The sequence below is a fragment of the Bradyrhizobium sp. CCH5-F6 genome (assembly GCF_001556045.1).
Classification (GTDB): domain Bacteria; phylum Pseudomonadota; class Alphaproteobacteria; order Rhizobiales; family Xanthobacteraceae; genus Bradyrhizobium.
In genome coordinates, this window is record NZ_LSIC01000107.1 from 1 (window position 1) to 57,671 (window position 57,671).

General features: G+C 65.9%; 48 protein-coding genes (1 of these 48 running past the window's edge). 20 read left to right on the forward strand and 28 right to left on the reverse strand.

The window, feature by feature from the left end; translation table 11 throughout:
- Window positions 1-463: 463 nt before the first annotated feature.
- Window positions 464-904, forward strand: coding sequence for a flagellar biosynthesis repressor FlbT (gene flbT / locus AX729_RS19285; protein ID WP_061025870.1), 441 nt, complete (start codon window positions 464-466; stop codon window positions 902-904).
- Between the two features lie 88 nt (window positions 905-992).
- Here the strand turns inward: flbT and AX729_RS19290 are convergent, their stop codons facing one another.
- From AX729_RS19290 to AX729_RS19330, 9 genes are all read right to left on the reverse strand, one after another.
- Window positions 993-2,492, reverse strand: coding sequence for a pyridoxal phosphate-dependent decarboxylase family protein (locus tag AX729_RS19290; RefSeq protein ID WP_061025954.1), 1,500 nt, complete (start codon window positions 2,490-2,492; stop codon window positions 993-995).
- Complete coding sequence (locus AX729_RS19295; protein ID WP_061025871.1) at window positions 2,489-3,742, reverse strand: ATP-grasp domain-containing protein; 1,254 nt, start codon at window positions 3,740-3,742, stop codon at window positions 2,489-2,491. Before AX729_RS19295 ends, AX729_RS19290 begins: the two co-directional genes overlap by 4 nt.
- Before the next feature lies 1 nt (window position 3,743).
- The gene (locus tag AX729_RS19300; RefSeq protein WP_197433629.1) at window positions 3,744-5,372 is read right to left on the reverse strand and encodes a hypothetical protein; all 1,629 of its coding nucleotides are present in this window, start codon (window positions 5,370-5,372) and stop codon (window positions 3,744-3,746) included.
- Between the two features lie 10 nt (window positions 5,373-5,382).
- Window positions 5,383-6,168: a hypothetical protein gene (locus AX729_RS19305; protein WP_061025873.1), complete on the reverse strand. Its 786-nt coding sequence runs from the start codon at window positions 6,166-6,168 to the stop codon at window positions 5,383-5,385.
- Between the two features lie 71 nt (window positions 6,169-6,239).
- Window positions 6,240-8,123 (reverse strand): flagellar protein, encoded by a 1,884-nt coding sequence (locus AX729_RS19310; protein ID WP_061025874.1) that lies wholly within the window; start codon window positions 8,121-8,123, stop codon window positions 6,240-6,242.
- A gap of 21 nt (window positions 8,124-8,144) precedes the next feature.
- Window positions 8,145-10,028 (reverse strand): flagellar hook-associated protein FlgK, encoded by a 1,884-nt coding sequence (gene flgK, locus AX729_RS19315; protein WP_061025876.1) that lies wholly within the window; start codon window positions 10,026-10,028, stop codon window positions 8,145-8,147.
- 34 nt (window positions 10,029-10,062) lie between these two features.
- A complete protein-coding gene (locus AX729_RS19320; RefSeq protein WP_061025878.1) occupies window positions 10,063-12,315 on the reverse strand; it encodes a flagellar hook-basal body complex protein in 2,253 nt (750 codons plus the stop codon).
- A gap of 221 nt (window positions 12,316-12,536) precedes the next feature.
- Window positions 12,537-13,049, reverse strand: a complete 513-nt coding sequence (msrB, locus tag AX729_RS19325) for a peptide-methionine (R)-S-oxide reductase MsrB (protein WP_061025879.1) — start codon at window positions 13,047-13,049, stop codon at window positions 12,537-12,539.
- A gap of 87 nt (window positions 13,050-13,136) precedes the next feature.
- Entirely contained in the window at window positions 13,137-14,594 is a 1,458-nt protein-coding gene (locus AX729_RS19330; RefSeq protein WP_061025882.1) for an NAD(P)/FAD-dependent oxidoreductase, read from the reverse strand.
- Window positions 14,595-14,686: 92 nt separating this feature from the next.
- Here AX729_RS19330 and AX729_RS19335 point away from each other — a divergent pair, with 92 nt between their 5' ends.
- Window positions 14,687-15,223, forward strand: coding sequence for a SixA phosphatase family protein (locus tag AX729_RS19335; protein ID WP_061025956.1), 537 nt, complete (start codon window positions 14,687-14,689; stop codon window positions 15,221-15,223).
- Window positions 15,224-15,273: 50 nt separating this feature from the next.
- Complete coding sequence (locus AX729_RS19340; RefSeq protein ID WP_028137496.1) at window positions 15,274-15,699, forward strand: universal stress protein; 426 nt, start codon at window positions 15,274-15,276, stop codon at window positions 15,697-15,699.
- A 925-nt stretch (window positions 15,700-16,624) separates the two neighbouring features.
- Here the strand turns inward: AX729_RS19340 and AX729_RS19345 are convergent.
- A complete protein-coding gene (locus AX729_RS19345; protein ID WP_061025884.1) occupies window positions 16,625-16,861 on the reverse strand; it encodes a DUF1127 domain-containing protein in 237 nt (78 codons plus the stop codon).
- 187 nt (window positions 16,862-17,048) lie between these two features.
- On the opposite strand from AX729_RS19345, the gene AX729_RS19350 reads away from it, so the two are divergent.
- Entirely contained in the window at window positions 17,049-18,392 is a 1,344-nt protein-coding gene (locus AX729_RS19350; RefSeq protein ID WP_061025886.1) for an aminotransferase-like domain-containing protein, read from the forward strand.
- Window positions 18,393-18,400: 8 nt separating this feature from the next.
- On the opposite strand, the gene AX729_RS19355 is transcribed toward AX729_RS19350, so the two are convergent.
- Window positions 18,401-18,982 carry a hypothetical protein gene (locus tag AX729_RS19355; RefSeq protein WP_061025959.1) on the reverse strand — a complete coding sequence of 194 codons (582 nt, stop codon included), beginning with the start codon at window positions 18,980-18,982 and terminating at the stop codon, window positions 18,401-18,403.
- A gap of 65 nt (window positions 18,983-19,047) precedes the next feature.
- Between AX729_RS19355 and AX729_RS19360 the strand changes: the two genes are divergently transcribed.
- On the forward strand, window positions 19,048-19,482 hold the full coding sequence (locus tag AX729_RS19360; RefSeq protein ID WP_061025888.1) for a hypothetical protein: 435 nt from the start codon (window positions 19,048-19,050) through the stop codon (window positions 19,480-19,482).
- A 108-nt stretch (window positions 19,483-19,590) separates the two neighbouring features.
- On the opposite strand, the gene AX729_RS19365 is transcribed toward AX729_RS19360, so the two are convergent.
- On the reverse strand, window positions 19,591-20,097 hold the full coding sequence (locus AX729_RS19365) for a YciE/YciF ferroxidase family protein (protein WP_061025891.1): 507 nt from the start codon (window positions 20,095-20,097) through the stop codon (window positions 19,591-19,593).
- A 430-nt stretch (window positions 20,098-20,527) separates the two neighbouring features.
- Between AX729_RS19365 and AX729_RS19370 the strand changes: the two genes are divergently transcribed.
- The 7 genes from AX729_RS19370 to garD all read left to right on the forward strand — a co-directional run bounded on the left by AX729_RS19370 (window position 20,528) and on the right by garD (window position 30,720).
- Window positions 20,528-21,610, forward strand: coding sequence for a lysylphosphatidylglycerol synthase transmembrane domain-containing protein (locus AX729_RS19370; RefSeq protein ID WP_061025892.1), 1,083 nt, complete (start codon window positions 20,528-20,530; stop codon window positions 21,608-21,610).
- A 92-nt stretch (window positions 21,611-21,702) separates the two neighbouring features.
- On the forward strand, window positions 21,703-23,655 hold the full coding sequence (locus tag AX729_RS19375; RefSeq protein ID WP_061025961.1) for an SGNH/GDSL hydrolase family protein: 1,953 nt from the start codon (window positions 21,703-21,705) through the stop codon (window positions 23,653-23,655).
- Between the two features lie 527 nt (window positions 23,656-24,182).
- A complete protein-coding gene (locus tag AX729_RS19380; protein WP_061025897.1) occupies window positions 24,183-25,088 on the forward strand; it encodes a LysR family transcriptional regulator in 906 nt (301 codons plus the stop codon).
- Window positions 25,089-25,213: 125 nt separating this feature from the next.
- Window positions 25,214-26,158, forward strand: coding sequence for a 5-dehydro-4-deoxyglucarate dehydratase (gene kdgD / locus AX729_RS19385; RefSeq protein WP_061025898.1), 945 nt, complete (start codon window positions 25,214-25,216; stop codon window positions 26,156-26,158).
- Window positions 26,159-26,183: 25 nt separating this feature from the next.
- Window positions 26,184-27,527, forward strand: a complete 1,344-nt coding sequence (gene gudD / locus AX729_RS19390) for a glucarate dehydratase (RefSeq protein ID WP_061025899.1) — start codon at window positions 26,184-26,186, stop codon at window positions 27,525-27,527.
- Between the two features lie 77 nt (window positions 27,528-27,604).
- Window positions 27,605-29,053: an aldehyde dehydrogenase family protein gene (locus AX729_RS19395; RefSeq protein WP_061025963.1), complete on the forward strand. Its 1,449-nt coding sequence runs from the start codon at window positions 27,605-27,607 to the stop codon at window positions 29,051-29,053.
- A 125-nt stretch (window positions 29,054-29,178) separates the two neighbouring features.
- Window positions 29,179-30,720, forward strand: a complete 1,542-nt coding sequence (garD, locus tag AX729_RS19400) for a galactarate dehydratase (protein ID WP_061025900.1) — start codon at window positions 29,179-29,181, stop codon at window positions 30,718-30,720.
- A gap of 4 nt (window positions 30,721-30,724) precedes the next feature.
- Here garD and AX729_RS19405 read toward each other — a convergent pair whose 3' ends face one another.
- Window positions 30,725-31,465: a hypothetical protein gene (locus AX729_RS19405; RefSeq protein WP_061025901.1), complete on the reverse strand. Its 741-nt coding sequence runs from the start codon at window positions 31,463-31,465 to the stop codon at window positions 30,725-30,727.
- A gap of 6 nt (window positions 31,466-31,471) precedes the next feature.
- Window positions 31,472-32,356 carry a MipA/OmpV family protein gene (locus tag AX729_RS19410; protein ID WP_156457065.1) on the reverse strand — a complete coding sequence of 295 codons (885 nt, stop codon included), beginning with the start codon at window positions 32,354-32,356 and terminating at the stop codon, window positions 31,472-31,474.
- Window positions 32,357-32,705: 349 nt separating this feature from the next.
- On the opposite strand from AX729_RS19410, the gene AX729_RS19415 reads away from it, so the two are divergent.
- The 3 genes from AX729_RS19415 (at window position 32,706) to AX729_RS19425 (ending at window position 35,207) form a co-directional block, all read left to right on the forward strand.
- Window positions 32,706-33,386, forward strand: a complete 681-nt coding sequence (locus AX729_RS19415) for a response regulator transcription factor (RefSeq protein WP_061025904.1) — start codon at window positions 32,706-32,708, stop codon at window positions 33,384-33,386.
- Window positions 33,383-34,747: a sensor histidine kinase gene (locus AX729_RS19420; protein WP_061025906.1), complete on the forward strand. Its 1,365-nt coding sequence runs from the start codon at window positions 33,383-33,385 to the stop codon at window positions 34,745-34,747. Before AX729_RS19415 ends, AX729_RS19420 begins: the two co-directional genes overlap by 4 nt.
- Before the next feature lie 190 nt (window positions 34,748-34,937).
- Window positions 34,938-35,207, forward strand: a complete 270-nt coding sequence (locus AX729_RS19425; protein WP_061025908.1) for a hypothetical protein — start codon at window positions 34,938-34,940, stop codon at window positions 35,205-35,207.
- A 69-nt stretch (window positions 35,208-35,276) separates the two neighbouring features.
- On the opposite strand, the gene AX729_RS19430 is transcribed toward AX729_RS19425, so the two are convergent.
- From AX729_RS19430 to AX729_RS19440, 3 genes are all read right to left on the reverse strand, one after another.
- Window positions 35,277-35,633, reverse strand: a complete 357-nt coding sequence (locus tag AX729_RS19430; protein ID WP_061025911.1) for a hypothetical protein — start codon at window positions 35,631-35,633, stop codon at window positions 35,277-35,279.
- Between the two features lie 206 nt (window positions 35,634-35,839).
- Window positions 35,840-36,436 carry a DUF2147 domain-containing protein gene (locus tag AX729_RS19435; RefSeq protein ID WP_061025913.1) on the reverse strand — a complete coding sequence of 199 codons (597 nt, stop codon included), beginning with the start codon at window positions 36,434-36,436 and terminating at the stop codon, window positions 35,840-35,842.
- 122 nt (window positions 36,437-36,558) lie between these two features.
- Window positions 36,559-37,587 carry an NAD(P)/FAD-dependent oxidoreductase gene (locus AX729_RS19440; protein ID WP_061025915.1) on the reverse strand — a complete coding sequence of 343 codons (1,029 nt, stop codon included), beginning with the start codon at window positions 37,585-37,587 and terminating at the stop codon, window positions 36,559-36,561.
- A gap of 181 nt (window positions 37,588-37,768) precedes the next feature.
- Here AX729_RS19440 and AX729_RS19445 point away from each other — a divergent pair, with 181 nt between their 5' ends.
- The gene (locus tag AX729_RS19445) at window positions 37,769-38,236 is read left to right on the forward strand and encodes an acyl-CoA thioesterase (protein WP_061025916.1); all 468 of its coding nucleotides are present in this window, start codon (window positions 37,769-37,771) and stop codon (window positions 38,234-38,236) included.
- Window positions 38,237-38,266: 30 nt separating this feature from the next.
- On the opposite strand, the gene AX729_RS19450 is transcribed toward AX729_RS19445, so the two are convergent.
- Entirely contained in the window at window positions 38,267-38,587 is a 321-nt protein-coding gene (locus tag AX729_RS19450) for a 2Fe-2S iron-sulfur cluster-binding protein (protein ID WP_018642875.1), read from the reverse strand.
- 165 nt (window positions 38,588-38,752) lie between these two features.
- Window positions 38,753-39,127 (reverse strand): Hpt domain-containing protein, encoded by a 375-nt coding sequence (locus AX729_RS19455; RefSeq protein ID WP_156457067.1) that lies wholly within the window; start codon window positions 39,125-39,127, stop codon window positions 38,753-38,755.
- A gap of 395 nt (window positions 39,128-39,522) precedes the next feature.
- On the opposite strand from AX729_RS19455, the gene AX729_RS19460 reads away from it, so the two are divergent.
- Window positions 39,523-45,165, forward strand: a complete 5,643-nt coding sequence (locus tag AX729_RS19460; RefSeq protein WP_061025918.1) for an apolipoprotein A-IV repeat region-like domain-containing protein — start codon at window positions 39,523-39,525, stop codon at window positions 45,163-45,165.
- 225 nt (window positions 45,166-45,390) lie between these two features.
- Here the strand turns inward: AX729_RS19460 and AX729_RS19465 are convergent, their stop codons facing one another.
- Genes AX729_RS19465 through AX729_RS19475 form a run of 3 tightly spaced genes read right to left on the reverse strand, consistent with a single transcriptional unit; the run spans window position 45,391 to window position 48,202 of the window.
- Window positions 45,391-46,266 carry an MlaD family protein gene (locus AX729_RS19465; RefSeq protein WP_061025920.1) on the reverse strand — a complete coding sequence of 292 codons (876 nt, stop codon included), beginning with the start codon at window positions 46,264-46,266 and terminating at the stop codon, window positions 45,391-45,393.
- 29 nt (window positions 46,267-46,295) lie between these two features.
- Window positions 46,296-47,066: an ABC transporter ATP-binding protein gene (locus AX729_RS19470; protein ID WP_061025921.1), complete on the reverse strand. Its 771-nt coding sequence runs from the start codon at window positions 47,064-47,066 to the stop codon at window positions 46,296-46,298.
- A gap of 2 nt (window positions 47,067-47,068) precedes the next feature.
- Window positions 47,069-48,202 carry an MlaE family ABC transporter permease gene (locus tag AX729_RS19475; protein ID WP_061025923.1) on the reverse strand — a complete coding sequence of 378 codons (1,134 nt, stop codon included), beginning with the start codon at window positions 48,200-48,202 and terminating at the stop codon, window positions 47,069-47,071.
- Between the two features lie 134 nt (window positions 48,203-48,336).
- Between AX729_RS19475 and dgcA the strand changes: the two genes are divergently transcribed.
- Window positions 48,337-49,332: an N-acetyl-D-Glu racemase DgcA gene (dgcA, locus tag AX729_RS19480; protein ID WP_061025925.1), complete on the forward strand. Its 996-nt coding sequence runs from the start codon at window positions 48,337-48,339 to the stop codon at window positions 49,330-49,332.
- Here dgcA and AX729_RS19485 read toward each other — a convergent pair.
- Window positions 49,302-50,429, reverse strand: coding sequence for an MFS transporter (locus AX729_RS19485; RefSeq protein WP_061025928.1), 1,128 nt, complete (start codon window positions 50,427-50,429; stop codon window positions 49,302-49,304). The genes dgcA and AX729_RS19485 overlap by 31 nt on opposite strands.
- Window positions 50,430-50,504: 75 nt before the next feature.
- Between AX729_RS19485 and AX729_RS19490 the strand changes: the two genes are divergently transcribed.
- The gene (locus AX729_RS19490; RefSeq protein ID WP_061025930.1) at window positions 50,505-51,920 is read left to right on the forward strand and encodes a hypothetical protein; all 1,416 of its coding nucleotides are present in this window, start codon (window positions 50,505-50,507) and stop codon (window positions 51,918-51,920) included.
- 159 nt (window positions 51,921-52,079) lie between these two features.
- Here AX729_RS19490 and AX729_RS19495 read toward each other — a convergent pair whose 3' ends face one another.
- Together AX729_RS19495 and AX729_RS19500 are read right to left on the reverse strand one after the other, a co-directional pair.
- Window positions 52,080-52,439 carry a hypothetical protein gene (locus AX729_RS19495; protein WP_061025969.1) on the reverse strand — a complete coding sequence of 120 codons (360 nt, stop codon included), beginning with the start codon at window positions 52,437-52,439 and terminating at the stop codon, window positions 52,080-52,082.
- 137 nt (window positions 52,440-52,576) lie between these two features.
- Window positions 52,577-53,020 (reverse strand): RbsD/FucU family protein, encoded by a 444-nt coding sequence (locus tag AX729_RS19500; protein ID WP_061025932.1) that lies wholly within the window; start codon window positions 53,018-53,020, stop codon window positions 52,577-52,579.
- 165 nt (window positions 53,021-53,185) lie between these two features.
- Between AX729_RS19500 and AX729_RS19505 the strand changes: the two genes are divergently transcribed.
- Window positions 53,186-54,985, forward strand: coding sequence for a caspase family protein (locus AX729_RS19505; protein WP_061025934.1), 1,800 nt, complete (start codon window positions 53,186-53,188; stop codon window positions 54,983-54,985).
- A gap of 267 nt (window positions 54,986-55,252) precedes the next feature.
- Here the strand turns inward: AX729_RS19505 and AX729_RS19510 are convergent, their stop codons facing one another.
- The 3 genes from AX729_RS19510 to AX729_RS19520 all read right to left on the reverse strand — a co-directional run.
- Window positions 55,253-56,233 (reverse strand): threonine/serine dehydratase family protein, encoded by a 981-nt coding sequence (locus tag AX729_RS19510; protein ID WP_061025936.1) that lies wholly within the window; start codon window positions 56,231-56,233, stop codon window positions 55,253-55,255.
- Between the two features lie 138 nt (window positions 56,234-56,371).
- Entirely contained in the window at window positions 56,372-57,415 is a 1,044-nt protein-coding gene (locus tag AX729_RS19515; RefSeq protein WP_061025937.1) for a glycosyltransferase family 4 protein, read from the reverse strand.
- A gap of 13 nt (window positions 57,416-57,428) precedes the next feature.
- On the reverse strand, window positions 57,429-57,671 hold the final stretch of the coding sequence (locus AX729_RS19520; protein ID WP_061025940.1) for a UDP-2,3-diacylglucosamine diphosphatase. The gene runs 570 nt beyond the window's last position; the window shows 243 of its 813 coding nt (coding positions 571-813); its start codon lies beyond the right edge, outside the window; the stop codon is at window positions 57,429-57,431.

Below are 57,671 nucleotides of genomic sequence, written 5' to 3' on the forward strand. Positions count from 1 at the left end.
AGAAGTTGGTGGGATTGTCCAGGGCCGAGTTGACGCTCTTGCCGGTCGACAGACGATTCTGTGTCGTGGCGAGAAGGTCAGCGGTGGACTGGAGGGAGAGCAGGTTCTGACGAACCGATGCGGAGAGAACGATACCGGACATGACTCTGTTACCTTTCTGGTAAACGACGCTACTGTTACGCGTCTGCTTGGATCGAGATTGACCCAGCGACCGGCGGACCGTGGCGCCGAGACTTCTAACGAAGCATGAAATGAAACCCCTGCTTTTGTCGGCTCGCGCGTGATTCGGAAGCCAAAGCGGCCCGCATCGTCGCACCGCCACATCGACATGACGTTGGGAACATTGAGCTTTTCCGCACCGAGGCCGGAGGTTTACAGCTCGTTAACTAATTACGAGCGAGAATCAGGCCTTGATGAGCCGCAACGAACGCTCGGTTACGAAAGCGTTGATGGAGAACAGGCAATGGCCCTCAAGGTCGAGCTCAGACCGCACGAACGCATCATCGTCGGCAACTGCGTGATTACCAACACGGACCAGCGCGCCCGCCTCCTGATCGACGGCGACAACGTGCCGATCCTGCGCGAGCGCGACATCCTCACGCCGGAGACAGCCGATACGCCCGCCAAGCTCGTCTATCTGGCGGTCCAGCTCATGTACATCTCGCCGGATCCGCAGACCCAGCACGGCACCTATTTCAACCTGGTGCGCGACATCGTCACGGCGGTGCCGAGCTCCTGGCCGATCATCGAAGCCATCAACAACAACATCCTGAACGGCGACCTCTACCGGGCGCTGAAGGACGCGCGCAAGCTGATTGCCTATGAAGAGAAGCTGCGGGATCAGTACGCGGCCACGCATCCCAAGGCGGAAGCGGACAAGGCCGATGTGAGCTCCGCCGCCTGACCAAACGCTATCGCGCGCTCAAGCCGCGCGAACGACAACGGCCCCGGATGACCTCCGGGGCCGTTGTCGTTTCAGGCATGCGTCGATGCTACTGCGCCGCGAGCGGCGGCGCCTCGACCTCGACCAATCCGCAGTTGCTCCGCCGTCCACCGAACTCCAGCACGGCCGCGACCAGCGCATCGATATCGGCCTCCTCGGTACGGTGATTGACGATCGCCGCGCGGATCGCAAACCTGCCGTCCAGCGTCGTGCTCGACGGCGCGGCGAAGCCGGACTCCTGGACATCGGAGACGATCTCGCGATTGACCGCATCGTCGGCGCGGTAGCGGAAGCAGACGATGTTGAGATTGACCGGCGCCAGCAATTCCAGCAGGGGTTCGGCCAGCACGCGCGCCTCGAGATATTTTGCGAGCGCGCAGCTTCGCGCGATCGCCGCGCCAAGTCGATCGGTGCCGAACGTCTTCAGCGTGAACCACGTCTTCAGCGCGCGAAAGCCACGCGACAGATCGGGGCCGAGATCGCAAGGCCAGACAGCGCCCGCTGCAAGCCCCCTCGCCTCGCGGCGCAGATAGGCCGCCGGCTGCGCAAAGGCCTGCCGGTGCTGCTCGCCGTCGCGCACCAGGAGGAAGCCCGCGTCGTAGGGCACCTGTCCCCATTTGTGGAAGTCGAGCGCAATGGAATCCGCGAGCTCGATGCCGCCGAGCAGCGGCGCCAGCTCGGGCGACAGGATCGCGAGCGCACCGAAAGCGCCGTCGACGTGAAACCAGATTCCTTCCTCCCGGCACAGCCCGGCGATTGCCCGGAGGTCGTCGATCGCGCCGATATCGACCGTGCCGGCGGACGCGACCACCAGGAAAGGCTTGAAGCCGACCTCGCGATCAACGGCGATCTGCGCGCGCAGCACCGCGACGTCGATACGATGATCGGCATCGACATCGATCTTGCGCAGCGCATCGGTACCCAGCCCGGCAACGTCCATCGCCCTGGAGACGCAGCCATGCGCGGCCTGCGACGTGTAGGCCGTGAGCAGCGCACCGTCGTTGCCGATGCCATGCTGGCGCACCAGCGTGCCGAGCGCAGCCGTGCGCGCAACCAGCACCGCCATCAGATTGGCCATCGACGTTCCTGTGACGAAGATGCCGCTGGCGCTGTCGGGAAAGAGGAACAGCCGGCGCATCCAATCGACGATCTGTCGCTCGACCTCGATCGGCATGTGATCGCGCCCGCCGAGATTGGCGTTCAGGCCTGCCGCGAGCATTTCCGCGAGCATGCCGACCGCGGTGCCGCCGCCATGAACCCAGCCCATGAAGCCGGGATGGACGTTGCCGGTCGCATAGGGAGCGATCTGCTCGGAGAACTCGCGATAGACCTCGGCGAGGTCGCCCGCCTCGCGCGGCACGTCGGACCTGAATGCCGCACGAACCTCATCGGGGATCGGCTGCCAGACGGGGCGCGACCGAATGTTGGCAATGCCGTCGATCGTCTCGTCCAGCATGCGATGGGCCAGCGCGCGAAATTCGCTCCAATCCTGCGGGTCGAGCGAGGCGCTCGTGACGGAAGCTTTCGCGTTGCGGATGATCTCGTTCATGTTGCGCACTCCCTGCCCGCTTGTGCGTACCGCGACAGCATCGCCGTGAACGCGGCAAAGATCTTGCGCATCTGCGGCGGCTTGTAAGGAAACACGACCGGCGAATCCATGTTGTGCACCACGGCGGTATTGTCGGCCTCGAACACCAGGAGCTCGCCTTTCTCGTTCTCGGCGCAATCGACGATGAAGTAGTCGAGACCGACGCGCCGGCTCAACTCGTCGAGCGCGCGTTCGTGGCGCGCGGCGAAGGCGTGATCGAAATCGCGCATGAAGACGGCTTCCTCGGCCCGCTTCTCCTCGCTGAACGCCATGTAGGCGTTGAGATACCAGATGTCCCATCGATCGGCGATCGCCATGTGGCAGGCGTACGGCTTGTCGTCGACCATGGCGAGACGATACTTGCGATAGAGCCCGTCGGGGCTCGCATAGTCAACGAATCGTGCGACGAAGAAATCCTGCTCTTTCCGTTCGGCGAGATAGGCCGCAAGCGACGCGGCGGCGTCGAGCTTCGCGAGTCCGACGCCGGCATGCGAGCCACGCGGCCGCGCGATGATCGGAAAGCGCAATTCGCCCGCGATGTCCTCGCAGGCGATCTGGCCCTGGGCGAGATCGGACAATTGCGCGCGGGTTGCGTGGATGGTCGCCGGAATGTCCAGGCCGGGCACGCCGGCCAGCAGCCGATACAGCTTGTCGCGATCCAGATTGCCGATGCGGTCAGGACGATTGAGCAGCGGCCGCGGCCAGTGCGGCGCAGCCTTTTCGATCAGCGCGAGCGCCTCGCGGCATTCCTCGGAATCGGAGGCGATCACGATGGCGACGTCGTGCTCGGGCAAGGTTTCCGGCAGCCCGACGCCCTTGATCACATAAAGAGTCAGCAACTCGATGTCGGAGCCTTCGAGCAGGAAATCGATCGGCGTGTTGCCGCCCATGTCGATGTCGGCCGCAAGCGCGAGCACGCGCAAGCCGGGCTGCGAAGCCGCACTGGGCGTACGGAATAATTGATGGAAGGTCAGCACTTCGGACTGGATCGCAAGCCCCTGATCCTTGTCGCCCAGGAGCTGGGTGATCAAGGAGAGATCCAGTCCTTCGCCCGCCAGCGCGGTCCCCGCCGCGATCCGCGCCACGAGTTGGTCGCGCAACGGATGCAGATCGACGCCTTCGAAGGCCTGTCGCGTCAGCCGCGCAAAGCCGATGCGGTCGGCATAGTTCGCGGCGGTGAGGCCGATCGGCGCGGAAACTGGATGCTGCATCTCACACCTCGAACGCGGGCTTGGTCGGTACGGCCGCAGCTGCGCCACGGTCGAGCAGCAGTTCGATCTTCACCAGGACCCGGGCGATGCGGTCGAGAACCTGCTGCACATTGCGTCGCGTCTCGGCCGCGTCCGGCGACCAGGCCTCGGTCACGAGCCGTGCGCCGACGCAGAGGCGCAGCAGCGCCTGCGGCGCCTCGTCCTGCCGCTCCAGCCGAACCGGCTGGCCGATGAGGCAACGCAGCGCGGCGGTCTGCCGGTCCGCCGCGTTGCCGCTGATCGCATCGTTCATGTCGCGCGCGAGCGCCCGTTGAACGTCCCCGGTCTCGGCAATCGTGACCGGCTTGCCGTCGCGCAGCAGCGCGAACGGAAAGATCGTGGCCTGCGCGAATTCCTCGTCGTCCGCGTCAGCCATGTTGGCCGCGATTGGAGCAGAGCGCAACGACGACGAGGACTCGATCATGCCGCCGATGCCGGCGGCGAGCTCGGCGAGCATCTGGGCGCGGAAAGCCCCGGGCACGGCGTAGTAGCTGCCGATCTCGGCCAGAGCCGCCTCCCAGCGCAGCCACTGACCGAAATTCGGACGACGCTCGAAGCGCGAACGCAGCGTCGTCCAAGCCATAGGCCAATCGCAACGGCCGGCATAGTCGAGAATACCAGGCACGATCCCCTCGACCTGGTCGAGCGAACGCGAAAGGCCCTTCGGCACCAGCAGCGCACCGCTGAAGGCAGGCCCGCCGAAGAATTTCGAGCCGGTGATCAGCACCATAAAGCCGCGGTCGAGATAGGAGCGCAGCCGGCGTCGGCCAAGCCTGGCCTGGCAGGCGTCGACCACGATCTGAACCTTGCGTGGCCAGCGCCGCGCGATTTCGTCGAGGCAGGCCGCGCTCGGTGCACGCCATCCGAGCTTCGAGGAATCCATGATCTGGAGCAGCACGGGCGCGCCTTGCGCGATCGTGGCCTCGACCGCATGCAGCACCGCGTCATCGGCGTCCGCGCGCATCGCGATCCCGGGCGCGGTCTCGAGCAGTGGCACCGCAAGACTTGCGCCGGCGAGCCCGGCAACCGCGCCGTCCTTGCGAACCGCAAAGCCGCTCGCCGTCATCGCGCTGAAATGGTGCCCGCGGGACGTATGGATCGTCCCGCTTCCGGTCTGGTCGGCGCCGACCACGATCGTCACCGGCCGCGCGCCGAGCATCGTCCGCGCCAGGAACAGGGCGTGGAGCTGGGAGTCCGTGCCGGACGGCGAGAACACCACGTCGACGCGCGGCGAGAGCTGGAGATGGCCGCGCAGCTCGTCGCGCATGTCCTCGCAGCGTGCATCGAAAGCGACCTCCACCTCGTCGAACAGGCACTTGTGCATCAGGTGTTCGCGCGCCAGCGCGGCGCGGTCATAGGCCGCCTGCGAGATCGTCGAGGCGGTCGAGGAGGCGAAATTCCAGATCTCTGGCTCCGGCGAAGCCGCGCAGCCATAGACGTTGACGCGGTCCCTGGAATCGAGCGCGAGCCGCGAATCTCCGCCGGAGACGAGCAGCGTGTCGAGGGGCGTGAAGAGATCGCGCAGGCGATAGCGCGAGTCGCCGTCGGACGCGCGTTCCGGTTCTGACAGACGGGATGCGCCGCCGCTCATCCCGGAAGGCTCACGCCGCGGCATCGGCCGCCGCCACTGGCGCCGGTGCGAATTGCGAGGCGATGTCGCCGTGGAACACCGATGGTCCGACGTGATCGAGCGAGCTCTGGATGTCGGCCCAGATCTCGCCGCCGATGTCGGTCCAGCGCTTGCAGAAGGCGAAGTCCTCGGAAAGATACGTGCCGGTCGCCGGATCGATCATGCATTCGAACAGCGCGAACCGATTCTGGCTCGCCGCCAGCGTGTCGTGCGAATGCTCGCGGAAGAATTGCAGACCTGCGTAGTTCGGATGACGGCACATCGCCTCCAGCGCGTGGCGGCGGATCATCAGGAAGCCGGTGCCGGCATAGCGCACGCGGGTGAATCCGTTGACCACGACGATGCGGTCGGGATCCTCGATCTCGAGCACATAGTCGAGCGAAGCTGCCGGCACGTCGGCGCGGCCGGCCTCGATCGCGCGCTTCGCCTTGTCCCAGTTGACCCGCTTGATCGGATAGCAGCCGGCGACGACATCAGCGCCGCATTCGATCAGCCGGAACACCTGCTCGGGCTTGAAACCGATGTCGGCGTCGATGAACAGGAAATGCGTCGCCCTGGGATCGTCCAGGAACATGGCGACGAGGTTGGCCCGCGCTCGCGTGATCAGCGCGTCGCCGTCGCGCAAGTGCACCTTGAGCTCGAGATTGGACATGCCGTGCACGGCGCGCTGGAGCGCGAAGATCGAGCTCGCATAGATGCTCGACACCTGCCCGCCGAAGCACGGCGTGGCCACCACCAATTGCATCCTGTCCGACATCGGCAGCTCCGCCCCGCTCCAATCCTCACCAAGAGGTAAAGAGGCATGGTTAACGGCGTCTTAACGCGGCCTTACAGGAACTTGACGAGCGAGAGCTGCGCCAGGTTCGAGGTCACCTGGTAGGACGCCTGGAGCGCGTTCTGGAGCGCCAGGATCTCGCTCGCGACCTGGTCCGGCGAGGCCGATTCCGCCTGGTCGATGATGCTCTGGAGCTGCGCCTTGGCCTGGGTCTGCCGCGTGGTCGCGTCCTTCATCGTGTTCTGGGCCATCGCGATGTCGGTCTGGATGTCCTCGATGCGCTGCTGGCCGGGCTGCTGGGTCAGCGCCTGCGTCACCCGCAGGCTCAGCGCCGAGACCTGCCCGCCCGAATACTGCCCGGTCGGCGAGGTCGAGAACGTCCCGAACACCGCGATCGCCTGCAATTGCCGGCGGATCGCATCCTCATTGGCCTGGGCGCCATATTGCACCGTGACGGCATCGTCGACCCGCGCCATCGCGGTCGAGCGCGCCGAGCCGGGCCCGTCATTGCCCAGATACCACTTCACGGTAGTGGCCGAGCCGTTCACCAGCGTGGTTGCCGAACTCGCCGGTGACGAGCCGACCCGCAACGGCGGCTGCGTGGCGGTCACGGGCGTCGCGCCGAAGCCGAGCGAGCTCAGCGCCCCCGTGTTCGAGGTCGTGATGTTGAGGCTCGCCGCATCGTCGGTGTTGATCGTGATCGAACCGCCATGGACGGTCGACGGCTTCGACGTCCCCGTGATCTGGTCGACCTTGCTCAGCAGGGTCTGGATGCTGTCGGTGACGTTGAGCTGATTGCCGGTCGCGCCCGAGCTGACGAAGGTCAGCGTGGTGCCGTTGACGGTGATGGTGTCGCCCGCGACGAAGCCTGGCGAGATCGAGTCCGAGGGGCTCGCGCCGGACAGTGCCGTCGCGCCCGTGACGGGAGCCGGCGGTGCTGCCTGGTTGTTGACGGGCGTGCCGATCGCAGAGCTTGCGGTGTTGAAGAAGTTGTCGCCGGCGACGATCGCGGACGCCGCCACCAGCGAGGTGTTGGCCAGCTTGGTGATCGCGGTGTTCAGCGCGGTGTTGAGGTTCGCGGCCGTATTGTTCGGATTGACCGGCGTGCTCGCATCGATCGCGAAGCTGCCGAGCGGCGTCGGCGTCGCCGTGGACGCGGTCAGGTCGATCTGCTCGGTCGTGCCGTCCGGCAAGGTGAACTGAATGCTGAGCTTGTCGCCATTGTTCGGATTGACGCCGTTGAGGTCGACCGAGAACGATACCGGCGAGCCGCTCGGGCCGGTGACGGTCGCGCCCGTCAAGGTCGAGGACACCGCCTTGATCTTGAGCCCGAACGGCGATCCGGCGACGTCCTCGGACACCTGCACAGAGCTCGGCGTCGGCTGCGTCTGCACCAGCCGCCCCATGCCGTTGGCGCCGAGGTCGGCGGCCTGACGCTCCGCCATCACGGTCTTGAAGCCGGCCTGCGTCGTGGTGCCGTTGATGATGTCGCCGGCATCCGCGACCGACTGCGTGTTCACGGCCGTTCCCGAAAACAGATAGCGGCTGCCGGTCTGCGTGTTGAGGACGCCGACCATCGAGCCGAACTGGGCGGCCGCGGTGTTCTGCGCGATGGTCTGGCCGTTGACGTTGAGATCCTGCGCGGTACTGGCCGAGCCCGTCTGCACCGTGCTGCGGATCTTCGTCAGCGATTGCAGCGCTGTATTGGCGAGGTTGATGCTGACGTTGACGTTGGTGATCGTGTCGGTATAGGCGGCGATGTTGGAGAGCTGCGCGCGGCCGGCGATCGCAAAGCCCTCGTTGGTGCCCATGCCGGCGTAGTTCTGCGACAGCTTGCCGGTCGACAGCTGCGTCGACAGGTCGGTGAGCTGCTGATTGATGTTTCGGATCTGCGCGCCGAGAACCGACGAGGAGTAGTTGATGCTGCTGATCGACATCTGTCAGAGCCCTGTTACTTGTTACACTTGAGCCTGGAGCAACGTGTTCATCATGCTCTGCACCACCGACATGACGTGGGCGTTGGCGGCATAGGCATTCTGAAGCTGGATCAGGTTCGACATCTCCGAGTCCAGATTGACGCTGGCGGTCGAGTCGAACTTGGCCTGGAGCGTCGAGACCACGACGCTCTGGCCCTGCTGGAGCTGGGTCGCCTGGGTGGCCGCGTTGGCCTGGACGCTCAGGAACTGCTGGAGATAGCTCGAGACGCTGCCGGTGAACGGCTGGCTCGCCGAACCGAGGCCGCTCTGCGGCGAATAGGAGAACACCGCACTGGTGAGCTGCGAATAGAGGTAATCCGAGCGCGTGGTGTCGCCCGCGGGCGTTACCGGCGAGGTGTTGTACACCGACATCCGCGTCGGATCGTTGACCAGTTGGGTGTTCACGGCGATGCGCCCGGCAAGCCCGGTCATCTGCGAGCCCGATGCAGTGATTGCGCCGGTGAAGAGCGCCTGCCCGCCGTCGGTGAACAGCGGCAGTTGCGGATTGCCCGAGGTCAGCGACGAGATCGTCTTGGTGGTCGAGGCCGAATTGACCTTGGTGAGACCGGTGTTGTCGTCGGTCACCCGCAGCGTCGTGGCCGTCGCCGGCGACGGAGCGGCCGAGAACGACAGATGCGTGCCTGACAGCGCGGTATTGAGCGCAGAGGCGATCGCGCCCATGCCGCCGGCGAAATCGACGCCGATCCGCATCGGATTGGCGTTCGTCGCGTTCTGCAGCGGCAGCGCCGCCGGGTCGGTCACGTTGACGAGCGTGATCTGGCGCTGCGTGTTGGTGGTCGTGTCCGTGTAGGTGATGTTGACGGTGTTGCCGGGCGCCGCACCGGCGAGGTCGAGATCGAACCCGGCCGGCGGACCGGAGACCGTGCTGCCGGCGGTGGTCTTGTCGGACAGCGCGCTCGACATCGTCGCGGCGAGCTGGTCGATCTGGTTCTGCGCCTGCACCAGCATCTCGTCGCGCAGCTTCAGGTCGGCCGCGATCTGGCCGGAAGACACCACGTTGTTGGCGACGACGTCGACCTGCGAGCCGTTCGGCAGCTTGATGTTGAACGCACCGACGCCGGACTTGGCCGGGTCGATGTTGTAGAGCGAGGTCGCCGACAGCGCGCCGGCGGAGGCAAAGGAGAATTCCGAGGCGAGCCCGGCGCCGACCAGCTGAATGCCGGTCGTGGTGTAGATGTTGGCCTGGTTCGAACCGTCGGTGGTGACGCGAACGTCGACATATCTAGACAGCGTGTTGATGGCCTGGTCGCGCTGGTCCATCAGTGTGGCGGCCGAGGGATCGGTCGCCGACAGGCCCTGGAGCCTGGTGTTGATGTCGGCGATCTGCTTCATCGCCGCGTTGGCGGCTTGCGCGGAGTTGCCGAGATCCTGCTCGACATTGGAGCGCAACGACTGGATACCCGTGGTGGTGACGTTGAGCTGCCGCGCCAGCGCCTGCGCCGCGCCGAGCGCGACGGTCTGCGCCGAGGACGCGCCCGAGCTGGTCGACAGCGCCTGGAGCGCGGTGGTGAAATTGTTCAGCGCGGTTTCGAGCGTGCCGCTGTTGCCGGGCGTGCCATAGACACTCTGAAGCTGCTTCAGGATGTTGGCCATCTGGTCGGCGTAGCCGCTGCCGCCGTTCTCGGTGCGCAGCTGATTCAGCACGTAGGTGTCGAGCTCGCGGCTGACACCGGTGGTCATCGCCGTCGCGCCGAACTCGCCGGTGGTGACCTCGATCTGGTTCGCCCTCTGGACGACGTAACCCGGCGTCTGCGAATTCGCGACGTTCGAGGAGACGATCGAGAGCGCGGCCTGGTTGGCACGCAGGCCGCTCATCGCACTGGCGAGGGCTGAACTCAAACCCATATCACTGGCCGCCTTTGGTTACGTTACGCGCCGATCAGCGCAACACGTTCAAGAGGTCCTGCACCATCGAATTCGCGGTCGTGATCACCTTGGTGTTGGCCGAATAGGCTTGCTGGGTCACGATCAGCTTGGTGAATTCGTCGGCGATGTCGGTGTTGGATCCCTCCAGCGACGAGCCGCTGATGGTGCCCGAGGCGCCGTCGATGGCGTCTCCCGACTGCTCGGTCGCGGCATAGGCGCCGCCGTCCATCGCCTTCAGATAGTTGGTGCCGTTGAAGTGCGACAGCTGAACCTGCGCGAGGTTGAGGTTCTGGCCATTGGAGAAGGTGCCGACCACGATGCCGTTGTTGTTGACGGCAACCGAGCGAAGCTGACCGGCGGCATAGCCGTTCTGCGTGATGGTGTTGATGGTCACCGCGCCGCTGGTGCTGGCATATTGCGTCAGTCCGCCAGAGGAGATGTTGAAGGCGACGGAGCCGAGCGACTGGCCGCTGACGCTGACGTTGTTGATGGTGATGCCCGAGCCGCTCGGCGAAGTCAGCGAGCCGTCTGCGGCAAAGGTGAAGGCCTGGCCGGTATTGACCCAGCCGACCGTCGTGCCGGTCGCATTGGGATCGGTCTGGTAGAACAGGTTCCAGGTGTCGGAATGGCCGGCGCCCAGCGAGGCGCTGTCGGTCTTGGCCCAGCGCAATTGCAGGTTCACCGGCGTGCCGGCGGCGTTGTAGGCGGTCACCGCGCCGCCGCTGATCGATTCCTTGGTGAAGGTGGCGATGTCGTTGCCGATTACGCCGCCAGTGCCGGCCGTGCCGCCGCCGTCGCGGTTCTTGGTGATGGTCGAGGTGAAGCCTAGCGCGGCGAAGGCAGCGCTGTTCGAGCTCGACACCGACAGGTTGGACACGGTGCCGGTGTTCAGCGTGATCACGCCGCCGCTGCTGATCGACGATCCCGACGCGCCGGACAGCGCGTCGATCTTGCCGAGCAGGGTCGTGATGTTGTCGGTGATGTTGATCTGGTTGGGACCCGAGGCGCCCGAGGCCATGAAGGTCAGCGTCTGACCGTTGACCGTGATGGTATCGCCGGCAGCGAAGCTGGACGTGAGCACCTGAGCGCCGCCGGCGGTCGCCGAGCCGCTCAGCACCGTTGCGCCCGAGATCGCGGGCGAGGACAGCACGTTGCCGCCGCGGGTCACGCTGCTGATGCCGAGTGCGGTGGCGGCCGTGCCGCTGCCGACGGCCACGTCGGTGCCGGTGCCGCTCGAGATCTGGATATTGCCGCTGGCGGAGAGCGAAGCCGTGACGCCGGCGCCGCCCGCGGTCTGGATCGCGTTCAGGATGTCCGCAACCGTCGCCGTCGTGCCCGCGCCCAGGCCGATCGTGGTGTTGTTGCCGACCGTCGAAACCGTCGTGCCGGCGTTGAAGGTGATCGTGTTGCCATTGATCGTCAGCGTCTGGCCGCTCAACGCGGTGAGAATGCTGGAGGCGAGATGCGTGCCGACGGTGTTGTCGAGGGAGGTGGTGGTCGAGGCGACCGCAGACGAATTGTTCTGGAGAGCGACCGTGCCGGTGGCCGTCGTCGACGAATACGCGGAACGGATGTTGCCGGTGGCGGCTGCGCCTGACACCGTGGCGTTGGCATAGGGCGCGGGCGGTGTGCCGACCGGCAGCGGGTTGGCGGTGAAGTCGGACGGGTTCAGCCCGCCGGCCGCCAGCAGCGTGCCGGCCGCCGCTGTCGTTTTCGCCACCGTGTTCGGCTGCGTCGGCAGGTTCGCAGCGTACTGGATCGAGGTGGTCGCCTGCGCCGGAATGAAGTTGTTCTGGAATTGCAGCACGTTTGCCACGCTGCCTGTCGGGTTGCCCGTCTTCGGGTCGACCGTGACGCCCATCAGGTAATAGCCGGCGCCGTTGACCAGATTGCCGTTGGCATTGAGCTGGAAGTCGCCGCGCCTCGTGTAGTAGGTGACGCCGGTGAACACCGGCACGTTGTCGACGACGCCGCTCGCCTTCTGGATCGAGAAGAAGCCGTCGCCGGTGATCGCCATGTTGGTGGCGACGGTGGAGGACGAGATCGTGCCCTGCGTGGTGATGGTGGCCTTCGCATTGGCCGTCACGCCGCCGGCGACCTGCTTGCTGGGGACCGAAGAGTCGGGAATGAGGTCGACGAAGCTGGTGCCGATGCCCTTGTAACCGGTGGTGGACGAGTTCGCGATGTTGCCCGAGATGTTCTGAAGCGCGAAGGACTGCGCCTGCAGGCCACCCACCGAGGTGTTCATTGCATCGAAGATACCCATAACTTTGTCTCCAAATCCGATCTCGGCGGCCGGTCGACCATGGCCGCAATCGGTAAGAGACGTCGCAAGGGCTATGCCAATGCAGGTATCCTCAAGAAATCAATGACTTAAACAGACATGCCCCGGTCGGATGACCGGGGCACAATTGCCGGGCCGGCAACAATTGCCGGGGCATGACCTCATTCCGGAGCGGTCCGCAGGACCGAATCCGGAATGACACCTCAAGTCGCCGACGCCGCAGCCGGGTGGAAGACCAGCCCGAAACCATCGATGCAGTAGCGCAATCCGGTCGGCTTCGGGCCGTCGTCGAAGACATGGCCGAGATGACCGCCGCAGCGGCGGCAATGCACCTCGGTGCGGACCATCCCATAGGCGCGGTCCTCGGTCTTTCCGATATTGCCCTCGATGGGCGCATAGAAGCTCGGCCATCCCGTGCCGCTCTCGAACTTGGTCTCGGACGAAAACAGCGGCAGGTCGCAGCCGGCGCAGGCGAAGATGCCCTTGCGCTTCTCCTTGAGCAGCGGGCTGGAGCCCGGCCGCTCCGTGCCGTGGTTGCGCAGGATCTCATATTGCTGCGGCGTGAGCTGCGCGCGCCATTCGGCCTCGGTCTTCACGATCTCGAACTTTCCCGCGGCCTTCTCGCCGGCCTCGGCGGGGGATGCCGTCAGCCAGCGGAAGGCCGAAAAGCCAAACAGGCCGGCGACGGTCGATAGCAGGATGCGGCGGTCAAACATCTCATTCTCCGTGCGGGAGCTTCCACGCCCTGAGATACGGGCTCTAACGGCCGACGTTACAGGTTCGGGCGGAATTTTTCTCTGGGCCTATTGCGGGACGCCATCGCCTTGCGAGGCCGGTTCCACGCTCTGTGCCGCCGCTCTTGGCGGCGGAGCCGGCCGCGGCCGGACGCCGGCCTGCGGGCGGCGCGGGCCCGTGCCGGCCGCCCGATTGGCTTCGGCGAGGCGCGCCTCGCGCTTCCTGTCCTTGACGCGGGCCCGCTCGCGGTAACGGGCGAGCGAGCCGGCGACGGCGGAACTCGCCCTGCTCCAGATCCCGACCAGCTGGCCCGCGACGCGGCCCGTGGTGCCGCCCGCCCAGACCAGTTCAAATGGCGAAAACAACCGCCAGCGCTCATCGCCACGCAGAATGCTGCGCGCGATCATCTGTCCGGCCATGGCGGAAGTGTTCATGCCCTGGCGGCCGAACCCGCTCGCGACCCACAGGCCTTTGCGCAGCTGGCCGATCTGCGGCATGCCGTGCACGGTCTGGCCGGTGGCGCCGCCGAACATGTCGGCGATCTCGACATTGCCGAGCGCCGGAAAAATCGTGCGGATCCGCCGCCTGACGGCGCCAGCGAAGCGCTGCGGGCGTGCCGCCCAGGTGGTCTCCGGGCTCTCCCACATCAGCCGGTCGCCATCGACGATCCGGAAATGGTCGACACCGTCGGAATCCGTCACCGATCCCTTGAAGGCGATGATCTCGTGAAGCCGCTCGCCGAGCGGCGCGGTCACGCCGGCATAGCGCCAGACCGGCAGGAGCGTGTCCGACAGACGCTTCAAGGGCGCACCGAGGTGAATGTTGCCGGCGAGCACGATATGGCTCGCCCGCAGCCGCGCCGAGGGCGTGACGATGCGCTTGCGGATGCCGGAATGATCGATGCTGACGACCGGCGTGTCCTCGAAGATGCGGGCCCCTGCCCGCCGCGCCAGCGCCGCAAGGCCGTGCACATATTTGCGGCCGTCGACCTGGAACGCCCTGGGATAGTACACGCCGTGGAAGTAGCGATCGGTCTTGAGCAGCTCGCGGACGCGTTCGGCCTGCCAGCCCTCGACCTCGGTATCGAAATCCTCGTTCAGCATCTGCAACCGGCTGATCAGCCGGTCGCCGGCATCGACGTTGGAGACTTCCAGCACGCCCTCGCTCAGGGCAATTCCCGGCATGTTCTCGTCCGTGACGTTGGCCCGGACGATCTCGGCGCCCTCCTTCGAGAGCGTCCACAACTCGCGCGCGTCCTCGAAGCCGATGCGCTCGATCAGGTCGGTGAGCGGCAATGCAAAGCCCGGCATCACAGTGCCGAGCTGGTTGCCCGAGGCGTTCCAGCCGATATGCCGGCCCTCGAGCACCGCGACGCTGGCCCCGAGCCGGGCAGCTTCCAGCGCGACGGAAAGGCCGGCAAGCCCCGCTCCGACGACGCAGATGTCGACGTCCAGATCGAACGACAGCCGCTCGCGGTCGCGAAAGCCGGCTTCTTCCTGGGACACGCTTGTGAAAGTCTCGCTCATGGCGTTTCTTAAGATACCAACCCGGCGCCTGTCACCTTGTCCTCAACCGGCGCCTGTAGATTATTCTGGACGTGGAACGATTCGAGAATGCCATGCGCCGTTTGATGCTGCTGCGTCACGCCAAGACCGAGACCGACGCGCCGAGCGGCCGTGACCAGGATCGCCGCCTCGACGAGCGCGGCCACAAGGATGCGGCGCAGATCGGCGACTGGATCGCCGCCCATCCGCCCTTCCCCGATACCGTGCTGGTGTCGCATGCCGTCCGTGCCCGGCAGACCTGGGACATCGCCTGGGAGGCGATGAAGGACCGCGTCGCAGCGCCGCAGGTCGAGGTCCTGCCGGAACTCTATGGCGCCGATCCTGCCGAGATCCTGGCGGCCATTCGCACGGCGACCGCGCCAGCCGACCCAAAGCAGTTGCTGCTGATCGGCCACAATCCCGGCATGCACGAGGTCGCGCTGATGCTGATGGGCAGCGGCGATCCGGCCGGTGCCAGGGCACTCGGCGACAACCTGCCCACCGCGGGGCTTGCGATCTTCGACTTTGACGTCAAGGATTGGGGTGACGTGGCCTACCGCCGCGGCAAGCTTGTGCTGTTCGTCAGCCCCAAGCTGCTTCGATCGGGATGATCGCGCGACCTACCGGCAAGACATGCTGACCTGGAGATTTGGAGGCGCAGATGTTCAAGTCCATCCTCGTGCCCATCGACCTCGCCGATACCGATCTGGCAAAACCGGCGATCGCGACCGCAGCGACGTTGTCGCAGACCTGGAGCGGCACGGTGCGCCTGCTCAACGTGCTGCCCATGACGCCGGTGATGCTGGCCGAATACGTACCGGCCGATTTCGACGAGCAGCAGCGCCAGACCTCGGAGGAGGCCCTCGCCATCGTCGCGCGCGAGTCCGGCATCGAGCCGGGCCGCATCTCCAGCGTGGTGCGCCAGGGCGGCATCTACCACGAGATCCTGGAGGAAGCCGCGCAGATGAAGGCCGACCTGATCGTGATGACCTCGCACCGGCCGGCGATGCGCACCTATTTCCTCGGCTCCAACGCCGGACACGTCGTGCGCTACGCCAAATGCTCGGTGCTGGTGGTCAGGCACTGAGCGCGGCGCCTGGCTTGCTTCGTAGCCCGGGTGAGCGAAGCGACACCCGGGATCGCTCGCGGTGAGAATCCCGGATATCGCTTCGCTCATCCGGGCTACAAGATGTCGAGTTGCCCGTCGGCAAAACACCCAAGCCGTCGGTCAACCCATGCCACCGAAAATATTCCACTTTACCGAAATTCGGAAACAACGTATTTGTTGCCTCACCCCGGCCCAAGGAAGAGGGGCGTATCGCGATCGTCACGAACGCGGGCCGGGCAGCGGTGGACGTGGGTGACACCGGCGCGAAGGGTTTTGCAGGGCAGGCAACTGTGAGCAAGACCGTCGCGCATACGACCGGTGTCATCGGCGTACGGCAAAATCGTGTGGTCCTGACGCCCGGGGTCTGTGCGTCAAGTCTTGTGGTGATTCGTGTCGTCCAACCGGACGCACACATCAGCCATCCGCAAGGCGACGGGGGCAATAGTGCATCGCTCCCCGGGGAGAGCGCGACATAAGCCGTCAAACCACTGCGCAGGGAAGGCCGGGATGTCCTGGCTACACCTGTATGCCGCTGTGCAGCTTCTCACCACGCAGATTCCGCACAGTGGACCTCGGGTGCCAGCGGGCTCCCGGTCTTCCCTGCCCCCTCTTTCAGTTGAGGGTGAGCAAGAAGCAAAGCTCGGGCGAAATGAGCCGCGAGAATGCGGAAGTGCGTCCGCAATGAAGATACGATTCGAGAGAACGACGCCTTTCACCCCGTACTCCGTCATTGCGAGCGCAGCGAAGCAATCCAGAATCTTTCCGCGGACGCATTTCTGGATTGCTTCGCTGCGCTCGCAATGACGATGTTGAGTCAGGTGTGCGCCACACACTCGCTCTCGTGCCCCGCACGCTCTGCGCCGCAACGCTGAGGGCGTTGCAGCGCGTCCGGGACACGCGGGGATCACAGATACCGCGTCAGCTCGGCCTTGAACTGCCCGTACACCGCATCCTCGATCTGGCTGCGCGTGATGCCGATGTCGCGCAAGGCGCGGTCGTCGAGCTCGTTCAGCGTCTTGACGGCGGAGCGGCGCTCCAGGCGGTTGAACAGCGCAGAGGCGGCGTGGGCGAGCGCACTGAAAAATCCGCCCGATGAGGATGGGCGTAAGCTCCGCCCGGCAGTTTGCGAGATCGTGGTCATTTCTTCTTCTCCGGCGTGTCGTTCCGCGCGGCGAAGCCGATGCCGTTGGCGCGGACGCCGTCAGCGCCTGCACCTCATTTGCCGTCGGATTGCTCTCGCTCACCTCGGCTCAATCGCGGAACTTGATGGAACTTAAATGCTCCAGTACACTTCTCGGAGCAAGTAAAACATTGCTCTCGGTGCAATAATGTCCAAGTTCGAGTACGTGAAGCTTGCCGATGCCATTGCGGCCGATATCACTAACGGCACGTTAAGGCCCGGCGACCGACTGCCGCCGCAGCGCAATTTTGCCTATGACCGCGGCATTGCGGTCTCGACCGCGAGCCGGGTTTATACGGAATTGCTCCGCCGCGGACTCGTGGTCGGCGAGGTCGGTCGCGGCACGTTCATCTCGGGCGACGTCAGGCGCGAAGTGCAGACGCTCAGCGAGCCGGCCGAGGCGCGCATCAATTTCGAGGTCAACTATCCGCTGCTGCCGCAGCAATGGGCGATGATCGCCAAGAGCCTTGCGGGGCTCGAACGCGTCGATGCACTCGAATCCGCGTTGCGCGTCTCGACCAGCACGGGCACCAGGAGCGCGCGCAATGCGGCCGCCGCCTATCTCGCGCGCAAGGATTTCGCGCCGCAGGCCGAACAGATCTTCTTCACCGCCAACGGCAAGCAATCGCTCGCGGCCGCGCTTGCGGCGCTCGTTCCCACCGGCGGCCGCTGCGGCGTCGAGGCGCTGACCTATCCTTACGTCAAGAGCATCGCCGCGCGGTTGGGCGTGACGCTGGTCCCGATTCCGATGGACGAGCACGGCGCGCGGCCGGACGCCATCCAGAAGGCGCATCGCGAGGCCCACCTGTCGGCGCTGTATCTCCAGCCCATCATCCAGAATCCGCTCGGCGTCACCATGAACGCGACACGGCGCGCCGACATCATGCGCGTCGCCGAAAAGCTCGATCTCACCATCATCGAGGACGCCGTCTACGGCTTCCTGGCCGACGACACGCCGCTCGCGGCGCTCGGGCCGGACCGCTGCATCGTGATCGACAGCCTCTCCAAGAAGGTCGCGCCCGGTCTGGCGCTGGGCATCCTCGTCTCGCCGCCCCATCTGCGCGAGAGCGTGATGAGCGCGGTGCGCACCGGGGGCTGGATCGCCTCCGGCCACGCGCTGGCCGCCGGGCAACGGCTGATGGCCGACGGCACCGTCGCCGAGCTGACGCGGCTGAAGCGCATCGACGCCGCGCGCCGCCAGCAGACCGTCGCAAGGCTCCTGGCCGGCTACCAGCTCGCCGCCGACCCGCGCTCCTATCACCTCTGGCTGACGTTGCCGCCGCACTGGCGCTCGCAGACCTTCGTTGCCGCGGCAGCCAGGCGCGGCATCGCGCTGACGCCGTCCTCGACCTTCGCAATTGCCCATGGTCATGCGCCGAATGCGGTGCGGCTCGCGCTCGCCCCGCCCACGCCCGAGCAGCTCGATTCCGGCCTGCGCACGATCGCCTCGCTGCTCGGCACCAAGGAAGAGGATTTCGACTCGACGGAGTAGCGATCGCTCTATGGCAGCAAGGACCGGGGCAATTGACCGAAGCTGTAGCTCCGCGGCCGGTTGCGCCGGACGAAGCCGCCGACCTGCCAGGCGAACAGCGCAGCAAAGCCGAGGATGAACAGCACGCCCGCGAACTCGCCGATCATGAGGGCGCGGATCAGCAGCCCCGTCATGGCCACCGTGAGCATCGCCAGGAACACCAGCACTGCCGTATAGGTCTTGCGGCCAAGCCCTGCACTCAGCGTCGCCCGGCTGCCCGCCTTCGCCATACGCTCATGAAGCGCGACGATGAACTGGCGAAAGCCGTTGTCCTGCGGCGCCATCAGGGCCGCCGTCTGCCAGCTCGTCGACAGGATCGCGATGCGGCCGCCGCCGGCGTGGCTGACATCGGCACGAAAGCGGTGCTGCTGCATCGAGACCGGGCGGAACGACAGCTGCACCGCCGAGATCTCGTCGTAGCGCCACAGGCCCGAGCGTCCGGGGATGTGCCAGGAGAGTCCTTCGTCCGTCAGCTCGAAGCGATGCGCCGAGCCGATCAGCGAGGCCTTGTAGGCGTAGCGCGTGGCCGCATCGGCTTCGGCTCCCGGCATATCGATCACAGGTCCCCTTCGCGATCCGCTTGCGCGGACGCCCTCGCCCATCCTACAAGCGGGACATGGCTGAGACGACCTATTTTCCGCGCCGCCTGATCCTCGGCGCCGCCATGATCTCCGGCGTGCTGCTCGCCCTCGCGGTGCACATGCTCGGCGCACGCTACGGACTCGATCTCGGCGGCCTCTGGCGCTCCGACACGCATGAGTTCATACCCGCAGGCGCGGCGATCGCGTGGTGGCTGATCGCCACGGTCGGATTTTCCGGCGGCTATTTCACGGCGACATTGATGCAGAGCGCCGTCTCCGGGCAGATCCCGCAACGGATGCGGCAATTCCTGATCGCGGTCGGCGTGCTGCTGCTTGCGGGAGCCGGCCAGGCGGCCTCGGCGCCGAGCCCGATCCCGACCGTCTCGGGTGTGCTTGCCGGCCTCGCCGCACTGTGCCTCGGTGCGGTGATGGCATTTTGCGGCGCGCATTTCGCGTTAAGGCGCGGCTGATCCCGCCGAGCCGCCCCTCGAGACGCATCAAGGGGGGCCAATGATCCACCTCAAAAAGGAAAACGCCGCGCGTTGGCGGCGCGGCGCTTCCCGGATGCACTGCGACGGCTAGCTCGCCGCGCGCAGATTCACCTTGCTCTCGGCGAGCGTGGTCAGCTTCTGATCGGTCGCCTTTTCCTCCTCGAGCGTCTTGGCGAGCACGGCGGCGCAGTCGTTGCGGCCGAGCTGCTTGGCCCAGGCGATCAGGCTACCGTAGCGGACGATCTCGTAATGTTCGGCGGCCTGCGCTGCGTTGATCAGCGCGGCGTCGAGCACCGCCTTGTCGGCGACTTCTCCGGCGGTCTCGTCGGCTTCCTCGATGATGCCGTCGATGGCCGGGCAGTCGACCGCCTTCACCGGGACGCCGTGCATCTTGAACACTTCCTCGAGTCGAGCGACGTGCTCCTTGGTCTCCTCGAGGTGCGTCAAAAAGCCCTGTTTCAGCTGAGGATCGGTGGCCTTGCTTGCCATCTTCGGCAGCGCCTTGGTGAGCTGCTGCTCGGCGTAATAGATGTCCTGGAGCTGGTGCACGAACAGGTCGTTCATGGTTTTGATGTCTTTTGTGAACAGTCCCATCGTTCCGATCCTCTCGGGTTTTGGGGAACACGGAGGCGTCGGCTTGCACGAAAAGCCGCATATTCCGCCATGTTCGATTGCTGATGGAGCCCAACGAGCACGCGGCATCGACGTTCCAAAAATCGTCTCTGACCATTTGCGCTGGAACAAGGCGGAGCGCGCCAGGATTTGAAATCATGTCGGCGAACTGACGCGCGAGCGGAGCGGGTTTCCCGACTCATATGCTTAACGCGCAGCCGATATGAACCGCGTATGACAAAAGTGGCCCGTCCGATGCAGAACCTATTGTTGTCAAGGACTGCACAAGGCGCTGGTTTTGCCTTAAATGAGCTGGATCATGCCTAGCGATCGATGCCTGCCTTTGGCCGTGATCGCGCCCGACCGGCCAATGCCTGGCCCGGTCGGACTTTGCCCCCTGCCGGGAGGATGAATGCACGGATTGCTGCCTGCGCTGAAACGCGGCTTCACGAGATGGATCGGCTGGCGACGGCTCGGAATTGCCGCGAGCATCTTCATCATCGCCCTCGCGATTACCACGCTGGTGCGGACCCTCAAGGGCATCGATACCGGCGTCATCCTGACCGCGTTGACCGAGATTCCCCGCGGGAGCATCGGCCTGGCGGCGATCTGCGTCTTCTTCGCGTTCTGCACGCTGACCTTCTACGACTATTTTGCACTGCGAACGATCGGCAAGAAGCACGTGCCCTATCGCATCGCGGCGCTCTCCAGCTTCACGTCCTACTCGATCGGTCACAACATCGGCGCCACGGTCTTCACCGGTGGCGCGATCCGTTTCCGGATCTACTCGGACTACGGACTGAACGCGATCGACGTCGCGAAAATCTGCTTCCTGTCGGGCCTGACCTTCTGGCTCGGTAACATCTTCGTGCTCTCGATCGGCTTGGCCATCCATCCGGATGCGGCGTCCTCGATGGATCAGCTTCCCCCATCGATCAACCGGCTGATCGCGCTCGGCGGCCTTGCCTCGATCGGGGCCTATCTCATCTGGCTGTGCATGGGCGAGAAGCGGCGCGAGCTCGGCCAGAAGGGCTGGAAGGTGGTGCTGCCCTCGGCGTCGCTGACGCTGGTGCAGATCCTGATCGGCGTGGTCGATCTCGGCTTTTGCGCCATGGCAATGTACCTGCTGATGCCGGCCAATCCGCCGATCGACTTCATGTCGCTGGCGGTGGTGTTCATCCTGGCGACGCTGATCGGCTTTGCCAGCCATGCGCCCGGTTCGATCGGCGTGTTCGATGCCGCCATGCTGGTGGCGCTGCCTCAATTCGGCCGCGAGGAGCTTCTGGCGACGCTGCTGGTGTTCCGCATTCTCTATTTCGTGATCCCGTTCGGCCTCGCCATCTCCATCATGGGCGCACGCGAGCTCTGGATGAACGTGGTCGAGCCCTGGCAGGAGCGGCGGCGGCTGGCGGAAGCCTGCGCGCAGGGCAACCTGCCCAAGCAGGTGGCCACGATGGAGCGCGAACGGGCACTGCGGCAGGCCGGCAAGCGGTAGGACCGAACTACGAAGCCGTCAGACGAAGGTTGCAGGCGGAGGTGCAATCATCTCTTATTTCCGCCTCAACTTTGCCGTTGAACAGCCGGGTCATGATCCCTCTCCCATTTCGCACCCTCCCTGCAGCCGCGCTGCTGCTTGCCGGCATTCTGACCGCATTACTGCCCGCGCCGGCCACCGCGCAGGACGCCGGCGCGATGCAGATCAGTTGGGAGGTGCGCAACCGCTTCCGCCTGTTCCGCGAAGAGCGCGACTTCCTGCTCCATGTCGAGAACGCGCGTAACCGCAGCATTCTCTCCGCCGAGCAGTCGCTGGGGCTCCAGAGCGAGGGCCGCGGCTGGGCGCGCAACATGGTCAACCGGCTCTGCATCGACCTCCAGGGCCGGGTCAACCAGCCCTGCACCCGCGATAACGTCAAAGAGAACTACATCACCCCGATCGACCATCCGGTGACGGTACGGCTGACCGGCGCGGTGCCGGTCGGCGCCACCTGCGCCTGGTCGTTCGACGACGGCGACGGCCCGCAACAATCGACGTTCGACTGCGCCGAGCCGATCAATTTGCGCGTGCGCTACGGCAGGCAGACGGTCGCGACCGTCGACGTCTCCTCCGGCTCCGATCCGACCCAGCGCATCCAGGCCGAGATCCAGGTCCGCGACATCTTCATCGCAGGCCTCGGGGACAGCGTCGCCTCCGGTGAGGGCAATCCGGACCGCCCGCTGGCGCTGTCCGACGAAGGATTTTGCTTCCGCTCCTATCTCGGCACCGCCGGCGCGCAGTACTACCGGCCGAGCCGCGCCGGCTTCAAGGGCGGCCGCGCCTGCGAGGCGCCGGATACGCTCGCCAACTGGCAACGCTACAGCGCGCTCTGGTTCAACGCGCCCTGCCACCGCTCGCTCTACAGCTATCAGGCCCGCACCGCGCTGGCGCTCGCGGTGCGCTACACCCACATCGCCGTGACCTTCCTGCCGCTCGCATGCACCGGCGCCAGCATCGGCGATGGCCTGCTCGGCTCGCAGCGCGCCCGCGAATGCCCGCCGGGCAAGACCGGCGTCTGCAACACCAGCGTGAATGCCCAGGTCGCCGAGCTGCGCGAGGCGCTCACCGCAGCGAAGAAACGTCAACCCGACCGCACGCTCGACCTCGTGCTGCTTTCGGTCGGCGCCAACGACGTCTACTTCTCCGGTCTCGTCGCCGACGTCATCGTCGAAACCGCGACTGAGCGGGCGCTCTTCCGCCGGTCCGGCGTGATCGCGAGCGTCGACGATTCCCGCGACGCGCTGACGCGCGAGCTGCCGCAGAGTTTCGTCAAGCTGCGCGAGGCGCTGAAGCCGCTCGTCGGCGGCGACCTCTCGCGCGTGGTCTATGTCTCTTACGCCAATCCCGCGCTCGCCGAGGGCGGCGTGCCCTGCCGCGGCGGCCGCGCCGGCTTCGACATCCATCCGGCCTTCAGCGCCGATCCGCAGCGCCTCGCCCGCGTCTCCACCTACGTCGACACGGAATTCCTGCCGCAGCTGAAGGGGCTCGCCACCTGTACCCGCGGTGCGCTGTGCCGCGATCCCGAAGCGGACCGCATGACCTTCGTCGACGCTCACCAGGCCACATTCGCCGATCACGGCTTCTGCGCCCGTTCCGGCAACGATCCCGAATTCGACCGCGCCTGCTTTGCCGAGAGCGGCCAGAGTTTCAATCCGGACATCGTGAGCGCGGCGAGCCAGCCGATGCTGTGCGGCCGCGGCGCCTCTGAATATCGCGCCTACCTGCCGCGCGCGCGCTGGATCCGCGACGCCAACGACAGCTATTTCGCTGCAATGACCTATCCGCAAGGCTTGCCGGCGGCGAGCCAGCCCTCCGACATTCATGATGCGACCTGGGGCGTGCTCTCCGCCGTCTATGGCGGCGCCGTGCATCCGAGCGCCGAAGGCCACGCCGCGATGGCGGATGCTGCGCTGCCGGCCGCGAGCGCCGTGCTGGGGCTCGATGCGGTGCCGCCGAACGTGACACGGGGATTTCTGCCGCAGCTATTGCCAAGCGCACGGCAATAGCGCGCCGAATTCGTAGCCCAGAGAGCGTAGCGACATCCGGGACCGCTTTCCCGCATATCGCTTCGCTCATGCGGGCTACGCAACGCTCGAAATTGCGATCGAGGTTTGCACTCCTCACACTCTCGGTGTCATCGCCCGACTTGACCGGGCGATCCAATACTCCGTGACAGCACTGATGAATCGAGACGCCGCGGCGTACTGGATTCCCGGCTTTCGCGGGGAACGACAGTTGAGCGCGTCGCGCCAGCGCACCACCGCATTCGCAACCTCGCCTGTTCATCAATCCAAAAACGGCATCAATCGATACTCGCTTGAGCTTGGACACCTCGCCGCGTGCCCCTCTAGGACTCGTGTCGATGATCGTCGGCAAGATCGAGCGGGTGACGCGCAGACGTTCCTCCTGAGGGCTCCCTATGGGAGCTTGACCAGGCAACTCAACGGCGGCTCACCAGCCGCCGTCTTTGTATTGGGGGTAACCGATGCTAGAAGTGCCGGGGAAACGCCTTATCCATCTAAGGCATGTATCGATGTTCGACCTCAACCAGCTCCGCTGTTTCGTCACGGTGGCGGAGGAACTGCACTTCGGCCGCGCCGCCGCACGGCTGAACATGACCCAGCCGCCACTGTCCCGGCAGATCCAGGTGCTCGAGCACATCATCGATGCGCCGCTCCTGGAGCGCACCAGCCGCTCGGTGCGCCTGACGCCTGCGGGGCGCAGCTTCCTGCCGGAGGCGCGCCGCATCCTCAAGCTTGCAGAAAGCGCTTCGCAAGTCGCCCGCCGCATCGCGCTCGGCAAGATCGGCTCGCTGAAGATCGGATTTACGGCGGCCGCCGCCTACGGCTTCCTGCCCGAGCTCGTCGCAGCCTGCCGCGCCAGGCTGCCCGAGGTCGATTTCTCGCTGAAGGAGATGGTGTCCGGCGATCAGTTCGAGGCGCTGACCTCGGGCCAGATCGACGCCGGCCTGCTGAGGCCGCCGATCGCGCGCCCCGAACTTGCCAGCCGCCGCGTCGTCGCCGAGCCCTTGCTCGCGGCGATTCCGAGGAAGCATCAGCTGGCCAGCGCCGACAGCATCGCCATCAAGGACTTCGACGACCAGCCCTTCGTGATGTACTCGCCCTATGAGAGCCGCTATTTCCACGACCTGCTGGTGGCGCTGTTCACGCGCGCCGACGTGCTGCCGCGCTACGTCCAGCATCTCAGCCAGATCCACTCGATCCTCGCGATGGTGCGCGCGGGCCTTGGCCTAGCCATCGTGCCGGCCGCAGCGGCGAACCTGAAGATCTCCGACGTGCGGCTGCGTCCCCTGAAGCTGCGCACCCGCGTGCCCGTCGAGTTGTTCATGGCGTGGCGCCGCGACGACGAGAATCCGCTGCTGTCGGCGCTGGTCAAGATCGCCGGCGAACTGTCCTCCGCGGAGCTGGCGGAGGATTGATGCTCAATCCGCATCGGTCGATATAGGCTTTGGCTTGGACGCGCATCGAACCGCCTCCTAAACCACGGCGCATGGACGCGCAGGCTTTGCGTCCTTCCACAACACGCACCAAGGGAGCAGCGCCCGTGAGCAAGATGACCCCGCAGGAAATGGCCCAGAAGATCGGATCGGGCCTCCTCTCCTTCCCCGTCACGCCGTTCAGGGCTGACTACTCCTTCGACGAGGCGACCTATCGCGCCAACATGGATTGGCTGTGCGGCTACGACGTTGCCGGCCTGTTCGCCGCCGGCGGCACCGGCGAGTTCTTCTCACTGACCCCGGCCGAGGTTCCAGAGGTCGTCAAAATCGCCGTCGAGGAGACCAAGGGTCGCGTGCCGGTGCTTGCCGGCACCGGCTACGGCACCGCGATCGCGCGCGAGATCGCGATCGGTGCCGAGAAGGCCGGCGCCGACGGCCTGCTGCTGTTGCCGCCTTACCTCACCCATTCCGAGCAGGACGGCCTTGCCGCGCATGTCGAGGCGGTCTGCGCCTCCGTGAAGATCGGCGTCATCGTCTACAACCGCGACAACGCCATCCTCCAGCCCGACACGCTGGCCCGCCTCGCCGAGCGCTGCCCGAACCTCGTCGGCTACAAGGACGGCATCGGCGACATCGAGCTGATGACCCGCGTCTACACCAAGCTCGGCGATCGCTTGACCTATATCGGCGGCCTGCCGACCGCCGAGACTTTTGCGCTGCCCTATCTCGACATGGGCGTGACGACCTATTCCTCCGCCGTGTTCAACTTCGTGCCGGAGTTCGCCACCAACTTCTACGCCGCCGTGCGCAAGCGCGACCATGAGACGATCCATGCCGGCCTGAAGAACTTCATCCTGCCGCTGATCGCGATCCGCAACCGCAAGAAGGGCTATGCGGTCTCGATCATCAAGGCCGGCATGAAAGTGATCGGCCGCGACTCCGGTCCAGTCCGCCCGCCGCTCACCGATCTCACCGAACAGGAGATGGCGGAACTGACGGCACTGGTGACGAATCTGCCCGCCATCCGATCGACACAACAGGCAGCAGAATAACGGACGACAACGGGAGGAGCGCGCGATGCCCCGGACTGATATCTCTGGCGCACCGGTGGTCACGGCGATGCAGGTGATCCCGGTCGCGGGCCGCGACAGCATGCTCCTCAATTTGAGCGGCGCGCACGCGCCGTTCTTCACCCGTAACATCGTCATCCTCACCGACAGTTCCGGTCACACCGGCGTCGGCGAGGTGCCGGGCGGCCAGAAGATCTGGCAGACCCTGCAGGACGCCCGCGATCTCGTCATCGGCAAGACCGTCGGCGCGATGAACAACATCCTCGCCGACATCCGCACCGCCTTCGCCGACCGAGACGCCGGCGGCCGCGGCAAGCAGACCTTCGACCTCCGCGTCATGATCCACGCGGTCACCGCGATCGAATCCGCGCTGCTCGATTTGCTCGGCCAGCATCTCGACCTGCCCGTCGCGGCCCTGCTCGGCGAAGGCCAGCAGCGCGCCAGCGTCGAGACGCTCGGCTATCTCTTCTTCGTCGGCGACCGGCGCAAGTCGAAGCTCGACTATGTCGCAGGCGAAACCGGCAAGGCGGAATGGTTCAACCTGCGCCATCAGGAGGCGATGACGCCCGAGTCCGTGGTGCGGCTCGCGGAAGCCGCCCACGACCATTATGGCTTCGCCGACTTCAAGCTGAAGGGCGGTGTGCTCCACGGCGAGCGGGAGATCGAGGCGGTCACCGCCCTCGCCAAGCGCTTCCCCAAGGCACGCGTCACGCTGGACCCCAACGGTGCCTGGTCGCTGGACGAAGCGATCCGTCTCTGCAAGGACATGCACGGCATCCTCGCTTATGCCGAGGATCCGTGCGGCGCCGAGGCCGGCTTCTCCGGCCGCGAGATCATGGCCGAGTTCCGTCGCGCCACGGGACTGCCCACAGCCACCAACATGATCGCGACCGATTGGCGGCAGCTCTCCCACGCGCTGCGTTTGGGGTCGGTGGACATCCCTCTCGCCGATCCCCATTTCTGGACCATGCAAGGCTCGGTGCGCGTCGCCCAGACCTGCCGTGACAACGGCCTGACCTGGGGCTCGCACTCCAACAACCACTTTGACATCTCGCTCGCCATGTTCACCCATGTCGGCGCCGCCGCTCCCGGCAAGGTCACCGCGATCGATACCCATTGGATCTGGCAGGATGGCCAGGCGCTGACGAAGGAGCCGCTCCAGATCAGGGGCGGCAAGATCGCGGTGCCCGATCGCCCCGGCCTCGGCATCGAAATCGACCGCGCCGCCATCGAGGCCGCGCATGAGCTCTACAAGAAGCATGGACTTGGCGCCCGGGATGACGCTATGGCCATGCAGGACCTGATCCCGGGCTGGACCTTCGACGACAAGCGTCCGTGCCTCGTGCGATAAGAAACGTCAGGCATGATCCCGGAAAAGCGGACACCAGCTTTCCGATAGGATCATGTCCCTTGAACAAGGAGGAAAAGATGACAGCGATCCTGAAGAACTTCATCGGCGGCGAATGGGTCGACGGCTCCGGCGTCACCAAGAACATCAACCCCTCCAACACCAACGACGTCGTCGGCGAATATGCCAAGGCCGACAAGGCGCAGACCGAAAAAGCGATCGCCGCCGCAAAAGCCGCCTTCCCGGCCTGGGCGCGCTCGACGCCGCAGGAGCGCTATGACGCGCTGAACAAGATCTCCGCCGAAATCCTCTCCCGTAAGGAAGAGCTCGGCCGCCTGCTCGCCCGCGAGGAAGGCAAGACGCTGCCGGAAGGGATCGGCGAGGTTGCGCGCGCCGGCCAGATCTTCGCGTTCTTTGCCGGCGAAGCGCTACGCCTGATGGGCGAGAAGGGCGCCTCGGTCCGTCCCGGCCTCGACGTCGAGCTCACCCGGGAGCCGGTCGGCATCGTCGGCATGATCACGCCATGGAATTTCCCGATCGCGATCCCCGCTTGGAAGATCGCGCCCGCGCTCTGCTACGGCAACACGGTGGTGTTCAAGCCGGCTGAGCTGGTGCCAGGCTGCGCGCATGCGCTCTCCGAGATCATCGCCAAGTCCGGCATTCCAGCCGGCGTCTTCAACCTCGTGGTCGGCTCCGGCTCGGTGGTCGGCCAGACCCTGCTCGAGCATCCGGACGTCGCCGCGATCTCGTTCACCGGCTCGGTGCAGACCGGACGCAAAATCGCGCAGGCCTGCGTGCTCTCGAACCCCATGAAGAAGTTCCAGCTGGAGATGGGCGGCAAGAATCCGCTGGTCGTGCTCGACGATGCCGACCTCAAGACCGCGGTCGAGGTCGCCGTCAACGGCGCCTATTTCTCCACCGGACAGCGCTGCACGGCCTCCTCCCGCCTGATCGTCACCGAAGGCATCCATGACCGCTTCGTCGCGGCGATGGCCGAGCGGCTGAAGGGGCTGTCGGTCGACGACGCGCTCAAGGCCGGCGTGCATATCGGCCCCGTCGTCGATCAGAGCCAGCTCGACCAGGACCTGCGCTACATCAAGATCGGCCAGGACGAGGGCGCCAAGCTCGCCTTCGGCGGCGAGCTGCTCAAGCGTGAGAACCCCGGTCACTATCTCCAGCCGACGCTGTTCACCGAAGCCAACAACAACATGCGCATCGCGCGCGAGGAGATCTTCGGCCCCGTCGCCGCCGTGATCCGCGCCAAGAACTACGAGGAGGCGCTCGCGATATCCAACGACACCGAGTTCGGCCTCGCCTCCGGCATCTGCACCACCAGCCTGAAATACGCCTCGCACTACAAGCGCAACAGCGAGTCCGGCATGGTGATGGTCAACCTCCCGACCGCCGGTGTGGACTATCACGTGCCGTTCGGCGGCCGGAAGGGCTCGAGCTACGGCGCCCGCGAGCAGGGCTCCTATGCGCGCGAGTTCTACACGACGGTGAAGACCGCCTATACCTATCCGGGTTGACGGGCCGATATCGTAGACATCGTAGGGTGGGTTAGCGCAGCGTAACCCACCTCTTCTGCTTCCGCGGACAGAGACATTGGTGGGTTACGCTGCGCTAACCCACCCTACAAATCCCGGAGTCCACGATGGACCAGGACGTCGCGGCGAAAGAGCAGCCCCGCTACATCAAGCTCAACGAGCGCGACAATGTCGCGATCGTGGTCAATGATTTCGGGCTTCCGGCCGGCTCCCGCTTCGCCTGCGGACTGACGCTGCGCGCCTTCGTGCCGCAAGGCCACAAGACCGCGCTGGTCGACATCGCGCAAGACGCCCCGATCGTCCGCTATGGCGAAATCATCGGCTACGCACTCTCTCCCATCCAGGCCGGCGAATGGGTGGATGAAGCCCGCATCCGCATGCCGGAGGCCCCTGCCCTCGACAGGCTTGAAATCTCGACCGCGGTCCCCTCCCCGCTGCCCCCGCTCGAAGGCTTCACCTTCGAGGGCTACCGCAATCCGGACGGCTCGGTCGGCACCAAGAACATCCTCGGCATCTCCTCCTCCGTGCAATGCGTCAAGGGCACGATGGAATATGCCGTCAAGCGCATCCGAACGGAGCTTCTGCCGAAGTATCCCAATGTCGATGACGTCGTGCCGCTCACCCATGCCTATGGCTGCGGCGTCGCGATCAATGCGCCCGACGCGGTGGTGCCGATCCGCACCCTGCAGAACCTCGCGCTCAATCCGAATTTCGGCGGCGAGATCCTGGTCGTCGGCCTCGGCTGCGAGAAGCTCGCGCCCGAGCGCCTGGTGCCGGAAGGCGTGGGCGATGCGATCGTCCGCATGCAGGACGAAGCCTTCGACGGCTTTGGCGCCATCGTCGACGCGATCATGACCCAGGCCGAGGCCCGGCTGAAGGTGCTCAACACCCGCAAGCGCGAGACCTGCCCGGCCTCCGACCTCGTCATCGGCCTGCAATGCGGCGGCAGCGACGCCTTCTCCGGCGTCACCGCCAACCCCGCCGTCGGCTTCGCCGCGGACCTCCTGGTGCGCGCCGGCGCCACCGTGATGTTCTCGGAAGTCACCGAGGTGCGCGACGCCATCCAGCTGCTGACGCGCCGCGCCATCAACGAGGATGTTGGCCGAGCGCTGGTGCGCGAGATGGCCTGGTACGACTCATACCTCGCCCGCGGCGGCGCCGATCGCAGCGCCAACACCACACCCGGCAACAAGAAGGGCGGCCTCGCCAACATCGTCGAGAAGTCGCTCGGCTCGATCGTCAAGTCGGGCTCGAGCGCGATCACCGGCGTGCTCTCGCCCGGCGAGAAGGCGACGCAGAAAGGGATGCTGTTCGCGGCAACCCCTGCGTCGGACTTCATCTGCGGCACGCTCCAGCTCGCCTCCGGCATGACGCTGCAGGTGTTCACCACCGGCCGCGGCACGCCCTATGGCCTCGCGGCCGCACCCGTGATCAAGGTCGCGACCCGCAGCGAGCTCGCCCGCCGTTGGAAGGACCTGATCGACTTCGATGCCGGCCGCATCGCCACCGGCGAGAAGACCATCGAGGAAACCGGCTGGGACCTGTTCCGCCTGATTCTCGATGTCGCCAGCGGCCGCACGAAACCGTGGTCCGATCGCTGGGGCATCCACAACGATCTGACGCTGTTCAATCCGGCGCCGGTGACCTGAGGGATCACGGAGCGTCGGTCAGGTGCATGTCACTGAGCGTAAGTGGCAAGCTGCGGATGATGAGCTCCGCTATCGCCGCGCGCAGCCGTTCGCTCGAAGCCGGACCATCGAACGTCGCATCGACCGGCACGGTTGGGCCGGCGAGCCGCACCGTCCCGGTGTTGTCGAGCGGAGCGGCCGTCCGCTTCTCGATCACATCGAACGACTTGCCGTTGATGACGCGAACGTCGTACAGCGCGTGGACCAATCCGTAATCCGCGAGCAGCGTCCGGTATTCGGCGAAGCCGATGCCCTCGACGTTGCGACCGTTTCCAAGCTTCGATCTCGCCGGGGTGACGACGATGTACGCATCCAGTCCCTGCGGCGCGACATCGCTTCGAACCAGCTCCTTGAACGGGTCGCTGCGCAGGAGATTAACCGGCGCAACCGCCGAATCCCTGATGGCAGCGAAGGCTGCCCGCCTGTAGGTCACCGGCTGCACCCGAAAACGCCCACCGAGCAGCCTCGTCGCCTGCTGGACGATCATCTCGTCCAGCCCCCATGCGCCGATCGAGACGCTTTGCGCGGTGTTGCCGAGCCCGGTCAGGCCGGCTTGCGTCAGGCTCATCTCCTCGCCGATGGCCGAAATAATGCCGACGGTCTTGATCGCCTCGAGCTTCGTCGCGCGCGTCTCGAACGCCGCGGCGGCGCCCAGGACGGCGAATGCGATCGCGAGGCCACCCCAGAGAAGAACCATACGGCGCATGGCGACCTAGCGAATCCTGAAGTCGAACGAATAGGAGGCACCGATGCCGACCGTGGTCTGGTTCGACGAGCCGCGCAGCTCCACCAGCGGGCTGTCGGCGGAATCCCCCAGCAGCTTCTCGTATTCGACATAGCCATGGACTTCCCACTGCGGGTCGATGCGATAGGAGATCTGGCTGCCGAAGCCGACCGAGTGCGCGCCGCCCTTGGCATCGTACATGGGCAGTCCCGACGCCAGCGCCTGCGCGGCGTCCACACCGAAATAGGGCGCGGTCGCGTTGGTGCTTTTCCAGGTGAAGCGCGGGCCGGCCGAGATCGTTAGCCTCTGGATCAGCGGCACGATGACGTCGGCGGAGATGTCGGCGACGGTGCCGGTATGGCCGCCCACGCCCTGCCGCAATTCGCTGCGCAAGCGGAGCCAGTCGACCGGATAATACTCGACGAAGCCGCCGACCTCGTAGGCGGCCTTGACGTCGCCGAGGCCGGTCAGCTCGGAATATTTGTCGCTCTTGCGCGAGGCGACGTACTTGAACGCAGGTCCTGCACGAAAATTGCCGACGTCGAGCAGCGCGATGCTGGCACTGTCGCGCGGCCCACGAAACTGGTCGATCGATCCGGCGCGGCGGATGGAGAAAATCGGGATCGGCATCAGCTTGCCGTTCTTCGATCCGACGAAATCCGGTGTGTATTCGCCGCCGATGCCGACCATGACCGTCCAGTTTCCCGAAGGCGAAGGCAGCATCGGCAGCTCGAAGGGCGGCGCCGGCAGTGTGAAAGCGGTCTGCGCCGATGCGGATTGAGGCATCGCCATGATCGCGCCGAGGAAAGCGGCGAGCAGGGTCTGCTGCCCGGCCGCCACATGGTCGGATGCGGCTTCGTCAAAATGCTTCATTGCGGGGCCCCGGACCGGCCTTCCCGGCCTGGTCGACTCGTGTGGTTAGAAGCCACAGCATGTGGTCCGGAAAAATTGCCTCAAGATTGCAGGGCGAAGACCGCCCCCTAAGATGTGCCCGGCACGCACGAAGCGTGCGGCCATCAAACCAACATTGCCCGAACATTGCCGCGCGGTGCTCACGCCGCCAAACTTTGACCGCCGGTGCCGGCCACGCCGTCACCGCTGCCTTTTATTCGCCAAGCTCGCTGCCTTAAAGGGAACCTCGCGCACGAACCGAAACGCCGGACTTCGGCCAGGAAGCGTCAAGTCGGGGTTCTATCGGCCCCACACAGTCAAGGACGGCCGCGTGCGCTCCCTCGTGATCGAAGACGAACCTCAGATCGGCGCCTATGTCAGCCGGCTACTCGGGCAATTGCACGGCGTGGTCGACCTCGTCGAATCGATTGCGGAGGCCCGCCAGGCGCTGGAGAACTTCAAATACGATCTCGCGATCGTCGACCGGATGCTGCCCGACGGAGATGCGCTCCAGGTGGTCACGGCGCTGAGCCAATCGGCTGAACGTCCCGCGATCATCATGCTGACCTCCAAGGACGCCAAGGAGGACGTCGTCGATGGCCTCAACAGCGGCGCCGACGATTATCTCGGCAAGCCGTTCGAGCCGCAGGAGCTGATTGCGCGCGTGCGCGCCGTGCTGCGGCGGCCCCGCCTGCTCGCGCCTGCCGTGCTGTCACTCGGCAATGTCGAACTGCATCTCGGCAGCAACGAAGTCGTGGTTGCCGACAGGAAGCTCCTGCTGCGGAGGCGCGAGGCGCTGATCCTGGGCGCACTCCTGATGAGGCGCGACCGCGTCATCACCCGCGGCGCCCTGATCGAAGAGATCTACGGCTTCGACGACGAGATCGAATCCAACACGCTCGAAGCCCAGGTCTCGCGCCTGAGGAAGAAGCTGGCAGCGTTCGGCGGCGACGTGGAAATCCGCAGTATGCGCGGCATCGGCTACATCCTGCGGCTGGCCGCGCCGCGATGAGGTCGATTGCCAAGACGTTTTCGTTTTCGCTCGGCATCGCCGCGACGACGATCTTCCTGATCATGGTCGCGGTCTTCGTATCGAGGTACCCGATGGAGGAACGCGAGTTCAGGGCGTGCCGGGTCGTGGCCGGCGTTCTCGATCGCGCAACCGTTATCGATGCGCAAAACCTGACGGTGCGCCCCACTCCCGCGCTCGAGGAATTGAAGGCGGACAGCCCGAACCTCTGGTACGTCGTATCTGTGGGCGATCTCTCCAACGAGTACGGCAGCGAGCACCGGCCACAGCTTCCCTTCGCATTTCCGTATCGCGGGCCCGTCGGCCTGTCCGTCTTCAGCACACCCGACCAGAACAGCACGTTCTGCCTCGCCGCTGCGCAGCGAGGCGCCTTGCGGATCACCACGATGGTCGGCGAGCCTCAGATTCGCTTCGGCCGGCTCGCAAGAAGCTTCCTCGCCCGCAACTTCCTTTCGATTTTCACGGTGGCGCTGGCCTTTGCGGCCACCGTCGCGATCGGCTCGGCGCTTGCTGCGCGTTTCGTCTCGCGCGGCATCGAGCGAGTCGCGCGTCGCGCGCTCGCGATCGATCCGTCGGCCCCGCAGGGCCTGATCTCGTTGTCGGAGGTCCCCTCCGAGCTGAAGCCATTGGTCGAGGCGCTGAACCGCGCCTTCGGCGAGATCGACGCCTATATCAGGATGCAGCGCCGCTTTCTCGGCAACGCCGCACATCAACTTCGCACGCCGCTCACGCTGCTGCGGGCAAAGATCGAGGACGTGCCCGAGCCGGCCCTGAGGGCCGAGTTGGTGCGCGACGTCAGGCGCCTGACTTCGCTGGTCTCCGCCATGCTCGACCTGGCCCGGCTGCAGAATCACGCGATCGAAAAGCGGCCGATCGATCTCGCCCAGATCACGCTCGATGTGCTGGCCGACTTCGGTCCCTCGGCACTGGACGCAGGCATCGAGCTCGCACTGGAGCAGGACGGGAAAGGTCCGCTCCTGGTGCAAGGCGTGGACGCCGCGCTTCGCAGTGCGCTCGCCAATCTCGTCGGCAACGCGCTCATCCACGCCCATGGCGCGCGGCGCATCGTCGCCAAGCTTAGTCGCGATGGCATCTCGATTCACGATGACGGCGCGGGCCTCCCCCATGGCGCCGAGCACGGACTGACCGAGCCGTTTCAGACCGGCAACGCCGCTGGCGGCGGCGCAGGCCTCGGCCTGTCGATCGTCCGCGAGATCATGGCCGCGCATGGCGGCGAGCTGGTCATCTCCTCCGCACCCGGCCGCGGCACGACCATGAGCCTGCGCTTTCCAGCGGCCACCGCGCCGGTCAAAGCCGCGCAGCTCGATCTGCAAGAGCACTGAGCGAGGCGCATCGCCAATCCACGAAACCGTCCGGAAACATTGGCGCGAAAAGCTTCTTCCTCGTTTCGACCTTTCGCATCAAGCAACCAATATGTGCGCCAGCGGACACGCGAATGTTTGCGCGCAAGCGAACCTGGTCCGGAATCGAGACGACCAAACCTCCGATTGACATCCTCCACGGAGATTTCCAATGCGCGTTCTCTCGATGATTGCCGTTGCCGGCGCCATGATTGCGAGCTCGACTGGCGCCTTCGCCGCCGAGCTTCCCTCTTACGAAGTGAGTTCGTTGCCGATCACGGCGACGCAGGTGCAGGTGCTCGGCGGCGCAGGGGTCCAGGAGCAGTCGGCCGCGCCCGCGATGATCGTCGCCGGCATGCCCGCCTCGCCCGCGCAGGTTTCAGTGCTGTCGCCGCGGATCAAGCGGCTCGCTAGTGCGGGTTCGGACAGCGAGGCGCGGTGAGCAGCTCATCGTCATTCCGGGTGTAACGCTCGCGCGTCGCCCCGGAATGACATCGCAGACTTGCTGCGCTCACGTCATGCTGCCCGGCATGAAGCAGCGTACGCGCGGATGGCCGTCGATATAGTGCTTCCACACCATGGTGCGGCCGATCTTGTTCGGCACGGTGATGACGGCACCGTCGGGGACGACGACCCACTCGCCGTCGAGATGCACGCGGTAACGTCCCTGATTGGACTCCCAGTCGACGTCGGCGACGACATAGCCGTCGGCATCCGAGCAGCATTGCCCGAATTCGCTGTGCAGGCTTTCGAACCAGGGTTTGAGCGGCGAGTTGGCGAACCGCCCGTCGTCGCGCGCCAGCGCCGATGTCGCCACGAGCGCCGTCAGTGCGAGCAATGGCGCCGCACACAATCTTGCAGATCGCATATCGTCTCCGCGGATCGAAGTGATCGCCGCGCGGGACAACGTCGCCCCCGCCTTCCGCGGCTCAGCGGAAAGGGTTGAAGGGCAGCGACTCTCTCTCCCGCCGCTTGCGGACAGCTATGCAAATCCGGCGCCAGCATGCATTCCGGGCAACTACTGGAGCGGACCGGGGGCGCGTTCGTCTTTCGGCGGAATGGCCGCCGCTGATCTTACTGCTTGGGCGCCGGCGCCATCATCGCGCCACCCTTCTTCGCCGCCGGTGCCGGCGGCTTGGTGGCCGCTGCCTGCGCGGGCAGGTATTTTGCGACGATGGCAGGATCCACCTGGGCGATGTAGGCGTCCGGCAGGCGCGTCCAGGTCTCGTCCTTGCCGAGCAGCGCGATGCCGAGATAGCCGCGCAGGGTCAGGGTCTGGCCATCAGGACTGACCTTCATGTTGGCCTTCCAGATCTGGCCGTCGCGCGGATTGAGCACGTTGCCGCCTTCGTACTTCAAGCCTTCGCGCTTCATGTTGCGGACGAAGGAGATGCCGAGCACGGGCGCGTTCTTGCGATCGTCGGTGCACTTGCTGCAAACCTCGTTCGGATCGTCGGTTGGGCGGGGGAAGGTCTTTGCGATCACACCTTCGAAGATGCCGTTGCGGTCGATGAAGAGGAACCATCCGACCGTCTTGCCGTCTTCGACCTTCTGCCAGAGTCCCGCCGCCGTGGGCTCGGCGGTCTGCGCCGCACACGGCGTCACCGTCGCGAGCGACAAGGCGAGCGCGACGAAGGAGAGCAGCCGAAAGCTGGAAAGAAGAGTTCGCATAATCATCACCTTGCTATGCCAATCAATTGCTAGCCGCGACCGGAATGGCCACAGACTACGGCGATTTCGCGAACGGCTCCAGCACCAGAAACATGGGGCATGGGCTTCCAGCCCCGCCCGCGTCAGTTGACACCGAGCTTCTTTTGCAGGCTGGAGGACGAAGTCGTGTACTGGAACACGAGCCGCTTCTCCGGATACACGTAGCGATGGGCTTTTTGCGACATCAGCGCGCCCTCGTGGAAGCCGCACAGGATCAGCTTGATCTTGCCGGGATAGGTGTTGATGTCGCCGATCGCGAAAATGCCGGGCACGTTGGTCTCGAACGCGGACGTCTCGACCGGCACCAGATTGTTCTCGAGCGCAATGCCCCAGTTCGCGACCGGGCCGAGCTTCATGGTCAGCCCGAAGAATGGCAGCATGGTGTCGCAGGCGACCTCGGTGATGCTGTTGTCATTGCCCTTGACGGTCGCACCTGTCAGCTTGCCGTCGGCACCCGAGAGCGCGGTGACCTGGCCGAGCTTCAGATCCATCTTGCCGCTGGCGACCAGCGCGCGCATCTGCTCGACGCTGTGGGGCGCGGCGCGAAACTCGTCGCGTCGGTGCAACAGCGTGATGCGCTTGGCCAGCGGATGCAGATTGAGCGTCCAGTCGAGCGCGGAATCGCCGCCGCCGACGATCAGCACGTTCTTGTCCCTGAACGTCTCCATCTTGCGCACGGCGTAATGCACCGAGGTGCCTTCATAGGCCTCGATGCCCGGCACCGGCGGACGCTTGGGCTGGAACGAGCCGCCGCCGGCCGCGATCACCACCACCTTGCATTCGAACACCTTGCCGGTATCGGTGGTGCAGCGAAAGGCGGGATCGCCGATCTTCTCCACGGTCTCGATCATCTCGCCGAGATGGAAGGTCGGATGGAACGGCTTGATCTGCTCCATCAGCGCATCGGTCAGCCCCTGCCCCGACACCTGCGGAATGCCGGGAATGTCGTAGATCGGTTTTTCCGGATAGAGTTCGGCGCACTGGCCGCCGACCTTGTCCAGGATGTCGACGAAGTGCGCCTTCATGTCGAGAAGGCCGAGCTCGAAGGCGGCGAACAGACCGCAGGGGCCGGCGCCAATAATCAGCACATCTGTTTTGATCACGTCGCTCATGTCGTCTCTTTATGATCGTTATCGGTTGGACGGCGCCCTTCGGGCAGAGGTGACCCTGCCTGTCTAGCCAACGGGGATGGATCAGGGAAGGCATAAAAGCGGGAGCGCCCCGCAGCCGCACCCACTTGCCGGACCATCATAACTGGGCTGTAACGAGCAATGATATGACGGAGATCAATCGGTGAACGCACCAAGCCGCCTCGATACGACGCCGCGCCTGGAGGACTACCCCTACCGCCTCAGCGACAACGTCCGCTTCGGCGATCTCGATCCCAATCAGCACGTCAACAACGCGGTCTACGCCACCTATTTCGAGACCGGCCGTGTCACGCTGATGAAGCTCCCCGAATACGGGCTGACGCCGCCGGGCCTTGCCTGGATCATGGTGCGGCTCGACATCCATTTCCGCGCCGAGCTGCACTGGCCGAACACGATCGAGCTCGGCCTCGGCGTGGTCAAGCTGGGACGAACGTCGGTCACGTTCGAGCAGGTCGTGTTCTCGCAGGGAAAGTGCATCGCGTCGGCGAATTCGGTCGGCGTCATGATCGACGAAGCCTCGCGGCGGCCGACGCCGCTCACTGCGGAGGTGATCGCGAAGCTCAAACCCTGGCACAAGCGCGGCATCGAGGTCACGCCGCCGAGCGCATGATTCAGTCGTGAGGGATCAGGTCTGTGAGAATCAGGCCTGGCGTTCCGGCGTCGCCACCACCAGCCCGTCGAGATCGTCGGAGACCTTGATCTGGCAGGACAGGCGCGAATTCGGGCGCACGTCGAAACCGAAGTCGAGCATGTCCTCTTCCATCGGCGTCGGGCTGCCGACCTTCTCGCGCCAGGCTTCGTCGACATAGACATGGCAGGTCGCGCAGGCGCAGGCGCCGCCGCATTCGGCTTCGATGCCGGGGATGCTGTTGCGGATCGCGGCTTCCATCACGGTTGCGCCGTTCTCGATTTCCACCGTGCGGGTTTCGCCCTTGTGGTCGACAAAGTGAATCTTGGCCATGTGTGCTCGTGCTGCCGCGGTGCTTGGAATGAAGGAGGGTCCGGGCTGTCCTATAACGGGTCGATTAGCCCGGCGCCATAGGGTTTTGATGCGAAATGAATCCCGCTTTGCGGCAAGAAAACGCGTCAAAACAAAAGAGTAGAGCCCGGCTCCGACCGTACCGGCTTACGGCTTCAGGATCGCCGCGATGGCGGCGCGGGCCTCCGTCACCGCGTCCTTCAGCGCGGCGAAGGCATGGGGCCGGCCATGGCCGGTCCGGACCGCGGTCTCCAGGCTGGCGGCGGCATCGGCCACTGCAAAGGCGCCAATCCCGCGCGCCGAACCCTTGAGCTTGTGCGCGAGCGCGCCGGTCTCGGCCGGCATCGCAGCCATTGCGGCCAGCAGGCGGACCGCCTGCTCGGCGAACATCGCCAGCACTTCCTGTTCCAGTTCAGCGTCGCCGAGCGTCATCCGGGAGAGATGCTCGAGGTCGAGCGGACGATCGATGGGGGCAAGCGGGGGCGAAGGCATCCAGTTCATCCGTTGCAGTTCAGGCGTCATGGCGCAGGCCCCGGCATCGCGCGGCGGCCGCCGGTCCGGCGGTCAGTTCCCCTCACCCAAGCACGGAAATGGTTAACGAAATGTTTGGGCTGTTTGACGCAGATCTGCCTGTTTATTGACGAAAAGTTGCCGCAATCGACCGAGTCCGGTGGAGAATTGCATTTGTTGCTAAGGCGTTACGGCGCGATCCTGTTAACGATGATTAAGATTGTCTTAATCGCAGGCATTTCATTCGCGGCGCTCTGCCAATAGGATGTTGCGGAAATTGGCGGACAAGCCGTCCGGGTGGGGACGGCTCGGAGATCCGCGCAAGCGGCATGATCCGGTCTGTGGGCTTGCGCCGCGCGCAGGGCTCGCGGGGGGACGCGTACAAGTAACGAGGGCTCGGACTGAACATGGCGAACACTCCGAAAAAGGTCAAAGACCCCACAGAAGTTGCGCTTTCTGCGATCCAGGAAGCCCTGAACATCAGTGACACCGCTGCGGATACGAGCCGCAACGCCGCGATGCGCAACGAAACGGCGCCTCCGGTGGCGCCGCCCGCGCCTCCGATCTTCGACGAGCCGAGCTTCGAGCCGCGACCGGCCGCCAATGAGCGGACCGCCGTGTTCGACCCGGTCGAGGAGCCGCGGACCTCGCGCCGCCCGGCCAATGACGACCGCGAGACCATCGGCCAGTTGCTCCAGGCACTCCAGAAGGGCCGCCCTGCCCGCAGCGTCTACACCTTCGCCACCATCTTCGCCGGCATCTGGCTCGCCGCCTGCGCCGCGCTGACCGTCGGCTTCCTGCCTTCGATCCAGGCCGCCATGGGCCAGAGCGGCGGCGTGCTCGTCATCGCCGGTCTCGTCGCGATGTTCTTCGCGCCGATCATGCTGTTCTATTTCCTCGCCAGCCTCGTCTGGCGCGGCCAGGAAATGCGCATGATCGCGCAGGCGATGGCGCAGGTCGCAATCCGCTTCTCCGAGCCTGAAGGCTCTGCCTCCGATTCCATGGTCACGGTCGGCCAGGCCATCCGCCGCGAGGTCGCCGCGATGGGCGACGGCATCGAGCGTGCGATCGCGCGCGCCGGCGAGCTCGAGACGCTGGTCGCCAACGAGGTCGCCGCGCTCGAACGCGCCTATTCCGACAACGAGGTGCGTATCCGCGCCCTGCTCCAGGACATCGCGCATCAGCGCGACAACCTGGTCGGCCAGGCCGAGCAGGTCCGCAGCGCCATTTCGGGCGTGCAGATCGACCTTCGCCACGACATCGCGCTGATTTCCGACGCCATCGCCTCGCGCGTCGACGAAGTCGCGAAGTCCATCACCGGCGCATTGGAAGAGCGCGGCGCCCACATCACCCAGGCGCTGAGCAATGCCGGCGACAACATGATTCTCGCGCTCGGCGAGCGCGGCGGCGACCTGCTCGACCGCCTGGAGGAAGCCAGCTCCGAGACCACGCGCGCCGTGCTTGATGCCAGCGAGCGGCTGACCACCAGCCTCAACTTCAAGACCGGCCATGTCCACGACGAGTTCGTCGATCTCGCCGATCGCGTCCACGAGATGCTGAACGAGCGCATCGACCGCATCACCGGCGAATTCGAGCAGCGCTCCGCCGCGATCGTCGACGGCATTTCCGAGCGCACCGAACAGGTGCACGACAGCCTGAAGAATTCGTCGGATTCGCTGCTGCTCGAGCTCGAGCTGCGCTCCAACGACCTCTCGGCCAAGATCGACGACGCCGGCAACCGGCTCGCCAACCACATCATGACCAGCGGCGACAAGGCGAGCGAGGCGCTCGACGCCACCGTCAACACCCTGGTCGCCAAGGTCGTCAGCCAGACTGAGACCGCGCACGACTCGCTGTCGCTGCAGATGAGCGCCTTCGACGAACTCGTCAGGAACCAGGGCACCGAGCTGGTCGAGAAGTTCGCGCGCGACTCTGGCACGCTGGGCGCGCTGATCACGCGCCACATCTCCGAGTTCGACCGCACCGTGAAGACCTTCGGCGGCGAGATCGTCGAGCGCATGGGCCAGCGCACGCAGGACATCGCCGAGACGCTGAAGACCTATGTCGACGATTTCGACACCCGCTTCACGTCGAACGGCGGCCAGATCACCGCCGTGCTGGACCAGCGGCTGGTGCAATTCGAGACCACGATCGGCGAACGCGTCGCCAACCTCGACACCTCGCTGAACGGCAAGATCGCCAGCCTCGACGGCACGATCGAAGGCCACATCAGGACCTTCGACGAGCAGCTCGTCGGACGCGTCGCCGCTCTGGAGCAGTCGTTCGACCACCGCGCGAAGTCCATGACCGAAACCATCGACGGACGCATCAGCACGCTGACGACGTCGCTGACCGACGGCGCCGCGCAGGCGATCCAGTCGATCGACTCCCGCCTCACCCACCTCACGACGTCGCTGACCGATGGCGCAACCCAGACGATCCAGTCGATCGACACCAGGCTGACGCACCTCACGACGACGCTCACCGGCGGCGCGACGCAGGCGCTCGAATCCATCGACTCCCGCCTCACCTACCTGACCACCGCCGTGACGAACGGCGCCACGCAGGCCGTGCAGTCGATCGACATGCGCCTGACGCTGCTGGGCTCGACGCTCACGGACGGCACCGCGCAGGCGATCGAGGCGGTCGACCGCCGCATCACCGGCGTCACCGAGATCATCGACGGCCGCAGCGCGCACCTGACCGACACGGTCACCGCGCGCTTCCAGGAGATCCACCAGGCCATCGAGACCAAGGTCGGCTCGGTCGCAAACGACATCGACGTGCGCGTGGCGCAGTTCGAGGACCTGCTCGGCTCGCGCGTCGAGGCCGTCGCCGGCCGCATCGAAAGCAGCGGACGCCAGGCCAGCGAGGACATGATGTCCCGCGCCGAGATGATCTCGACCGCGATCCGCTCGCATGTCGAGGACGCCGAGCGCTCGCTCACCAACCTCGTCGTCAACACCAGCGAGACGATCCAGACCGGCGCGCGCACGGCTCAGCAGTCGCTGATGACGGTCTCCTCCGACGTCAACGCCCAGCTCAAGATGACCGCCGCCGAAGTCGAGCACGCGCTGACCGCGGTCGGCACCGGCGCGGCGAACTCGATCCTGACCAGCGCCCGCGAAGCGCAATCGACGCTGGTTGCGGCATCGGGCGATGCCTCCAACCAGATCAAGGGGCTTGCGGCCGACGTCGAACGCACGCTGTCGGCGGCTGGCGCTGCCACCGCAGCCTCGATCCTGGCCGGCGCCCGCGAGGTGCAGACCACCCTCGTCACGGCTTCCTCGGATGCTGCCAACCAGGTCAAGGCGCTCACGGCCGACGTGCAGCGTTCGCTCACCATGGCCGGCACCACCACGGCGGAATCGATCACCGCCGGCGCCCGCGATGCTCAGAGCGCGCTGATCGCGGCCTCGACCGAGACCGCCAACCAGATCAAGACGCTGTCCTCGGACGTGCAGCGCTCGCTCACGATGGCGGGCACCTCGACGGCCGAGACCATCGTCAGCGGCGCCCGCGAGGCCCAGAACACGCTGGTCACGGCGTCCTCGGATGCGGCGAGCCAGGTCAAGTCGCTCGCGGCCGAAGTGCATCGTTCGCTCTCGCAGGTCGGCCAGTCGACCGCCGAGACGATCACCACCAGCGCCCGTGACGCCCAGAGCACCCTGCTCGCGGTCTCGGCCGAGCAGACCAGCCAGGTTCGTTCGCTCGCGGCCGAGATGCAGCGCGCGCTGGCGACCGCCGGCGGCGCCACCATCGAGGCGCTCACCAGCGGCGTTCGCGAGGCCCAGGGCACGCTGATTTCCGCCTCGACCGATGCGGCGAGCCAGATCAAGTCGCTGACGACGGACATCGAGCGCACGCTGACCGCCGTCGGCGCCGACACCGCCTCGACCATCCTCAACAGCGCGCGCGAGGCGCAGATCTCGCTGACCTCGACCTCGGCGGACGCCGCCAGCCAGATCCGCACGATCTCGACCGAGATCGAGCGCACGCTGAGCGCGGCCACCGCCAACGCGACCAACGACATCCAGACCAGCGCGCTCAACGCCCAGAACGCGCTGATCTCCGCCTCCAACGAGGCGAGCTCGCGGGTCAAGTCGAGCTCGTCCGACGTCGAGCGCTCGGTGCTCGCCGCCAGCAGCAGCTTCGGCCAGGCCATGACCGGCAAGACCGACGAGATCGTCACCTATGTGCAGCAGCAGGCCGACCGCCTGTCGAACATGATCGACGCCAAGCGCGGCGCGCTGGTCGACGCGATCGGCTCGAAGACCAGCCAGCTCACGCTCGACATCGACCGCGTCACCTCCGATGCGCTGAAGTCGATCGAGACGCGCGGCCAGGCCTTCTCGCAGACCATGATGGGCAACGGCTCGGAAGTCGCCCGCACCATCAACGCGGCGAGCGAGATCGCCACGAACGCGGTCGGCAAGTCGCTCAAGGACCTCGAGCAGGCCTCGCGTTCCGCGATCGACCAATCGCGCCAGGTCTCGATCGCGGCCGTCACGGAGATGCAGGAGACCAGCAAGATCCTGCGCACCGACACGGTGGCCCTGTTCGAGCGTCTGCGCGAAGGCAACATCCTGCTCCAGGAAGTGCTGACCGGTGCGCACGACAACCTCAACTCGCTCGAGCGGGCGCTGGTGACCCGCGTCGCCGACTTCGTCTCGGCCATGAACGACGTCACCTCGCGCAACGGCGCTGCGACGCAGAACCTGGAAGAGCAGCTCAACGTCTTCAACAGCAAGACCACGAAGGCGCTCCAAGACCTCGGCGAGCTGTCGACGCAGTTCGACAAGCACGGCCAGGCGCTGGTCGAGGCCGCGCAGGTCGTCGAGCAGAGCAACAAGAACACCACCGCCTCGCTCGCCGAACGCAAGCAGGCGCTGGAATCCCTCGTCACCACGATCGACCTGCGCACGGCCGATCTCGACCAGCGGCTGTCCCGCTTCACCGGTCTGCTCGATGAATCCCTTGCCGCGGCCGAAGAGCGCGCCCGCGACATCGCCCGCGTCGTCGCGGAGACCGCCGGCGCAGGCTCGGCCGCCATCACCCGCCAGTTCGAGGCGGTGCGCGCGGCCTCCGAGGAGGAGCACCGGCAGACCATCGAGGCGATGCACGACATCTACCGCCAGACCACCGACGAGGCGGATGCGATGTTCAAGCAGTCGACCGAGAAGTTCACCAACCTCGTCTCCAGCATGAAGCAGATGGCCCTGGAGATGCACAACGAGCTAGAAGCCACCCGCAACGAGCTGCGCCGCGGCGTGCTCGAGATGCCGCAGGAGGCCGCCGAGAGCACGGCGCAGATGCGCAAGGTGATCGTCGACCAGATCGAGGCCCTCGCCGAGCTCAACCGCATCGTGGCCCAGCATGGCCGCGGGCTCGACGTCACCACGGCGGGCCGCGCCAGCGTGCAACGCCAGGAAGAGCCGGTGCTGGCAGCCGTCGGCGGCCGTACCACCGAGACCCGCATGCGCGACACCGGGAGCGCCTCGACGCTGCCGCCGCCGGACCTCGGCATGCCGGCTCCCTCGCGCCGCACCGAAGCGCCGCCGGTCGCACCTGGCAGCAACGACCAGGGCCGCGACGGCTGGCTGTCGGATCTTCTGAACCGCACGGACGCAAATCAGGGCGCTCCGACCGGCCGTGAGGCTCCCCGTGGCCGCGTTGCACCCGCTCCGCAGGCGCAGGCGCCGCAAGGTGGCGGCAATCCGCTGGAATCGCTGTCGCTCGACATCGGCCGGCTGATGGACCGCAACCTCGCTGCCGAGATGTGGGACCGCTACCAGCGCGGCGAGAACAAGGCCTTCACCAAGCGCCTTTACACGCCCGCCGGCCAGAAGGCCTTCGACGAGGTCGCCCGCAAGTACCGCGCCGACCGCAACTTCAAGGGCACGGTCGACCGCTACGTCGCCGAGTTCGAGCGCCTGCTCGACGAAGTCGCCCGCGACGGCCGCGGCCCGCACGAGCTGCGCAGCCACCTGACCTCGGAGACGGGGCTGGTGTACACGCTGCTCGCGCACGCAGCGGGCCGGCTGGGGTGAGTTGAGGCTCGCGAATGGCGAGTAGCGAATTGCGAATGAAGAACGGAGGCCTCACGGTCTCCGTTTTTGTTTGCGCGTCTGCCCCGGACGCAGCGCAGCGCCGGGGCCCATCTCGCGGCATTGCGCCGTGTTGCCTTCTGAGCCCCAGCTCTGCGCAGCAGCGTTGCGGGCTGCAGCGCGTCCGGGACACGAGAGCTGTCGCTCGGGAGGAGACGAGGACCGCGCCTACTGCCGCCTGGGCGCGGGCGCTGCCGCCGGCTTCGGCGGCTCGGGCGCGGGCGCCGGCTGCGACGAGTTGCTGGCGCCGAACAGCACGCGGGTCGGATTGCGGTCGAAATTGTTCACGGCGCGGCTGATGTCGGCGAGAGTGCGGCGGCCGTCGTTCATCAGCGCGCCGGAGCGCTTGTCGAAGTCCTCGGCGAGCTCGCGGATCGACTTCACCGCCTGGAACAGCTCGCCGCCGTCCTTGCCGCCGGCCAGCGTGTTGAGGCCGAGCATGAGACTGTCGGCCTTGAGCATCACGCCGTCGACCTTGGCCATCACGCCGTCGATCTTCTCGGAATTGCGCGCCAGCGAGTTGGTGAAGGTCTCGAGATTCTTCAGCGAGTTCTTCACCGTTTCCTGATTGTCGGCGACGATCTTGTTGATGTTCTGCAGCGTGCCGCGGATCGCCTCGGTGACGTCCTGGAGCTTGTTCGGGTCCGCCGTCAGCGTCGGGATGCCGTCCTGGTCGAGCGGCGGCGGCGCCGCGGCCTCCTCGCCGCCCTTGAGCGAGATCGCGGCGACGCCCGTGAGGCCCTGGAATTCCAGGCCGACCAGCGTGTCCTTGCGGATCGGGGCGTTGTTCTCGATCATGGCGAGTGCGACAACCCGCCGCGGGTTGTCCAGCTTCACCGAGACCACCTCGCCCACCCTGATACCGTTGAAATTGACGCTGCCGCCATTGCGCAGGCCGGCCGCCGGACCCTCGAACACGACGCGCAAGGGACTGCGCTGCTTGGTGGTGTGCAGCGACTGGAACCACAGCACGAAGCCGATCGCGGCGGCGATCACAGCCAGCGTGAACGATCCGATCAGGACGTAATTCGCCCGCGTTTCCATCAGGTGCTCCGGCTACTCGACCCAGCTACTCAACCCATGACCGCGCGGGCGCGCTTGCCATGAAAATACTGCCTCAGCCAGGGATGCTGCGAGGCCTGCATGTCGGCGATCGACCCTGCCGCAATGATCTTACCGTTCCCTAAAACGGCGATGCGGTCGCATGCTGTGTATAGGCTGTCGAGGTCGTGCGTTACCATGAAAACCGTCAGCCCCAAAGTGCGCTGGAGGGTCCGTACCAGCTCATCGAAATCGCCGGCGCCGATCGGGTCGAGGCCCGAGGTCGGCTCGTCCAGGAAGACGAGGTCCGGATCGAGCGACAGCGCGCGCGCCAGCGCCACGCGCTTGATCATGCCGCCGGAGAGCTCGGACGGGAAACGTTCGGCAACCTCGGGCTTGAGCCCGACCATGGTGAGCTTGGCCATGGTGATCTCGTCCATCAGCCGCTGCGAGACGCGCAAATATTCGCGCATCGGAAACTGGATGTTCTGCCGCACCGTGAGCGAGGAGAACAGCGCGCCTTGCTGAAACAGCACGCCCCAGCGCCGCTCGACGCTTCGCCGCTGCGACGTGCTGGAGGAATCGAGATCGACGCCGAACACTTCGATGGAGCCCGCGACCTTGGGCACGAGGCCGATGATGGTGCGCGTGAGCACCGACTTGCCCGCGCCCGAGGGGCCGACGAAACCGAGGATCTCGCCGCGCTTGACGTCGAGGTTGAGGCCGTCGAGCACGCGCGTCGTACCGAACTGCACGGTGATGTCGCGGACACGGATGATGGGATTTTGAGCTTCGCCTGCCATCGTCACATCCCGATCGAGGCGAAGAAGATGGCGAACACGCCGTCCATGACGATGACGAAGAAGATGCCCTTCACCACCGATGCCGTGGTGTGCTGGCCCAGCGACTCCGCGCTGCCCTGCACGGCGAGCCCCTCGACGCAGGCAACGATGCCGATCACGGCCGCCATCACGGGTGCCTTGACGATGCCGACGATGAAATGATCGATCGAGATGGCGTCGCGCAGGCGCAGCAGGAAGGCCTCGGGCTGGACGCCGCCATAGAGCCAGGCGACGAGGCCTCCGCCATAGAGCGCCGCCATCGCGCCGAGGAAAGCGAGGATCGGCAGCGCCAGGACCAGCGCCAGCATGCGCGGCAGCACCAGAACCTCGATCGGGTCGAAGCCCATGGTACGCAGCGCGTCGATCTCCTCGCGCATCTTCATCGAGCCGAGCTCGGCGGTGTAGGCGCTGCCCGATCGGCCCGCGACCATGATCGCGACCAGCAGCACGCCGATCTCGCGCAGCACCAGGACGCCGAGCATGTCGACGACGAAGATGTCGGCGCCGAAGCGGCGGAAATGGAAAATACCTTGTTGCGCGATGATGCAGCCGATCAGGAACGTGATCAGCACGACGATCGGCACCGCCCGCCAGCAGACCTGCTCCATGTGGTGCACCGTCGAGGTCAGGCGAAGCGAGCTCGGATGGATCAGGACGCGAAAGCCGGCCGCGAGCACCGCGCCGAGCATGTCGACGAGGCCAGCCACGGTCCCGGCGACGCCGGCCACGCCCCGGCCGATCTGCTCCAGCATGCCGGTGATCGTGATCGCGTTGCTGTCGGCCACGGGCGCCGCCCTGACCCGCCGTACCTCGTCGACGAGGCTGGAATAATTGGCCGAGAGGCCGGCGATCTGCGCCTCGACGGCGCCTTGGGTCAGGCTGCGGCGCAGCCGCTCGATCAGCCAGGCGCCGAAGGTGTCGAGCTTGGCGACCTCCGACACGTCGATGAAGATGCTTTGCGAACCGCCTGCGAGCTTTTCGGCGTCAGCCACCATCCGCTCCAGGACCGGCGCGAAGCTCGCCGTCCAGGTGCCGGTAGCGCAAAGTGCCAGCGCGTTGCCCTTGGCAATCCGCTCCAGCTTCGGATCGCTGCTCAAAATGTCCGCTCCCGTACCGGGGCGGAGAAAATCAGATGGTTGCGCACGCGCCCTTACCCAGAGAAGGTATCCCCAAGTGGTTAACGTTAGTTGATACAGGTAACTAGCAGGTTCAGATTTCGCCAGAGTTCAAAATGACTTCCATGAAATTTGCGGCCCTGGCGGCGCGAATCGAGCGCTTCCCGATCGCGGGCAGCTTCACCATCAGCCGAGGGGCCAAAACCGAGGCCGTGACCGTCCTGGCGGAGGTAAGCCGGGATGGCCTGACCGGCCGCGGCGAGTGCGTGCCCTATCCCCGCTACGGTGAGACGCCCGAGGCGACGCTGGCCGCCATCCTGGGCATGCAGGAAGCCGTGGCGGGCGGGCTCACGCGGCAGGCCCTCCAGGCCGCCATGCCGCCCGGTGCCGCTCGCAACGCCCTGGATTGCGCCCTGATTGACCTCGAGGCCAAGGCGGCCGGCCTGCGGGCCTGGGACCTGCTGGATCGCCCGACGCCCCGAGAGCGCACCACCGCCTACACGATTTCGTTAGCTGCCCCCGAGGCCATGGCGGCGGCGACCGCCAAAGCGGCGCACCGGCCGCTGCTCAAGGTCAAGCTCGGCGGCGACGGCGATCCCCAGCGGATCGCGGCGGTGCGCAAGGCCGCTTCCGAATCCGAGCTGATCGTCGATGCCAACGAGGCCTGGACCGAGGCCAATCTGGAGCACAACCTCGCCGCCTGTGCCGCAGCGGGCGTGACCCTGGTGGAGCAGCCGCTGCCGGCAGGCAAGGACGAGGCGCTGGCGCGGATCAGGCGCCCGCTCGCGGTCTGCGCCGACGAGAGCGTGCATGACCGTTCATCGCTCGCGCCCTTGCGCGAACGCTACGACGCCGTGAACATCAAGCTCGACAAGACCGGCGGCCTCACCGAGGCGCTCGCCATGGCCGACGCTGCGCAGGCGCTCGGCTTCGAGATCATGATCGGCTGCATGGTGGCGACCTCGCTGTCGATGGCTCCGGCCATGCTGGTGACGCCGCAGGCCCGCTTCGTCGATCTCGACGGCCCGCTGCTGCTGGCGCGCGACCGCGACCACGGCCTGCGTTACGACGGCAGTCTGGTCTATCCGCCTGACTCTTCGCTCTGGGGATGAGCCTTGAGCCGGTGCCGCGCCGACCAGATCAGAACCGCACCGGCGGCTGCCATCGCGGCCATCACGTAATACAGGCCGTCGCCGACGCGGGCGTAGATCGCGCCCGACGCGATCGAGGTCGCAGCGCCCAGAAGGCCGTTGCACGCGGCGTAGTAGCCCTGCCCGCGCGCGATCTGGTGCTGCGGCACGCGCTGCACCAGCAGGTTCATGGTGCCGAGGATGGTCATGCCGAAGCTGAAGCCGTGGCCGAGTTGGGCGATCGCGAGCAGCGCAAGTGGCGGCTCACTGGCGGGCGGCGACAGCGCGAACACGACGATCTCGGCGATCACGCCCAGAGTCCACAGTGTCGCGATGGTCAGTCCGCTGAGACCCTGAAGCTGCCAGTTGATCGCCGAGAAGGTATAGAAGGCGATGTGGCTGCTCTGGATCAACGCCGCCGATGCGATCACCGCCCAGAAGGCGGCATCGCGCAGCAGCGCCTTGCCGGCATGCCTCTCCGGCGCCCTCCGCCCGAGATCGTCGAGCGGCTGAAGCAGCAGGCTGGCGAGAACCGCGACGACGGCCCAGGCGACGATGACCCAGATCAGGTCGCGCGGTGCGATGAGGTCGACGAGATAGCCGCAGGCGAGCGATCCTGCCGCGAACGCCGCCGAGCCCCATAGCCGCAAGGGTCCGTAGTCGAGGCCGTAGCGCGCGACACCGCGCAGCGCATAGGCATCCGTCAGCGGCATCGTGGGCGTCCACATCATGCAGGTCAGCGCGTAGATCAGGAACAGCGCCAGCGGCTGCTGCTGCAGACCGACGACCGAAAACCCGATCGCCGTCGCCAGCACTGACACCATGATGGCGGCGCGGATGGCATGTCGCTTCTCGGCGAAGGCCGTGACCTGCGGCAGCGTGGTGAAGCGCGTGATCGCCGGCAGCGCGTTGATGAGTCCGATCCAGGCTGCGTCGATACCAATCGCCTTGAGCCAAACCGGGAAGAACGGCATATGCGTGCCGAGAACCGCAAAGAAGGCCGAATAGAACACCGCAAGACTCACGGCGAATCGCCGCTTCTGCGCCGTTGCGATGGGGATTTGTGATTCGGGCGCCATCAAACCAATTGCGATTCGGTCGATATCGTGGTGATCGTTACAGTAACGCGTACTGATTTGCGCGACGAGATTGTCATGGCCAACGAAGCATTCGCCCTCTCGCCCATGTCTGCCCGCGCGGCCGAGCCGAACGAGCAGGATTACGACGCGATCCGCGAAGCCTTCATGGAGACCGCGCGCGGCCGCTGGTTCCTCGGCGAATACGCCAAGCGCAACCGCAATGCCGACACAAGCATGGTGCTGGACGCGGTCGCCAGGATCGAAGAAACCCTTGCGGCACAGCGGCAACCCGTCGTCGAGGACCGTCTGCCCGAGGCGCTGGTCGAGATCCGCCGCGCCATCGGTGAGGCCGAGGCGATCGCGATCGCGGCGTTCGATCCCGCGGCGATCGAGGCAAGCCTCGCGCCGATCCCGCGCGGGGTGCGCATCATCAAGGAGATCTCCTGGCGCTGGCGCGAGATCGGCGCCGACGGGCGAATCTGCGACCTCATCGATTCGCAGCTCGCGTCGATCGAGGCTGCCTTCGGACAGGTGTCGACCCTCGATCCCCGCGCCGAGCTCAAGGCCGCCTTCGATCTGCTGAAGGATCGGGTCGAGCAGCTCGACGGCGGCGCAACGCCGCAGGCGGCGCCGGCTCCCAGGAAGGGGGCACCGTCTTCAACGGCGGACGTGCCGCCTGCGGAGGTCGTGCGTAGCGCGGTGGCAAACGAAACCCCCGTGGCTTTTACGGAGACGCCGCAGGACATCGCCGTGGCTCCGGAACCCGAAGCAGCTGGCGTCGCTGATACGTTCGCCGCTGCCGAGCAGGGAATGAACGCCGCCGCGCCGGAAAGCGCGCCTGAAAGCCGGACTGCGTCTGAAGATTCTGCGCTCCATCATTCCGCGCTCGACAACACCGCGGGTGACGACGTCGCTCACGAAGCGCCGCTCGCAGAGGCCGAGCCGGCTGCTTTCGCAGAAGTGACCGACGAGTTCTCGCTCGACACCGCCGCGGAAGCCGAAGACGAAGCCATCCTCGATGCCATCGCGCTGGAGATGGCCGCGCCCGATCCGGAATTCGACGCGATCATCGAGCCGGCGGAGATGGAGGCGGCCATTCCAGAGCCGATGGCGGCGGAAATGGCAACTCCCGTTGCCGCGGAGCCGATCGCGCCCGAGCCGGTCGTCGCAGCGGTCGCGGAAGAGCCCGCCGCGGACGCGCCGATCGCGATGGATTCGCTCGCCCGCCTCACCGACGCCATTGCGGAGGCCGCCGCCGAGGTGATGGAGCAGCCGGCCCCGGCCATGGTGGCCGCGACGGCGACATTCGCCGCAGCGCCGAGCGCGGCGCTGCCGATGCCCTCGCCCCTGTCTACGTCCTCGCCCGAGCCCTCGCTCGGCGCCACCATTCTAGCCAGCGGCATCCTGCAAAAGCCACGCGCGCCGGCCAACGACCCGCTCGCGCCGATCCGCCGCATGACCCAGGCCGAGAAGATCGCGTTCTTCTCGTAAGGAAGCGTACGTTCTCTCCGCGTCATTGCGAGCGCAGCGAAGCAATCCAGAGTCTTTCCGCGGTGGGATTCTGGATTGCTTCGCTGCGCTCGCAATGACGTGCTGAGAACGCGGCGACCGTCGGACCGATCGAGGTCGTCCGCAGCTTGGCTTACCCGCTCACCCGCAATTCCAGATCGGCCCGATCGGCGTTCGCGTCCAGCACGGCCCGAAGCTGCCGCCATTGTAGCGGCCGCCGTTGAAGCCGGGGCGGCCGAAATAGTGCCACTCGCCATCCCAGCGGTAATATTGCGGAACCGGGTCGATGTACCAATGGCGGCGGTCGGCGCGCGACATGCGCCGCATCGCGTCCTTCTGCTTGTAGAGCGGAATGCTGTTGCTCAGCGGCTGACGATAGCCCGGCAGGAAGCCATAGCCCTTCCAAACCGGCTTGGGACGCTTTTGCACGGGCTCGGCGGGCGCGATAGCAGGCAGCAGCGACAGGATGGCAGCAACGAATAGACACACAAGGCGGGACATGCATCGACCATAGATGCCCGTTTGCTGGAAGGCCATTCAAATTCGAGTGCGGATGAACGTAGCCATGCGCAGGAACCTCACACAAGACGATCGCATCCACCTTACAGTAAGCGGTGCGTCGATCGAACGCGGCTCCGCTAGCTGATCACGCCCTTCCTGATCAGGAAGCAGCCATAGCCCCTGCTATCCCCGACCTGAACGACCCCAAAGCCTGCCGCCGCCGCGCGATAAAAATCCGAGCGTGAGAGCTTGCCGGGTGTGACGGGGTGACCGGCGGCGCGCGCGATCTCCGCCAGCACCGCATGCTGCACCTCGGGCACGCGATCGGGATCGTCGACCGGCATCATCACGCGGACCGGATCGGGATCGAAATCGTCGAGCGGATACACCGACATGATGGCACGGATGGCGACCTCCATGCTCATGCCCGGCAGCTGGATCAGGCGCTGCGATGAGGTGCTTTGCGCGATGCGGGTGGCCGGGTGATTGGCATCGACGAAAACGAGGTCGTCGCCATGGCCCATCGCGGCGAGCAGCCAGAGAAGGTCGGGCGTCAGGATCGGATCGATCGATTTCAGCATGTGACGGACTATCCTCCCAATCAATCGCTAACCATAGCAGGTTCCAAGCGTGATTCAGATCACGTACGCGGCCATGGTGATAGGGATCACGGACCACAGGCTCGAACGCGGCCAAGCTTCGTCGCAACCAATCTCGCATCGAGATGAGTGCCAAAGGAGCACGCCATGTTCCGCCTAAAGCCTTTCCTGATGACGGCGAGCCTGTTGGGAAGCCTGTTCGGCTTCACCTGCGGGCCCGTTTCCGCGCAAGTTGCCCCGGTTGTCCCGGCTCCCACCGCGTTGCAAGGCCCGGAGCAGCGGGTGGCGCTGGTGATCGGCAATGCGAACTACCAGAACGCGCCGCAGCTTGCGAATCCCGACGATGACGCGCAAGCCATGGCGCAGTTCCTGAACTCCGCCGGCTTCGAAGTGGTCGCCGCGACCGACCTGACGCAGAACGACATGCTGCGCGTCGTCCAGGACTTCTCCGCCAAGGTCGCGACGCGTGGTCCGAACACCGTGGCGATGGTCTACTACGCCGGTCACGGCGTGCAGCTCGCCGGCGAGAATTATCTCGTTCCCGTGGACGCGAAGATCTCCAGCCCCACCGAGCTCGTCAACAATTCGGTGCGCCTCGTCGACGTGATGTCGACGCTGGAGACGATCCCGAGCCGCATGCGCATCGTCATCCTCGATGCCTGCCGCAACAACCCGTTCCCTCAGGTCAATGACGCCGGCCGGGGCCTTGCCATCGTGGACGCACCGAACGGCTCGATCGTCGGCTACTCGACCGCGCCGGGCGCCGAAGCGCTCGACGGCACCAACGGTCACAGCCCTTACACGCAGGCCTTCCTGAACGTCGCGCGCGAACCTAACGTGCCGATCGAGCAGCTGTTCAAGCGCGTGCGCCTTCAGGTGAACCAGACCACCAGCGGCGCGCAGATCCCTTGGGAGAGCTCGTCGCTGACGAGCGACTTCACCTTCTTCGGTGACACCGCGGTTGCCGCCAACCGCGCGCCGATCAAGGCGCCGGTTGTGCAGATGGCCTCCAACCTGCCGAGCCGCTCGACGCGCCAGGCCTATGACTACGTCGTGTCCGAGGGCCGCCCGGAATACTATCAGGAGTTCATCCGGATGTATCCGCACGATCCGCTGTGCGATCACGTGCGCTGGCTGCTCAAGAATCTCCTGATCTCGCAGGCCTGGCACAAGGCTGTGCTCGCGAACTCGCCGCTTGCCTACAAGAGCTTCTATGACAGCTACGGCAACAGCCCCTACGCGCAAGTGGCGCTGAAGCTGCAGGAGCAGCCGAAGCAGATCCCCCTGATGCAGGCGACCAAGTTCCTCGCGCCGCAGAACATTGCCCCGATCCTCAAGATCGGGAATCTCGGCCAGCCCAAATACATGCCGCTGATGCAGCAGGGTAACGGCGCGCAGGCGAACGGTAACCTGCCGGTCGCGCAGAAACCGATCGACGGCAACGTCATCGGCAAGCTCGGCAATGGCGGCCACATCATCACCCTGCCCTCGGGCAACAACCAGCCGGGTCAGCAGAGCGGTACGCCGTCGCAGACCCCGGGCAAGATCGTCACCCTGCCTGCGCCGAACAACACGACCAACGCCAATGGCGGCATCGGCAAGATCGTGACCCTGCCGGCGACCAACAACAAGCCGGAGGTCGGCAGCGTCAAGCCGGGCAAGATCGTGAGCATGCCGGTGAATGTCGGCAAGGGCGACGCGAAGATCGACGGGAAGCCGGTCAATGTTCAGACGCAGAACCGCCCGATCCGCATCAACAACGGCAACACCGGCATCGTGAAGCCCAATACCAGTCCGGTGAACAAGGCGCAGGTGCTGAACAATCGTCCGCAGTTCAACGCGACGCCGAACCGCATGGTCAGCAGCAACAGCAACTTCCGCCAGTCCATGAACCAGGCGCCGAGCATGACCGGTGGCGGCAACCGCCGCGGCGGCTTCATGCGCTAAGCTCACGGAAAGCGCACACGACAAAGGGCAGAGCGGGAACGCTCTGTCCCTTCTTCATGTCGAGGATAGATAATACGATCAGCTCGCCTTCACCATTGGAACCGCTGGAGCGCACGCCTCGTCCTTCGAGACGACCGCTGCGCGGCCTCCTCAGGATGAGGCTAATCGGCTTCGGTGCCCGTTGAACTCTCGCCGCGCATTCCGCCCTCATCCTGAGGAGCCCGCCAAAGCGGGCGTCTCGAAGGATGCGCCACGGGGAAACCGCTCTCAGGCCACCAGCTCGGCGAACAGGTCCGCATCGACGTTACCGCCGGAGAGCACGATGACGACGTTCTTGCCCGCGACGTCGAGGCGTCCGGCGAGCAGCGCGGCGAGGCCGACGGCGCCGCCGGGCTCCACCACGAGCTTGAGCTCGCGATAGGCGAACGCGACGGCCGCGCCGACTTCCTTGTCCGAGGCGGTCACGCCGCGCGCGAGCAGCTTGCTGTTGATCGCAAACGTCATCTCGCCGGGCATCAGGGCCATCAGCGCATCGCAGATGGTACGGCCTGCAGGCCGATGCGGCTCGCGATGACCGGCGCTCAGCGAAATGCCGTGATCGTCGAATGCCTCGGGCTCGGCCACCACGATCTCGGCCAGCGGATAGCGCGCCTTCACCGCCGTCGCGACGCCCGCGATCAGGCCACCGCCTGAGGCCGGCGCCACCACGATATCCGGGGCAAGGCCGAGGTTCGCCATGTCCTCGGCGATCTCGCGACCGGCGGTGCCCTGCCCTGCGATCACGAAGGGATCGTCATAGGGCTTCACCAGCGTCGCACCGCGCCTATCTGCAATGCCGCGCGAGATCGCCTCGCGGTCGTCCTTGTCGCGATCGTACAGCACGACCTCGGCCCCGTAGGATTTGGTGCGTTCACGCTTCGACAGCGGCGCGTCCGCAGGCATCACGATGGTCGCCTGCATGTCCAGGATCTTTGCCGCGGCCGCCACGCCCTGGGCGTGGTTGCCCGAGGAGAACGCGACGACGCCGCCGGCGCGCTTGTCCTGCGGGATCGAGAACACCTTGTTGAAGGCGCCGCGGAACTTGAACGAGCCGGTGCGCTGGAGCATTTCGGGCTTCAGGAAGACCTTCGCACCGACGCGCTCGTTGAGCACGGGAAAGGACAACAGCGGGGTGCGGATGGCGTAAGGCGCGATCACGCGCGCTGCGGCATCGATGTCGGCGGGGCCGATCGGGAGCTGTTCGGTCATGGCCGACCTTATCGCGGTAGCCTGAGCGCGGGCAAGACACCTCCACGCGAGGATTCCCGATGCGTTTTCGAGCGGTTCGCGCGAAGAAAACGCGTCAAAACAGCAATCTAAGGCTATTTCGATCGGACGGAAGCAGCTCTACGCGACGAAGCGCGCCGGCTCCGCCCCGTTCCGGCCGGGCAGCATCGCGCCCACCGCCCTGATGCTGTCGATAAACACCCGGGCCGAGGCTTCCCAGGTGTAGTTGGCAGCAAACGCGACGCACTCCTGACGGGAGATGTCGAGCGCGGCGAAGCAGGCATTGCGCAGATCGCAGTCGAGCGCGCCGACCGGCGCATCGCCGATCACGTCGCGGGGGCCCTTCACCGGAAAGGCCGCCACCGGCAGGCCGCTGGCGAGCGCTTCCAGCAGGACCAGGCCGAAGGTGTCGGTCTTGCTGGGGAACACGAACACGTCGGCGGCCGCATAGATATCCGCCAGTTCCTCGCCGTGCTTCTCGCCGAGGAAGATCGCCTCGGGATAAGCCTCTTCCAGTGCGGCGCGGGCCGGCCCGTCGCCGACGACCACCTTGGTGCCGGGCAGATCGAGGTCCAGGAACGCCTCGAGATTCTTCTCCACCGCGACCCGGCCGACCGACAGGAACACGGGCTCGGGCAGGCAGAGATCAATGACCCGGGGATGGAACAACCGGGTGTCCACGCCGCGCGGCCACAGCACGACGTTGCCGAAACCACGCTCGGTCAATTCGCAGGCGAGCGCGGGAGTCGCCGCCATGACGGCGCTGCTGGGGCTGTGGAATCGCCGGAGCGCCCGCCAGATCAGCGAGCCCGGAACCGGAACGCGGGCGCGGACATATTCGGGGAAACGGGTGTGGAAGCTGGTCGTGAACGGCAGCTTGCGCTGGCGGCAATAGCGGCGGACCATGAGGCCGATCGGCCCTTCCGTCGCGATGTGGATGCTGTCCGGGCGTGCTTCCTCGATCAGCCTCGCGATCCGGGCCGGACGTGGCATGGCCAGCCGCACGTCGCGATAGCTCGGCATTGCGAAGGTCCGGAACGATTGCGGCGTCAGGAACGCGAATTCGACGCCGAGCCCCTTGGCCGCGTCAGCAAGCTTGGTCAGCGTCCGAACCACACCGTTGACTTGCGGGTGCCAGGCGTCGGTCGCGACCAGGATGCGCATCAGGTGGCCCTTGTCATGCGGCTCTTGCCGCGACCTGCGGGACGGCCGCCGGCTTTTGCAGATGATCGGCCCAGGTGATGATCTCGAAATGGCCGTCGTCGTGCTCGACCAGGGCGGTGCAGCTCTCGACCCAGTCGCCGCAATTCATGTAGCGGATGCCGGCCTCTTCGCGGATCACGGCATAATGGATGTGGCCGCAGATCACGCCGTCGGCATCGTAACGCCGCGCCTCGGCCGCGAGCGCCTGCTCGAACGC

Excerpts from the sequence above, each read along its gene's own strand:
- flbT (WP_061025870.1), top strand. The coding sequence starts at position 464 with ATGGCCCTCAAGGTCGAGCTCAGACCGCACGAACGCATCATCGTCGGC.
- AX729_RS19290 (WP_061025954.1), bottom strand. The coding sequence starts at position 2,492 with ATGAACGAGATCATCCGCAACGCGAAAGCTTCCGTCACGAGCGCCTCG.
- AX729_RS19295 (WP_061025871.1), bottom strand. The coding sequence starts at position 3,742 with ATGCAGCATCCAGTTTCCGCGCCGATCGGCCTCACCGCCGCGAACTAT.
- AX729_RS19300 (WP_197433629.1), bottom strand. The coding sequence starts at position 5,372 with ATGAGCGGCGGCGCATCCCGTCTGTCAGAACCGGAACGCGCGTCCGAC.
- AX729_RS19305 (WP_061025873.1), bottom strand. The coding sequence starts at position 6,168 with ATGTCGGACAGGATGCAATTGGTGGTGGCCACGCCGTGCTTCGGCGGG.
- AX729_RS19310 (WP_061025874.1), bottom strand. The coding sequence starts at position 8,123 with ATGTCGATCAGCAGCATCAACTACTCCTCGTCGGTTCTCGGCGCGCAG.
- flgK (WP_061025876.1), bottom strand. The coding sequence starts at position 10,028 with ATGGGTTTGAGTTCAGCCCTCGCCAGTGCGATGAGCGGCCTGCGTGCC.
- AX729_RS19320 (WP_061025878.1), bottom strand. The coding sequence starts at position 12,315 with ATGGGTATCTTCGATGCAATGAACACCTCGGTGGGTGGCCTGCAGGCG.
- msrB (WP_061025879.1), bottom strand. The coding sequence starts at position 13,049 with ATGTTTGACCGCCGCATCCTGCTATCGACCGTCGCCGGCCTGTTTGGC.
- AX729_RS19330 (WP_061025882.1), bottom strand. The coding sequence starts at position 14,594 with ATGAGCGAGACTTTCACAAGCGTGTCCCAGGAAGAAGCCGGCTTTCGC.
- AX729_RS19335 (WP_061025956.1), top strand. The coding sequence starts at position 14,687 with ATGCGCCGTTTGATGCTGCTGCGTCACGCCAAGACCGAGACCGACGCG.
- AX729_RS19340 (WP_028137496.1), top strand. The coding sequence starts at position 15,274 with ATGTTCAAGTCCATCCTCGTGCCCATCGACCTCGCCGATACCGATCTG.
- AX729_RS19345 (WP_061025884.1), bottom strand. The coding sequence starts at position 16,861 with ATGACCACGATCTCGCAAACTGCCGGGCGGAGCTTACGCCCATCCTCA.
- AX729_RS19350 (WP_061025886.1), top strand. The coding sequence starts at position 17,049 with ATGTCCAAGTTCGAGTACGTGAAGCTTGCCGATGCCATTGCGGCCGAT.
- AX729_RS19355 (WP_061025959.1), bottom strand. The coding sequence starts at position 18,982 with ATGCCGGGAGCCGAAGCCGATGCGGCCACGCGCTACGCCTACAAGGCC.
- AX729_RS19360 (WP_061025888.1), top strand. The coding sequence starts at position 19,048 with ATGGCTGAGACGACCTATTTTCCGCGCCGCCTGATCCTCGGCGCCGCC.
- AX729_RS19365 (WP_061025891.1), bottom strand. The coding sequence starts at position 20,097 with ATGGGACTGTTCACAAAAGACATCAAAACCATGAACGACCTGTTCGTG.
- AX729_RS19370 (WP_061025892.1), top strand. The coding sequence starts at position 20,528 with ATGCACGGATTGCTGCCTGCGCTGAAACGCGGCTTCACGAGATGGATC.
- AX729_RS19375 (WP_061025961.1), top strand. The coding sequence starts at position 21,703 with ATGATCCCTCTCCCATTTCGCACCCTCCCTGCAGCCGCGCTGCTGCTT.
- AX729_RS19380 (WP_061025897.1), top strand. The coding sequence starts at position 24,183 with ATGTTCGACCTCAACCAGCTCCGCTGTTTCGTCACGGTGGCGGAGGAA.
- gudD (WP_061025899.1), top strand. The coding sequence starts at position 26,184 with ATGCCCCGGACTGATATCTCTGGCGCACCGGTGGTCACGGCGATGCAG.
- AX729_RS19395 (WP_061025963.1), top strand. The coding sequence starts at position 27,605 with ATGACAGCGATCCTGAAGAACTTCATCGGCGGCGAATGGGTCGACGGC.
- garD (WP_061025900.1), top strand. The coding sequence starts at position 29,179 with ATGGACCAGGACGTCGCGGCGAAAGAGCAGCCCCGCTACATCAAGCTC.
- AX729_RS19405 (WP_061025901.1), bottom strand. The coding sequence starts at position 31,465 with ATGCGCCGTATGGTTCTTCTCTGGGGTGGCCTCGCGATCGCATTCGCC.
- AX729_RS19410 (WP_156457065.1), bottom strand. The coding sequence starts at position 32,356 with ATGAAGCATTTTGACGAAGCCGCATCCGACCATGTGGCGGCCGGGCAG.
- AX729_RS19420 (WP_061025906.1), top strand. The coding sequence starts at position 33,383 with ATGAGGTCGATTGCCAAGACGTTTTCGTTTTCGCTCGGCATCGCCGCG.
- AX729_RS19425 (WP_061025908.1), top strand. The coding sequence starts at position 34,938 with ATGCGCGTTCTCTCGATGATTGCCGTTGCCGGCGCCATGATTGCGAGC.
- AX729_RS19430 (WP_061025911.1), bottom strand. The coding sequence starts at position 35,633 with ATGCGATCTGCAAGATTGTGTGCGGCGCCATTGCTCGCACTGACGGCG.
- AX729_RS19435 (WP_061025913.1), bottom strand. The coding sequence starts at position 36,436 with ATGCGAACTCTTCTTTCCAGCTTTCGGCTGCTCTCCTTCGTCGCGCTC.
- AX729_RS19440 (WP_061025915.1), bottom strand. The coding sequence starts at position 37,587 with ATGAGCGACGTGATCAAAACAGATGTGCTGATTATTGGCGCCGGCCCC.
- AX729_RS19450 (WP_018642875.1), bottom strand. The coding sequence starts at position 38,587 with ATGGCCAAGATTCACTTTGTCGACCACAAGGGCGAAACCCGCACGGTG.
- AX729_RS19455 (WP_156457067.1), bottom strand. The coding sequence starts at position 39,127 with ATGACGCCTGAACTGCAACGGATGAACTGGATGCCTTCGCCCCCGCTT.
- AX729_RS19460 (WP_061025918.1), top strand. The coding sequence starts at position 39,523 with ATGGCGAACACTCCGAAAAAGGTCAAAGACCCCACAGAAGTTGCGCTT.
- AX729_RS19465 (WP_061025920.1), bottom strand. The coding sequence starts at position 46,266 with ATGGAAACGCGGGCGAATTACGTCCTGATCGGATCGTTCACGCTGGCT.
- AX729_RS19470 (WP_061025921.1), bottom strand. The coding sequence starts at position 47,066 with ATGGCAGGCGAAGCTCAAAATCCCATCATCCGTGTCCGCGACATCACC.
- dgcA (WP_061025925.1), top strand. The coding sequence starts at position 48,337 with ATGACTTCCATGAAATTTGCGGCCCTGGCGGCGCGAATCGAGCGCTTC.
- AX729_RS19485 (WP_061025928.1), bottom strand. The coding sequence starts at position 50,429 with ATGGCGCCCGAATCACAAATCCCCATCGCAACGGCGCAGAAGCGGCGA.
- AX729_RS19490 (WP_061025930.1), top strand. The coding sequence starts at position 50,505 with ATGGCCAACGAAGCATTCGCCCTCTCGCCCATGTCTGCCCGCGCGGCC.
- AX729_RS19495 (WP_061025969.1), bottom strand. The coding sequence starts at position 52,439 with ATGTCCCGCCTTGTGTGTCTATTCGTTGCTGCCATCCTGTCGCTGCTG.
- AX729_RS19500 (WP_061025932.1), bottom strand. The coding sequence starts at position 53,020 with ATGCTGAAATCGATCGATCCGATCCTGACGCCCGACCTTCTCTGGCTG.
- AX729_RS19505 (WP_061025934.1), top strand. The coding sequence starts at position 53,186 with ATGTTCCGCCTAAAGCCTTTCCTGATGACGGCGAGCCTGTTGGGAAGC.
- AX729_RS19510 (WP_061025936.1), bottom strand. The coding sequence starts at position 56,233 with ATGACCGAACAGCTCCCGATCGGCCCCGCCGACATCGATGCCGCAGCG.
- AX729_RS19515 (WP_061025937.1), bottom strand. The coding sequence starts at position 57,415 with ATGCGCATCCTGGTCGCGACCGACGCCTGGCACCCGCAAGTCAACGGT.